Source organism: Streptosporangium sp. NPDC023825 (genome assembly GCF_040639575.1).
GTDB lineage: Bacteria > Actinomycetota > Actinomycetes > Streptosporangiales > Streptosporangiaceae > Streptosporangium.
The window spans coordinates 1-57,011 of sequence record NZ_JBFAAE010000001.1; the positions used below are offsets into that span (position 1 = coordinate 1).

The 57,011-nt window shown below is 71.5% G+C and carries 50 protein-coding genes and 2 pseudogenes (1 of these 52 running past the window's edge); 28 read left to right on the forward strand and 24 right to left on the reverse strand.

What is annotated here, in order from left to right; all coding sequences use genetic code 11:
* Window positions 1-509 (reverse strand): annotated as a pseudogene (locus tag AB0G15_RS00005) (succinate--CoA ligase subunit alpha); the annotation flags it as partial.
* A 97-nt stretch (window positions 510-606) separates the two neighbouring features.
* Window positions 607-1,770, reverse strand: a complete 1,164-nt coding sequence (gene sucC / locus AB0G15_RS00010; RefSeq protein WP_362834182.1) for an ADP-forming succinate--CoA ligase subunit beta — start codon at window positions 1,768-1,770, stop codon at window positions 607-609.
* Between the two features lie 99 nt (window positions 1,771-1,869).
* Here sucC and AB0G15_RS00015 point away from each other — a divergent pair, with 99 nt between their 5' ends.
* From AB0G15_RS00015 to AB0G15_RS00025, 3 genes are all read left to right on the forward strand, one after another.
* A complete protein-coding gene (locus AB0G15_RS00015; protein WP_362834183.1) occupies window positions 1,870-3,192 on the forward strand; it encodes an MFS transporter in 1,323 nt (440 codons plus the stop codon).
* A 127-nt stretch (window positions 3,193-3,319) separates the two neighbouring features.
* Complete coding sequence (locus AB0G15_RS00020) at window positions 3,320-4,069, forward strand: GntR family transcriptional regulator (RefSeq protein WP_362677211.1); 750 nt, start codon at window positions 3,320-3,322, stop codon at window positions 4,067-4,069.
* Window positions 4,070-4,738: 669 nt separating this feature from the next.
* Complete coding sequence (locus AB0G15_RS00025) at window positions 4,739-4,927, forward strand: hypothetical protein (protein WP_362834184.1); 189 nt, start codon at window positions 4,739-4,741, stop codon at window positions 4,925-4,927.
* A gap of 55 nt (window positions 4,928-4,982) precedes the next feature.
* Here the strand turns inward: AB0G15_RS00025 and AB0G15_RS00030 are convergent, their stop codons facing one another.
* From AB0G15_RS00030 to AB0G15_RS00060, 7 genes are all read right to left on the reverse strand, one after another.
* The gene (locus AB0G15_RS00030; protein ID WP_362834185.1) at window positions 4,983-6,068 is read right to left on the reverse strand and encodes a TerC family protein; all 1,086 of its coding nucleotides are present in this window, start codon (window positions 6,066-6,068) and stop codon (window positions 4,983-4,985) included.
* Window positions 6,065-6,580, reverse strand: coding sequence for a hypothetical protein (locus AB0G15_RS00035; protein WP_362834186.1), 516 nt, complete (start codon window positions 6,578-6,580; stop codon window positions 6,065-6,067). The genes AB0G15_RS00030 and AB0G15_RS00035 overlap by 4 nt, the downstream gene beginning before the upstream one ends.
* Window positions 6,581-6,590: 10 nt before the next feature.
* Complete coding sequence (locus tag AB0G15_RS00040; protein WP_362834187.1) at window positions 6,591-7,997, reverse strand: Nramp family divalent metal transporter; 1,407 nt, start codon at window positions 7,995-7,997, stop codon at window positions 6,591-6,593.
* A gap of 170 nt (window positions 7,998-8,167) precedes the next feature.
* Window positions 8,168-10,303 carry an acetate--CoA ligase family protein gene (locus AB0G15_RS00045; protein ID WP_362834188.1) on the reverse strand — a complete coding sequence of 712 codons (2,136 nt, stop codon included), beginning with the start codon at window positions 10,301-10,303 and terminating at the stop codon, window positions 8,168-8,170.
* Window positions 10,303-11,526: a formyl-CoA transferase gene (gene frc, locus AB0G15_RS00050; RefSeq protein WP_362834189.1), complete on the reverse strand. Its 1,224-nt coding sequence runs from the start codon at window positions 11,524-11,526 to the stop codon at window positions 10,303-10,305. Before frc ends, AB0G15_RS00045 begins: the two co-directional genes overlap by 1 nt.
* Before the next feature lie 10 nt (window positions 11,527-11,536).
* Window positions 11,537-13,228 carry a thiamine pyrophosphate-binding protein gene (locus AB0G15_RS00055; protein ID WP_362834190.1) on the reverse strand — a complete coding sequence of 564 codons (1,692 nt, stop codon included), beginning with the start codon at window positions 13,226-13,228 and terminating at the stop codon, window positions 11,537-11,539.
* Between the two features lie 77 nt (window positions 13,229-13,305).
* Window positions 13,306-14,709 (reverse strand): molybdopterin-binding protein, encoded by a 1,404-nt coding sequence (locus AB0G15_RS00060; RefSeq protein ID WP_362834191.1) that lies wholly within the window; start codon window positions 14,707-14,709, stop codon window positions 13,306-13,308.
* A 72-nt stretch (window positions 14,710-14,781) separates the two neighbouring features.
* On the opposite strand from AB0G15_RS00060, the gene AB0G15_RS00065 reads away from it, so the two are divergent.
* The 11 genes and pseudogenes from AB0G15_RS00065 (at window position 14,782) to AB0G15_RS00115 (ending at window position 26,530) form a co-directional block, all read left to right on the forward strand.
* Complete coding sequence (locus tag AB0G15_RS00065; RefSeq protein ID WP_362834192.1) at window positions 14,782-15,771, forward strand: 2-dehydropantoate 2-reductase; 990 nt, start codon at window positions 14,782-14,784, stop codon at window positions 15,769-15,771.
* Window positions 15,772-15,817: 46 nt separating this feature from the next.
* Window positions 15,818-17,752, forward strand: a complete 1,935-nt coding sequence (locus tag AB0G15_RS00070; protein WP_362677231.1) for a molybdopterin-dependent oxidoreductase — start codon at window positions 15,818-15,820, stop codon at window positions 17,750-17,752.
* Window positions 17,753-17,759: 7 nt separating this feature from the next.
* Window positions 17,760-19,919, forward strand: a complete 2,160-nt coding sequence (locus AB0G15_RS00075) for an NAD(P)H-dependent oxidoreductase subunit E (protein WP_362834193.1) — start codon at window positions 17,760-17,762, stop codon at window positions 19,917-19,919.
* Window positions 19,916-20,761, forward strand: a pseudogene (locus AB0G15_RS00080) (2Fe-2S iron-sulfur cluster-binding protein); the annotation flags it as partial. The gene AB0G15_RS00075 and the pseudogene AB0G15_RS00080, both read left to right, overlap by 4 nt.
* 166 nt (window positions 20,762-20,927) lie before the next feature.
* Entirely contained in the window at window positions 20,928-21,761 is an 834-nt protein-coding gene (gene fdhD / locus AB0G15_RS00085; protein ID WP_362834194.1) for a formate dehydrogenase accessory sulfurtransferase FdhD, read from the forward strand.
* A gap of 556 nt (window positions 21,762-22,317) precedes the next feature.
* Window positions 22,318-23,124, forward strand: a complete 807-nt coding sequence (locus AB0G15_RS00090) for a metal ABC transporter substrate-binding protein (protein WP_362834195.1) — start codon at window positions 22,318-22,320, stop codon at window positions 23,122-23,124.
* Window positions 23,125-23,160: 36 nt separating this feature from the next.
* Entirely contained in the window at window positions 23,161-23,913 is a 753-nt protein-coding gene (locus tag AB0G15_RS00095; protein ID WP_362834464.1) for a metal ABC transporter ATP-binding protein, read from the forward strand.
* Window positions 23,910-24,743, forward strand: coding sequence for a metal ABC transporter permease (locus AB0G15_RS00100; protein ID WP_362834196.1), 834 nt, complete (start codon window positions 23,910-23,912; stop codon window positions 24,741-24,743). The genes AB0G15_RS00095 and AB0G15_RS00100 overlap by 4 nt, the downstream gene beginning before the upstream one ends.
* The gene (locus AB0G15_RS00105) at window positions 24,740-25,147 is read left to right on the forward strand and encodes a transcriptional repressor (protein ID WP_362834197.1); all 408 of its coding nucleotides are present in this window, start codon (window positions 24,740-24,742) and stop codon (window positions 25,145-25,147) included. The genes AB0G15_RS00100 and AB0G15_RS00105 overlap by 4 nt, the downstream gene beginning before the upstream one ends.
* Before the next feature lie 255 nt (window positions 25,148-25,402).
* Window positions 25,403-25,951, forward strand: coding sequence for a CGNR zinc finger domain-containing protein (locus AB0G15_RS00110; RefSeq protein ID WP_362834198.1), 549 nt, complete (start codon window positions 25,403-25,405; stop codon window positions 25,949-25,951).
* An 84-nt stretch (window positions 25,952-26,035) separates the two neighbouring features.
* On the forward strand, window positions 26,036-26,530 hold the full coding sequence (locus AB0G15_RS00115) for a carbonic anhydrase (protein WP_362834199.1): 495 nt from the start codon (window positions 26,036-26,038) through the stop codon (window positions 26,528-26,530).
* 79 nt (window positions 26,531-26,609) lie between these two features.
* Here AB0G15_RS00115 and AB0G15_RS00120 read toward each other — a convergent pair whose 3' ends face one another.
* From AB0G15_RS00120 to recO, 3 genes are read right to left on the reverse strand one after another with little or no spacing between them, the layout of a single operon-like run.
* Complete coding sequence (locus AB0G15_RS00120) at window positions 26,610-27,374, reverse strand: crotonase/enoyl-CoA hydratase family protein (RefSeq protein WP_362834200.1); 765 nt, start codon at window positions 27,372-27,374, stop codon at window positions 26,610-26,612.
* Window positions 27,375-27,417: 43 nt separating this feature from the next.
* On the reverse strand, window positions 27,418-28,236 hold the full coding sequence (locus AB0G15_RS00125; RefSeq protein WP_362834201.1) for an isoprenyl transferase: 819 nt from the start codon (window positions 28,234-28,236) through the stop codon (window positions 27,418-27,420).
* On the reverse strand, window positions 28,233-28,970 hold the full coding sequence (gene recO / locus AB0G15_RS00130) for a DNA repair protein RecO (protein ID WP_362677251.1): 738 nt from the start codon (window positions 28,968-28,970) through the stop codon (window positions 28,233-28,235). Before recO ends, AB0G15_RS00125 begins: the two co-directional genes overlap by 4 nt.
* A gap of 171 nt (window positions 28,971-29,141) precedes the next feature.
* Here recO and AB0G15_RS00135 point away from each other — a divergent pair, with 171 nt between their 5' ends.
* The 5 genes from AB0G15_RS00135 to rocD all read left to right on the forward strand — a co-directional run bounded on the left by AB0G15_RS00135 (window position 29,142) and on the right by rocD (window position 34,295).
* The gene (locus tag AB0G15_RS00135; protein WP_362834202.1) at window positions 29,142-30,716 is read left to right on the forward strand and encodes a CDP-alcohol phosphatidyltransferase family protein; all 1,575 of its coding nucleotides are present in this window, start codon (window positions 29,142-29,144) and stop codon (window positions 30,714-30,716) included.
* Entirely contained in the window at window positions 30,713-31,423 is a 711-nt protein-coding gene (locus AB0G15_RS00140) for a DUF5941 domain-containing protein (protein WP_362834203.1), read from the forward strand. The genes AB0G15_RS00135 and AB0G15_RS00140 overlap by 4 nt, the downstream gene beginning before the upstream one ends.
* Before the next feature lie 182 nt (window positions 31,424-31,605).
* Entirely contained in the window at window positions 31,606-32,103 is a 498-nt protein-coding gene (locus tag AB0G15_RS00145) for an Lrp/AsnC family transcriptional regulator (protein ID WP_362834204.1), read from the forward strand.
* 133 nt (window positions 32,104-32,236) lie between these two features.
* Window positions 32,237-33,043, forward strand: a complete 807-nt coding sequence (gene ddaH, locus AB0G15_RS00150; protein ID WP_362834205.1) for a dimethylargininase — start codon at window positions 32,237-32,239, stop codon at window positions 33,041-33,043.
* Window positions 33,044-33,083: 40 nt separating this feature from the next.
* The gene (rocD, locus tag AB0G15_RS00155) at window positions 33,084-34,295 is read left to right on the forward strand and encodes an ornithine--oxo-acid transaminase (RefSeq protein WP_362834206.1); all 1,212 of its coding nucleotides are present in this window, start codon (window positions 33,084-33,086) and stop codon (window positions 34,293-34,295) included.
* Window positions 34,296-34,353: 58 nt separating this feature from the next.
* On the opposite strand, the gene AB0G15_RS00160 is transcribed toward rocD, so the two are convergent.
* Window positions 34,354-35,925 (reverse strand): alkaline phosphatase D family protein, encoded by a 1,572-nt coding sequence (locus AB0G15_RS00160; protein WP_362834207.1) that lies wholly within the window; start codon window positions 35,923-35,925, stop codon window positions 34,354-34,356.
* Between the two features lie 259 nt (window positions 35,926-36,184).
* Here AB0G15_RS00160 and AB0G15_RS00165 point away from each other — a divergent pair, with 259 nt between their 5' ends.
* The gene (locus AB0G15_RS00165) at window positions 36,185-37,474 is read left to right on the forward strand and encodes a Glu/Leu/Phe/Val dehydrogenase (protein ID WP_362834208.1); all 1,290 of its coding nucleotides are present in this window, start codon (window positions 36,185-36,187) and stop codon (window positions 37,472-37,474) included.
* A 167-nt stretch (window positions 37,475-37,641) separates the two neighbouring features.
* Here the strand turns inward: AB0G15_RS00165 and AB0G15_RS00170 are convergent, their stop codons facing one another.
* Window positions 37,642-38,130, reverse strand: a complete 489-nt coding sequence (locus tag AB0G15_RS00170) for a MarR family winged helix-turn-helix transcriptional regulator (protein WP_362834209.1) — start codon at window positions 38,128-38,130, stop codon at window positions 37,642-37,644.
* 86 nt (window positions 38,131-38,216) lie between these two features.
* Here AB0G15_RS00170 and AB0G15_RS00175 point away from each other — a divergent pair, with 86 nt between their 5' ends.
* Window positions 38,217-39,305 carry a substrate-binding domain-containing protein gene (locus AB0G15_RS00175; RefSeq protein ID WP_362834210.1) on the forward strand — a complete coding sequence of 363 codons (1,089 nt, stop codon included), beginning with the start codon at window positions 38,217-38,219 and terminating at the stop codon, window positions 39,303-39,305.
* 104 nt (window positions 39,306-39,409) lie between these two features.
* Here the strand turns inward: AB0G15_RS00175 and AB0G15_RS00180 are convergent, their stop codons facing one another.
* Entirely contained in the window at window positions 39,410-39,991 is a 582-nt protein-coding gene (locus AB0G15_RS00180; RefSeq protein ID WP_362834211.1) for a TIGR03086 family metal-binding protein, read from the reverse strand.
* A 63-nt stretch (window positions 39,992-40,054) separates the two neighbouring features.
* Here AB0G15_RS00180 and AB0G15_RS00185 point away from each other — a divergent pair, with 63 nt between their 5' ends.
* The 3 genes from AB0G15_RS00185 (at window position 40,055) to AB0G15_RS00195 (ending at window position 43,576) form a co-directional block, all read left to right on the forward strand.
* Window positions 40,055-40,798: a helix-turn-helix domain-containing protein gene (locus tag AB0G15_RS00185; protein WP_362834212.1), complete on the forward strand. Its 744-nt coding sequence runs from the start codon at window positions 40,055-40,057 to the stop codon at window positions 40,796-40,798.
* Between the two features lie 197 nt (window positions 40,799-40,995).
* Entirely contained in the window at window positions 40,996-42,405 is a 1,410-nt protein-coding gene (locus AB0G15_RS00190; protein WP_362834213.1) for an APC family permease, read from the forward strand.
* A gap of 160 nt (window positions 42,406-42,565) precedes the next feature.
* Window positions 42,566-43,576, forward strand: coding sequence for an acetamidase/formamidase family protein (locus AB0G15_RS00195; RefSeq protein WP_362677277.1), 1,011 nt, complete (start codon window positions 42,566-42,568; stop codon window positions 43,574-43,576).
* Between the two features lie 84 nt (window positions 43,577-43,660).
* Here the strand turns inward: AB0G15_RS00195 and AB0G15_RS00200 are convergent, their stop codons facing one another.
* The 3 genes from AB0G15_RS00200 to AB0G15_RS00210 all read right to left on the reverse strand — a co-directional run bounded on the left by AB0G15_RS00200 (window position 43,661) and on the right by AB0G15_RS00210 (window position 46,041).
* A complete protein-coding gene (locus tag AB0G15_RS00200; protein WP_362834214.1) occupies window positions 43,661-44,548 on the reverse strand; it encodes a Gfo/Idh/MocA family oxidoreductase in 888 nt (295 codons plus the stop codon).
* A gap of 167 nt (window positions 44,549-44,715) precedes the next feature.
* The gene (locus tag AB0G15_RS00205; protein WP_362834215.1) at window positions 44,716-45,660 is read right to left on the reverse strand and encodes an NAD-dependent epimerase/dehydratase family protein; all 945 of its coding nucleotides are present in this window, start codon (window positions 45,658-45,660) and stop codon (window positions 44,716-44,718) included.
* Between the two features lie 36 nt (window positions 45,661-45,696).
* Window positions 45,697-46,041, reverse strand: a complete 345-nt coding sequence (locus AB0G15_RS00210; RefSeq protein WP_362834216.1) for a YrdB family protein — start codon at window positions 46,039-46,041, stop codon at window positions 45,697-45,699.
* Window positions 46,042-46,154: 113 nt separating this feature from the next.
* Between AB0G15_RS00210 and AB0G15_RS00215 the strand changes: the two genes are divergently transcribed.
* Complete coding sequence (locus tag AB0G15_RS00215; RefSeq protein WP_362834217.1) at window positions 46,155-46,856, forward strand: TetR/AcrR family transcriptional regulator; 702 nt, start codon at window positions 46,155-46,157, stop codon at window positions 46,854-46,856.
* Window positions 46,857-47,471: 615 nt separating this feature from the next.
* Here AB0G15_RS00215 and AB0G15_RS00220 read toward each other — a convergent pair.
* The 5 genes from AB0G15_RS00220 to leuA all read right to left on the reverse strand — a co-directional run bounded on the left by AB0G15_RS00220 (window position 47,472) and on the right by leuA (window position 53,580).
* Complete coding sequence (locus tag AB0G15_RS00220; RefSeq protein WP_362834218.1) at window positions 47,472-48,023, reverse strand: hypothetical protein; 552 nt, start codon at window positions 48,021-48,023, stop codon at window positions 47,472-47,474.
* A gap of 148 nt (window positions 48,024-48,171) precedes the next feature.
* Window positions 48,172-49,455 (reverse strand): D-arabinono-1,4-lactone oxidase, encoded by a 1,284-nt coding sequence (locus AB0G15_RS00225; protein ID WP_362834219.1) that lies wholly within the window; start codon window positions 49,453-49,455, stop codon window positions 48,172-48,174.
* 436 nt (window positions 49,456-49,891) lie between these two features.
* A complete protein-coding gene (locus AB0G15_RS00230; protein WP_362834220.1) occupies window positions 49,892-50,278 on the reverse strand; it encodes a TraR/DksA C4-type zinc finger protein in 387 nt (128 codons plus the stop codon).
* A gap of 483 nt (window positions 50,279-50,761) precedes the next feature.
* Complete coding sequence (locus tag AB0G15_RS00235) at window positions 50,762-51,397, reverse strand: SSI family serine proteinase inhibitor (protein ID WP_362834221.1); 636 nt, start codon at window positions 51,395-51,397, stop codon at window positions 50,762-50,764.
* Between the two features lie 470 nt (window positions 51,398-51,867).
* Window positions 51,868-53,580 (reverse strand): 2-isopropylmalate synthase, encoded by a 1,713-nt coding sequence (leuA, locus tag AB0G15_RS00240; RefSeq protein ID WP_362834222.1) that lies wholly within the window; start codon window positions 53,578-53,580, stop codon window positions 51,868-51,870.
* A gap of 115 nt (window positions 53,581-53,695) precedes the next feature.
* Between leuA and AB0G15_RS00245 the strand changes: the two genes are divergently transcribed.
* The 3 genes from AB0G15_RS00245 to AB0G15_RS00255 are packed head-to-tail and all read left to right on the forward strand — an operon-like array spanning window position 53,696 to window position 56,170.
* Complete coding sequence (locus AB0G15_RS00245) at window positions 53,696-54,100, forward strand: amidohydrolase family protein (protein ID WP_362834223.1); 405 nt, start codon at window positions 53,696-53,698, stop codon at window positions 54,098-54,100.
* A complete protein-coding gene (ilvD, locus tag AB0G15_RS00250) occupies window positions 54,097-55,884 on the forward strand; it encodes a dihydroxy-acid dehydratase (RefSeq protein ID WP_362834224.1) in 1,788 nt (595 codons plus the stop codon). Before AB0G15_RS00245 ends, ilvD begins: the two co-directional genes overlap by 4 nt.
* A gap of 40 nt (window positions 55,885-55,924) precedes the next feature.
* Entirely contained in the window at window positions 55,925-56,170 is a 246-nt protein-coding gene (locus tag AB0G15_RS00255; RefSeq protein WP_362677304.1) for a DUF2630 family protein, read from the forward strand.
* 63 nt (window positions 56,171-56,233) lie between these two features.
* Here AB0G15_RS00255 and AB0G15_RS00260 read toward each other — a convergent pair whose 3' ends face one another.
* Window positions 56,234-57,011, reverse strand: partial view of a hypothetical protein gene (locus AB0G15_RS00260; RefSeq protein WP_362834225.1) — the 3' portion only. The gene runs 335 nt beyond the window's last position; only the last 778 of its 1,113 coding nucleotides appear in the window; the start codon falls outside the window, past its right edge — the gene reads right to left on this strand; its stop codon occupies window positions 56,234-56,236.

Sequence of the window (57,011 nt, forward strand, 5' to 3'; positions counted from 1 at the left end):
TCGTACATGAGCTGGTAGGTCAGCGTGCCCGACTTCGAGACCAGGCCGATGCGGCCCGCGCTGGTGATGTCGGCCGGGATGATCCCCGCGTTGGACGCGCCGGGACTGATCAGCCCCGGGCAGTTGGGCCCGATGATCCGGGTCCTTCCGCCCGCCGCCCGGGCGTGCGCCCAGAAGGCCAGCGTGTCGTGGACGGGGATGCCCTCGGTGATGACCACGCAGAGGCCGATCCCCGCGTCGACGGCCTCGATGACCGCGGCCTTGGCGAACCTCGGCGGCACGAAGACCACCGACACGTCCGCCCCCGTCCGGGTGATCGCCTCGGCGACCGTGCCGAACACCGGCACGCTCCGCTCGGCGAAGTCGACCGTGCCGCCGCCCTTGCCGGGCGTGACACCGGCGACCACGTCGGTGCCCGACGCGAGCATTCTGGCGGTGTGCCGTCTCCCCTCCGCGCCGGTCATGCCCTGCACGACCACCTTGCTGTGGCCTGTCAAGAAGATCGCCATGCTTGCCGCTCCCTCTCCGTGCTCGCGTGCCCTCCGTGGGCGGGACCGGCGGGCTCGCCGTGTCCGGTGGGTCCGGTGCATCCGGTGGTGGGCCCGCTCATGCCGCGGCGAGCCTGGCCGCCTCTTCGGCGGCGCCGTCCATGGTGGTGACCTGGCGGATCGCGGGGTGTCCGGCCTCGGTGAGGATCCGGCGGCCCTCCTCGGCGTTGTTGCCGTCGAGCCTCACGACGATGGGGCGGCTCAGGCCGCGGTCGCCGAGCAGCCCGAGCGCGGAGACGATGCCGTCGGCCACCGCGTCGCAGGCGGTGATGCCGCCGAAGACGTTGACGAGGACCGACCTGACGTCGGGGTCGGAGAGGATGATCTCCAGGCTGTTCGCCATGACCTGCGCGGACGCCCCGCCGCCGATGTCGAGGAAGTTGGCCGGGCGGACCCCGCCGAAGCGCTCCCCGGCCTGGGCGACGACGTCGAGGGTGCTCATCACCAGCCCCGCGCCGTTGCCGACGACCCCGACGCGGCCGTCGAGCTTGACGTAGTTGAGGCCCTTGGCCCTGGCCCGCGCCTCGAGACCGCCGTCGCCGGGCCCGGCGGTCAGGGCCGCGTGCTCGTGACGGAAGGCCGCGCCCTCGTCGAGGCTGACCTTGCCGTCGAGGGCGAGGATCGTGCTCCCCGCCGTCCACACCAGGGGGTTGACCTCGACCAGCAGGGCGTCCTCCTCCACCATGACCTGCCAGAGGCGGACCAGCACCTCGGTCACCGCGCCCTGGAGGTCGGGAGGGAAGCCCGCCCGGGTCACCAGCTCGCGCGCGGCGCTCTCGTCGATCCCGGTCAGGGGGTCGATCGGCATCTTGACCAGCGCCTCGGGCCTGGTCGCGGCCACCTCCTCGATGTCCATGCCGCCGTGGACGGACGCCATGGCGAGGAAGCACCGGTTGGCCCGGTCGACGAGGTAGGCCACGTAATACTCCTCGACCGGGACCGTGGCCGTCTCCACGAGCACGGTCTCGGCGATGTGGCCCTTGATGTCCATGCCGAGGATGTGCCGGGCCTCCTGCTCGGCGGAGTCGGGGCCGGGGGCGGGCCGCACGCCCCCGGCCTTGCCCCGGCCGCCGGTCTTCACCTGAGCCTTGACGACCACCGGGACGCCGAGGCCGGCCGCGATCGCGCGGGCGTCCTCGGGAGTGGCCACGACCTCGCCGGTGGGGACGGGGACCCCGTGCCGCGCGAAGAGCTTCTTCGCCTCGTATTCGAACAGGTCCACGCGACCTCCCTGGATACGGTTCTTGTAGACGGTATACCGTATGGAAATCTAGCCGTCCAGGCCTCGACAGGGACTCCGGCGACGGATATTCCATACGGTATGGAGAAGACGCAGCTCGTACGAGACTGGCGGGGACGCGATTACCTCGTCGGCGACACCCCGCAGGATCTGATCAACCGTCCCCGGTCGTGGATGTTCTGGCTCCCCTGGGCCGCCATGGCCTCCATCGGCGCCATGCAGTACGGCTACGCGGCGGCGGTGCCCGCCCTGGCGCAGGCGCGCGGCTGGCCGCTCGCCTCGGCCCTGGCGCCGCTGGCCGTCTGGATCGTCTGCCAGGCCGCCGTCGCCCTGCCCACCGTCCTGCTGCTGCGGCGCGGAGCGCTCGGGATCCGCGTCGCGCTGTGGGCCGGCGCGCCGCTCAGCGCCGCGGCGCTGCTCACGACGGCCTTCGCCCGCGACCTCCCCGCCGTCCTCGCCGGTTACGCCCTGCTCGGCGGCGTGGGAGCCGGCCTGGTGTACGGCGCGTGCACCGAGGCCGTCGCCCGCTGGTACCCCGAGCGCCCGGCCGCGAAGGTGGGCTTCACCACCGGCGCCTTCGCCTACGGCACGGCCCCGCTCGCGGTGGCGGCCGGCCTCTACGGGGCCGCGGGGGGCACGGGGAACACGGGGAGCGCGCTCCAGCCGCTGTTCGCCGTGGCGGCGGCCGTCGCGCTGGTCGCGGTGGGCCTGGCGGCGACCTTCGTCCGCCTGCCGCCGCCGCACTGGTGGCCCGCCCACATCGACCCGCGCGCCTGGGCCGACGACCGGATCGCGCTGCGCAGGGAGCCTCGGGCCGTGCGCCAGTTCTCCCTGAGCCAGGCGCTGCGGACGGGCTCGCTCCCCACCCTGGTGACGATCCTGGTCTGCGCGGGGGCGGTCTCCATCTTCGACGTGGTCGCGCTGGCGACCTTCGGCGGCCTCTTCCCCTGGGCGGCGGTGGCCCTGCTCCTGGTGCTCAACGGCGTGGGGCGCGCCTGCGCCATGCTCGCCGCCGAGATGACCGGGCGGGGGCGCACGCTCAGTGCCGTACTGGCCCTGCTCTGCCTGGGGCAGCTACTGCTGGCCTGGGGGACGGTGACCGGATCGGCCGTCATGATCCTGGTGGCGACGGTGCCCGCCGGCCTGGGCGGGGGCGCGTTCTACCCGCTCATCGCCAGCCTGGTCCGCGAATACTTCGGCGAGAGGCACACCGCCTCGATCCACGGCGTGGTCTACAGCGCGAAGGCGGTCGCCGGGCTCGTCGGGGTCGGCCTCGCCGCTTGGGCCCTGACCTCTTCCGGCCACGCCGCGGCGTTCTTCCTCGCCGCGGGCCTGGTGCTGGCCGCCGCCGCCCTCAGCGCCACGCTGCGCCAGCCCGGCCATCCGGTCACGCTTCCCGGATGAGCGATGATGTGATCAGGCTCACCACGGCCACCCTGCCCGAAACTGTATACTGTAGGCAGTCGACAACAGACAATGGGCCGGCCGGACGCGGGGCCGCCATATTTTCTCATCCTGGAGCTGAAGAGACATGGTGCGGTCGGAACTGGCGAACTCGGGAGCGGCGCCCAAGATCCCGCGCCCGACCACTCTCCGGGAGAGCGTTTTCGAGGCGATCCTGGAACTCATCGTGAACGGGAGCCTCAGCCCCGGCCAGCACCTCGCGGAGAGCGAGCTCGCCGAGCTGCTCGGCGTGTCGCGCCAGCCGGTCCGCGAGGCGCTGCAGATGCTCAGCGGCGAGGGCTGGGTCGATCTCCGTCCCGGCCACGGGGCGTTCGTCCACGCGCCGACCGTGCAGGAGGCCGACCAGCTGCTCGCCGTACGCGCCCTGCTGGAGACCGAGTCGGCGCGGCTGGCCGCGCTCAACTCGGACGCCGCGGGCGTGGCCCGGCTGCGCGAGGTGTGCGCGCGGGGACTCCGGGCCCTGGAGGCGGACGACATCGACACCTCGGTGGCGGCCAACTCCGAGTTGCACGCGCTGGTCACCGAGCTGTCCGGCAACGCGGTGCTGGCCGAGCTGGCCTCGCAGGTCTCCCGCCGCGTGCGGTGGTATCACACGCCGGTGGCCCGCCAGCGCGGCCGGGACTCCTGGGAGGAGCACGACCAGCTGATCAACGCCATCGAGGCGCGTGACGAGATCAGGGCCGCGGAGATCATGCGCGACCACACCGAGCACACCCGCTCCTCCTACCTGGAGCAGCGAGCCTCGGAGCCCGTCGAGCCGGAGGAGCCCGCGCCCGCCGCCCGCCGCCGGCGCCCGCGCTCACTCAGCGCGAGCTGACCCTCCGTCCCCTCGCCGTCCCCTCGGCGCGCGCCGGCCCTCCCGGGCCGGCGCGAGCCATCCCCTCCCGTACGGGTCCGGCCCCCTCCCGTACGGGTCCGGCGCCGGCTCGGTCCGGTGCGGGCCGATCACCGGTGACCCACTCGCGCCGGCGTGCTCCGGCACGAGACAAGCTCGCGTGTCCCGGTCCGGGGAGGCACACCCCTGTCCCGGCACGGAAAAGCACACACGTGTCCCGGCCCGGGGAAGCACACACGGAGCGGCACGCACGGGAAAAGCACGTCAGAAAAGGCGCGTCCGGAGAAGAACATCCGAGGAAGCGCGTCCGGGGAAGCACGGAAGAACCCGTGCGAACCGGCACTTGAACCCCTTGCGCACCGGTAACGAAGATCGAATAGGCCCGCGCCGGACAATCCAGCGGATCGGCACCCGCTAATCCGCGCGGATCGGCACCCGTTTTCCCATGCCGGCCGCACCCGCCGGTCCGTGCCGGCGGGTGCGGAAAAGCGCGGTCACCCCGCGCTGACCGGCACGGGCCCCAGCCCCTCGCGGGCTGTTCTCGCACGGTCCGAGCAGCTCACGGGCCAGTTGACACAGAATTCACGGTTCGCCCGTTTGAGTGAAACACCCAGGGCAGATACTTGACGAAAGAATTGGTGGTGATGATCGATGAGAGCGTTTCTCAACAGGTTCCGCTTTCTCACCTCCGCACCGGCGGGCTATTCCGCCGACGGCGGGATGATGGGAGTCGGCCTCGCGACGGCCATGCGAAAGTACGGTTCGGCGGAGAACGCCGAGCGCCATCTGCGTCGCTGGGCGACCGAGCAGCGGACCGACGGGATCGACGTTCCCAAATGAGCGAGCGGGAGGTCCCCGCCGGGGAGACCACCCGCTCGCGACGGCCGGCCGCGCCTCAGCCGTCCGCGTGCGCCTCCCTCCGCCTCGCGGCGGGGTCGGCGGGGTCGGGGGCGTCGGAGGAACCGGGAGGGTCGGCCACCGGGTCCGTGGAACCGGCGGCCGGATTCTCCGCGGAGCCGTTCTGCTCCGCCGGGGTGCGACCGCGGTCGCTTCTCGACTTGAGGAGGCTGGCCACGGTGGTGACGGCCAGCGTGCCGACGATGACCCCCAGGGAGACCAGGATGGGGATCTCCGGGGCCCAGGAGACGCCGTCGTGGTGGAGCGCCTCGAAGATGAGCTTGACGCCGATGAAGGCCAGGACGATCGACAGGCCCTTGCTGAGATAGACCAGGCGGTCGAGCAACCCGCCGATCAGGAAGAACAGCTGCCGCAGCCCCATCAGCGCGAAGGCGTTGGCGGTGAACACCAGGTAGGGCTCCTTGGTCAGCCCGAAGATGGCCGGGATGGAGTCGAGGGCGAACAACAGGTCCGTGGTTCCGATCGCCACCATCACGATCAGCATCGGGGTGACGGCACGGCGGCCGTCGACCATCACGGAGAGCGATGAGCCGTGGTATTTCTCCGTGGTGGGAACGACCCGCCTGACCGTGCGCAGCGCGATGTTCTCGGAGAACTCCGCCTCCTCCTCCTCATGACCGATGAGCTTCCACGCGGTGTAGATGAGGAAGGCGCCGAAGATGTAGAAGAGCCAGTCGAAGCGGGCCACGGCCTCCGCCCCGGCGGCGATGAAGATGCCGCGCATGACGAGTGCCAGGACGATGCCGATCAGGAGCACCTTCTGCCGGTAGCGGTCCGGCACCGAGAAGCGGCTCATGATCAGCAGGAAGACGAAGAGGTTGTCGACGCTCAGGGAGTACTCGGTGATCCAGCCGGCGAAGAACTCGCCGCCGTGCGACGGCCCCGTGACCACCAGCAATCCCACGCCGAAGGCGATGGCGAGCGACACGTAGAAGATCACCCAGAACGTGCACTCGCGGAACGTGGGCTTTCGCGGATTGCGCGCCACGAGGTAGAAGTCGATGGCGAGCACGAGGCCGAAGCCGGCGATCGTGACCAGCCACACCCAGGTGGGAATGTTCAACGCGCTCCTTTCCGTGCGCGGCGGCGTTCCTTGGCGAGCCACAGCGCCTCAGCGTGCTCGACGTAGGCGGCGAACAGTTCGCGCGCCCGCGGATTGCGCTCTCTCAGGCGCATCAACCAGTGGGGCATGAGCCTCTCGTGCAACCAGAGGAAGCCGATCGCGAAGCCGAGGCTCACCATGGCCTGGTAGGCCAGGAATCCCGCCACCCCGCCGGGCAGGCTGACGTGACCGAAGACGGCCAGGCCGGTGATCGTCTCCTGGAACAGCCGGGCCAGGGGGAAGCCGGCCAGCCAGTACAGGCCCGCGGGGGCGAACAGCCCCGGTCTGAACAGGTTCTGGCCGAGCAGGATGGAGTATCCGGCCCCGAGGAGGCCCAGGGGAAGGGCCAGCGTCACCGCGGAGATCGCGGCCCAGCCGGCGGACTGTCCTGCGAGCAGGGTCAGCCCCCCGGCCACGGCGCCGGCGACGACTCCGATCAGCGCCCCGGGAAGGGCGAGTTCAGCTTGTCGCATCGGCACGGTCTCAGCCCACGACCACGCCGAAGGCGAACAGGCTGTAGAGCAGCATCCCCAGGTAGAAGACCGCCCCGAAGCCGATGATCAGGTTGGTCCAGATCTTCGGCCGGATCGGTTTGGGCAACATGCGGTTGTTCACCAGCAGGAGCGTCACGCAGTAGGCGCCCATGGCGAACGTGGACAGGAACGCCAGCGTGTCGAGAATCCCGCTCGGGCCGTCGGCCGGGCCGAACAGCAGGATCAGGATGCCGAACGCGATGACGCCCCACAGGAAGGCGGCGTACAGGCGGGACATGCCGAGCTTCTTCGCACCGCGCACGAAGTGGAAGCTCATGTCCGCCTGGCCCCGGGAGAAGGAGTCGAACAGGCCGAGGGTGGCGTTCAACCCGATCAGCGCGATGAAGCCGAGGAAGACCCCGCCCAGCACCGAGCTGCCCGCCGAGGCGAAGGAGTCGGCCATCGCGTTCAGCGCCGCCTCCCGCTCCCCGGACTCGATCACGGCGCGGACGCCGGGGGTGTTTCTCGCCGCCGCCTGCGCGATCACCGTGAAGGAGACGGTGACCAGCATCGTGATGCCCCAGAAGAGCAGGAGCGCGTCGAAGGTGACCCAGCGCCGCCACCCCTTCCACTTGCGCATCTCCTCGGGGTTGTTCGTGTCGAACATGAAGCCGCGCGAGGGCATGGCCTCTTCCTCGCCGGCGTGCCGGAGACCGCGGACGGCCGGGATGTGGGCACCCATGCCGGCGCCGGAGTCACGCAGGTGCAGGGTGTACCACATCTGCTGCATTCCGGACGGCCCGGCGAAGGCGATCGAGCCCACGATCACCGGGAACCAGGCCTCCGAGAGTGCCTGCTCCGGCAGGTAGCCGAAGGCGAACATCCCGGTGACCGTGCTCACCACGTCGCCCCAGGTGCCGACCATGGCCGCCACCACGGCGGTCCCGACGACGAGCGTGCCGATCAGGATCGACAGCACGTTCTCCAGCAGGTTGTAGATCACCTTCGCCAGGCTGAAGACGACGCCGACGAGTATCAGGCCCGCGACCGCCGTGATCACCCATGGAACGCCGGTGATCTGCTCGAAGGCGGCGGCCCCCGCGGACAGATGACCCGGCCAGATGTAGACGAGGATCGCGACGACGAAGAAGAACCACATCAGGGGCTTGAAGACCCGGGCGGCGCCGAAGAAGATGCTCTCCCCCGTCGCCATGGCGTAGCGGGCCATCTCCAGCATGACCACGGCCTGGAGAGTGACGCCGATGAGGAACAGCCACCGGATCTCCGGTCCGAACAGCAGGACCAGCCGAGGCCACATGTACGACTCGCCCATGCCCACGCCGAGCGCGACGAGGAACACCGTCGGCCCGAGGATGTGGATCGACGGGGGAGCGTCGGGCAGGGTGCGTATGGGCATCGGCTCCAGCCCGCCCGCCCGCCATACTTTTTCTTCCTGGCCGGATGCGGCGGCGGCTTCGCCGGGCTCCGCTGCAGCCGGTGTTCTCGATGTGTCCACCTGCGGACCTCCTGGGGGGTTGGTTGATCCTGCGAGTGCCCCGATTCGCCCCCTCGCTCATGAGGCGCGGCTCAGCCGCGCAGCAACCCTGCGGCCCTCGCCCAGCGATACTTGGCACCGAGCACGGCCACGGGCTTCTCCGTGGTGTACGGGTAGGCGATCACCCCGTTCGCGAAGAGATGGTCACAGGCCTGCTCGACCTCGGTGTCACCGGCCAGCGAGGCGACCACGGGCTTGTCGTTGCCCTTGGCCCGCTCCTCGGCCACGACCCGCGCGACCAGCTCGGCGAAGACCATCGGCGGGGTGACGATCGTGTGCCAGTAGCCGATCACCAGTGCGTGCACGCGGGGGTCGGTGAGGCCCAGCCTGATGGTGTTCTCGTAGGTGCTGGGCGGTTCGCCACCGGTGATGTCGACGGGGTTGCCCGCCGCCCCGAAGGGCGGGATGTAGGCGCGGAAGGCCTCGTCGAGATCCGGCGGGATCTCCATGAGGGTCAGCCCGTTGTCGACGCAGGCGTCGGAGAGCAGCACTCCCGAGCCGCCCGCCCCGGTGATGATGACGACGTTCTCCCCCTTGGGCGCGGGCATCAGCGGCAGCGCTCTGGCGTACTCGAGCATGTCGTTGAGGCCCGGGGCCCGCACGACGCCCGCCTGGCGGAGGATGTCGTCGTAGACCTTGTCGTCGCCGGCCAGCGCCCCGGTGTGCGAGCCCGCGGCCCGCGCGCCCATCGCGGTGCGCCCGGCCTTGAGCACGATCACCGGCTTCTTGGCGACCATCCGCTGGGCGGCCTCGACGAACCCGCGCCCGTCCTTGAGGTCTTCCAGGTGCATGGCCACGCAGTTGGTGTTGTCGTCCTGCTCGAAGAAGGTGAGCAGGTCGTCCTCGTCGACGTCGGCCTTGTTGCCGACCCCGACGATCGCCGAGACGCCCATCCCGGTGGTGCGGCTGAAGCCGAGGATGGCCATGCCGATGCCGCCGCTCTGCGAGGTCAGCGCGACCCCGCCCTTCACGTCGTACGGCGTGCAGAACGTGGCGCACAGGTTTTCCGGCGTGTAGTAGTAGCCGTAGATGTTGGGGCCGAGCATCCGCATGCCGTGCTTGCGGGCGATCTCGACGATCTCCTGCTGGCCCTCGACGTTGCCCGTCTCGGCGAACCCTGAGGGGATCATGATGGCTCCCGCCACCCCCTTGCGCCCGGCCTCCTCCAGTGCCGCGGGCACGAACTTGGCCGGGATGGCGAAGACCGCCACGTCGACCTCGCCCGGCACGTCGGCGATGCTGGGGTAGGCGGGCAGCCCGAGGATCTCCGGGGCCTTCGGGTTGATCGGGTAGATGTGGCCCCGGTAGCCGCCGTTGATCAGGTTGCGCATGACCGAGTTGCCGATCTTGCCGGTCTCGCCGGAGGCACCGATCACCGCGACGGCGCGCGGCTTGAAGATCCGGTTCATCCCGGCGAGGATCTCCTCCCGCGAGAGCCGGGCGGGCGCGGCGACGGGGTCGGCGTCGAGGAGGATGCGCACGTCGGCGGCCGTCGCCCCGTCGGCGGTGGCGAAGACGGGGTTCAGGTCCACCTCCGCGATCTCGGGGAAGTCCCCGACGAGCGCGCCGACCCGCTCGATCATGTTCGCCAGCGCCCCCCTGTCCGCCGCCTCCGCACCACGGACACCACGGAGCACCTCCGCCGCCCTGATGTCGTCCAGCATCCCGAGTGCATCATCACCCGAGAGGGGGGCCAGCCGGAAGGTCACGTCCTTGAGGACTTCGACGAGCACCCCGCCGAGCCCGAAGGCGACGACCTTGCCGAAGGTCTGGTCGGTGACCGCGCCGATGATCACCTCGTGCCCGGCACCGACCATGGCCTGCACCTGGACGCCGTCGATCGACGCCTCCGGGTCGTACGAGCGCGCGGAGGCCAGGATCCGGTCGTAGCCGGCGCGCACCGCGTCGAGGTCGGCCAGGCCGACGAGCACCCCGCCCGCCTCGGTCTTGTGCAGGATGTCGGGCGACACGATCTTGAGCACCACGGGCAGGCCGATCTCCCCGGCGAGCGACACCGCCTCCTCGGCCGAGGTCGCCACCCCCTCACCGGGGGTCGAGATGCCGTACGCCTGGCAGATCCTCCTGCCCTCGGGGGCGGTCAGCGCGGTGCGGCCCTCGGCACGGGCCTTGTCCAGCACCTCGCGTACGGCGACCTGGTCATGCGCCATCAGATGACTCCGTTCGTCTTCAGCTCGGCCAGCTCGTCGGCGGACAGGCCGAGGCCGGCGTAGATCTCGGTGTTGTGCTCGCCGAGCAGGGGCGGCGCGGTGACGTCCACCGGCGAGTCCGACAGGTGCAGCGGGCTGCCGACCGTCACGAAGGAGCCGCGCTGGGGGTGATCGACCTCGACCAGCGCGCCCTCCTGCCGCAGGCTCTCGTCCTCCAGCAGCTCCTTGGTGGACAGGATCGGGCCGCAGGGGATGTTGGCGGCGTTGAGCAGGTCGAGGACCTCCCACTTGTCGCGGGTGATGCTCCACTCCTCGATGAGCTGGAACATCTTGTCGAGGTTGGGAAGGCGCGCCTCCGGGGTGGCCCACTCGGGATCGTTGGCCAGCTCGGGGCGGCCGATGATCCCGGCGAGCGGCGCCCAGCCGACCGGCTGCACGATGACGTAGATGTAGTCGTTGGGACCGCCGGGGGCGCACCGCACGGCCCAGCCGGGCTGGCCGCCGCCCGAGGCGTTGCCCGAGCGCGGCACCTCGTCGCCGAAGGTCTTGTTGGGGTATTCCGACAGGGGCCCGTGGCCGAGCCGCTGCTGGTCGCGGAGCTTCACCCGGCACAGGTTGAGCACCGCGTGCTGCATCGCCACCTGCACGCGCTGGCCGCGCCCGGTCTGCTCGCGCTGGTAGAGGGCGGCCAGGATGCCGGCGACGGCGTGGATGCCGGTGCCCGAGTCGCCGATCTGGGCGCCGGTGGCCAGCGGCGGGCCGTCCTCGAAACCGGTGGTGCTCATCGAGCCGCCCATCGCCTGGGCGATCACCTCGTACGCCTTGAACTTGGCGTAGCGTCCCGGGCCGAAACCCTTGATCGAGGCGTAGACCAGCCGCGGGTTGAGCTCCTGGAGCCGGTCCCAGGAGAACCCCATCCGGTCGACCGCGCCGGGCCCGAAGTTCTCCACCAGGATGTCGGAGTCGCGCACCAGCTCGGTGAAGAGCTGCTTGCCGCGCTCGCTCTTCATGTTGAGGGTGATGCTGCGCTTGTTGCAGTTCAGCATCGTGAAGTAGAGGCTGTCGACGTCGGGGACGTCGCGCAGCTGCTTGCGGGTGATGTCTCCGGAGGGCGCCTCCAGTTTGATCACATCGGCGCCGAGCCAGGCCAGGAGCTGCGTACAGGACGGACCCGACTGCACGTGGGTCATGTCGAGGACGCGGACACCTTCCAGTGCCTTCATGGGGTCCCCCTCACTTGTACATGGTCTGGTTCATGGTTCCGGGCGCGTAGACGTCCGGATCGACCCACACGTTGATCAGGGCGGGCTTGCCCGACTCGCGGGCCCGCTCCAGCGCGGGCCTGATGTCGGCGGGGTCCCTGACCTCCTCGCCGTGGCCGCCCAGCATCCGGGCGAACTCGTCGTATCTGACGTCGCCGAGGGTGTTGCCGACCCGGCCGCGGTTCTCGCCGTACTTGGCGGCCTGGCCGTAGCGGATCTGGTTCATCGACGAGTTGTTGCCGATGACGCCGATGAACGGCAGGTCGAAGCGGACCATCGTCTCGAAGTCCCAGCCGGTGAGGCTGAACGCCCCGTCTCCGAAGAGGCAGAGCACCTCCTTGTCGGGCCTGGCGTACTTGGCCGCCATGGCGAAGGCGACGCCGACGCCGAGGGTGCCGAGCGGTCCGGGGTCCATCCAGTGCCCGGGCGACTTGGGCTGGACGACCTGGCCGGAGAAGGTGACGATGTCGCCGCCGTCACCGATGTAGATGGTGTCCTCGGTCATGAACTCGTTGATCTCGTGGACCAGGCGGTAGGGGTCGATCGGCTGCGCGCCGGAGAGCTGGCGGGGCAGCCGCTTCTCGTAGGCCGCGGTCTCCACCGCGCGCAGCTCCTCCAGCCACTCCTTGCGCCGGGTCGCGCCGTTCTCGACGCGGCCCGAGGCGGCCTGGGTGGCCGCGGCCAGGATCAGCCCGGCGTCACCGACGATGCCCAGGTCGACGTCGCGGTTCTTGCCGACGGTGCGGTAGTCGAGGTCGATCTGGACCACCGTCGCCGTGGGCGACAGGCGCTTGCCGTAGCCCATCCGGAAGTCGAACGGGGTGCCGACGATGATGATCAGATCGGCGTTGGTGAAGGCGTAGCGCCGGGAGAGCTGGAAGTGGTGCGGGTCGCCGGGGGGCAGCGTGCCGCGGGCCGAGCCGTTCATGTAGGCGGGGATGTTGAGCCCGCGGACGAAGTTGATCGCGTCGTCGGTGCCCCGGGTGGTCCAGACCTGGCTGCCCAGCAGGACGCAGGGCTTCTCCGCGTGGGCGAGCAGGTCGGCGAGGCGCTCGACGGCCTCGGGGTCTCCGGCCTGGCGTACCGAGGCGCGGTAACGGCCCGCCTCGGGGATGCGGGCCTTGGAGAGCGGGACGCTGGCGTCGAGGACGTCGCGCGGGATCTCCAGGAAGGACGGCCCGGGAGCGCCGTGGTAGCACTCCCTGAAGGCCATCGAGACGATGTCGGCCACCCGCTCGGTCGAGGGGACCGTGGCCGCGAACTTGGTGATCGGAGTCATCATGTCGACGTGGGGCAGGTCCTGCAGCGAGCCCATCTTGTGCTGGCTCAGCGCCCCCTGCCCCCCGATGAGCAGCATGGGGCTCTCCGCCCTGAAGGCGTTGGCCACGCCGGTCACCGCGTCGGTGGTGCCAGGTCCCGCCGTCACGACCGCACAACCCGGCTTGCCGGTGATCCGGGCGTAACCGTCGGCCGCGTGCGCCGCCACCTGCTCGTGGCGGACGTCGATGACCTCGATGCCCTCGTCGATGCAACCGTCGTAGATATCGATGATGTGGCCGCCGCAGAGCGTGAAGATCACATCGATCCCCTCCGCCTTGAGCGCCTTCGCCACCAGGTGGCCTCCGGAGATGGTTTCCGGCGCCGTGTCCGCTGGCTGGGTCATTCTGAGGTCCTCTCGATTGTGTTCTCCATACTGCATACCGTATGAGGGCAATGGTTACCCCCGGGGTCCAGGGATGTCTAGACCCTTTGTGCGGGCAGTGGGACGAGCTCGACCGGCTCGCCCCTCCACCCGGGCGGGACGACCGCGAGCGCCTCGGCGAGCGCGGCCCCCCACAGCGATCCCGGCCGGTCGTGCCCGACGGGCACCGCGCCACGTCCGCCGCGCCGCACCGCGACCATGCGGGTGTCGGCGTGGTGGGGCCGTACGTGGCCTGCCAGCGCGGACCGCTCGCGCGGGGCCTCGGGCCCGCCCGCGAGCGCCCGGACCGCCGGGGCGAGCAACGTCAGCGCGGCGACCAGGGCGGCGTAGGGATTGCCCGGCAGCCCGGCCACCAGGCGCCCGTCGGGGAGCCTGGCGAGGAGTTGCGGATGGCCGGGACGCACCGCGACGCCGTCGACGAGGATCTCCGCCCCGAGCCCGGCGAGCACCGCCCTCAGGTGGTCGGCGGGCCCCTTCGACGAGGCGCCGCAGACCACGATCACCTGGCCCGGCGGGCCGTCCTGGGCCCCCCCGAGCGCGGCGGCCAGCGCCCGCGCCCCGTCGGGCAGCCACCGCGGCGCCTCGGTGCGGCCGCCCGCCCACTCGACGAGCCCGGGCATCATGGGGCCGATCGCGTCGCGCACCCGCCCCGGGCCAGGCAGCCCGAGCGTCACCACCTCGTCGCCCGTGACCAGCACGGACACCAGGGGTCTGGGCCGTACGCGGAGCACGTCGTGCCCGAGCCCGGCCGCGAGGCCGAGCACCGCGGGCGTGACGGCCGAACCGGCGGTGAGCACCACGGTCCCCAGCGGGCAGTCCTCACCGCGCCGCCGGATGTGCCTGCCGGGCTCGACCGCCCCCGCGGGGGCCGACACCCGTTCGCCGGCCGGCTCGCCCGCCGGCCACGGCTCCCCGCCCCGCGGCGCGAACCGGCCGAGCGGCGGCGCGAACCGGCCCGGCGGCACGGATCGGCCGGGCACCCCGCCCCCGGGGGCCGGTCCGGCCCCCGGCGCCCCGCCGGTCCGTACGGCCAGCTCGTAGGGCAGCACCGCCTCGGCGCCCTCGGGCACCGGGGCGCCGGTGGCGATCTCCACCGCCGTGCCGGGCGCGAGCGCGGCCCCGAAGGGCGCGCCCCCGGCGAGCACGAGGCCCGTGACCCGCCAGGGCGGATCGCCCGCGACCGCGTAGCCGTCCATCGCGGCCACGTCGGCGCCGGGCACCGGGACGAGGGCGTGCAACGGCGCGGCCAGGCGGCAGCCGTACGCCAGATGGAGGGGGAGGTCGACCGGGGGGAGCGGCCCCGCGGCGGACGCCGCGACCCGGCGGGCCGACTCCCACGGGAGCGCCTCCGCGGGGGCCCCGCGGTGCGGCGGGGGCGGCGGGGGGACGGTGTCCGGATCGCGGGACGGGGCTTCGTGGACGGTGGATCGGGGGACGGCCATCGGCGGCTCCTTGACCGGATTTTTTCCATACTGTATACCGAATGCACTATGGACGCGAGGACGGAGCCTCTTGTGAAAGTCGCTGTTCTTGGCGCCGGCGCCATCGGCGCCTACGTCGGCGCCGCCCTGTGCAGGGCGGGCGCCGAGGTGCATCTGATCGCCCGCGGAGAGCACCTCGCGGCGATGCGCGAATCGGGAGTGCGCGTGCTGAGCCCGCGCGGAGACTTCACCGCCCACCCCCACACCACCGACGACCCCAGCGAGATCGGCCCGGTGGACCACGTCTTCCTCGGCCTCAAGGCCAACTCCTACGCGGCGGCCGGGCCCATGATCCAGCCGCTGCTCCACGAGACCACCGGCCTCATCGCCGCCCAGAACGGCATCCCGTGGTGGTATTTCCACCGGCTGCCCGGCCCGTACGAGGGCCACGTGATCGAGAGCGTCGACCCCGGCGGGGCGGTCACCGCCGCCCTGCCGCTGGAGCGCGCCATCGGATGCGTCGTCTACGCGGCGACGGAGATCGAGGCGCCCGGCGTGATCCGCCACCTGGAGGGCACCCGCTTCTCCATCGGCGAGCCCGACGGCTCCCTCTCCTCACGCTGCGTCGACTTCAGCGCCGCCATGATCGAGGGCGGGTTGAAATGTCCCGTCGAGACGGATCTGCGGCGCGACATCTGGATCAAGCTCATGGGCAACATCGCCTTCAACCCGATCAGCGCGCTCACCCGGGCGACCATGGCGGGCATCTGCCGCCACCGCAGGACGCGCGACCTCGTCGTCACCATGATGCGCGAGACCGTCGACGTGGCCCGCCGGGTGGGCTGCGAGCCGGACATCTCGATCGAGCGCCGGATCGCGGGCGCCGAGCGGGCGGGCGAGCACAAGACCTCCACGCTCCAGGACCTGGAGAAGGGCAAGCCCCTGGAGCTCGACGTACTCCTCGCCGCCGTCGTGGAACTGGCCGACCTGACCGGCGCCGAGGTGCCCACGCTCCGGGCGATCCACGCGGTCGCCGACCTCCTGGACGAGCGGGTCCGGGAAAATCTTGCCGCCGCCAGTTGATGCGACATACCGTAGACTGTATACAGGACTGTCGAAAGGATGGGGTATGAAGAGGGACCGCGGGGACCGCGCCGAGCACTACGACCGGCTCACCCATCCCCTTGTCCGCGAAAACGGCGTGCTGCGCCGCGCCACCTGGGACGAGGCGCTGCAACGGGCCGCGGAGGGCTTCCGGCGCAATGTCGAGCAACACGGGCCCGACTCCTTCGCGATGCTGTCGTGCGCCCGTTCCACCAACGAGATGAACTACGTGGGCCAGAAGTTCACCCGCGTCGTTATCGGCACCAACAACGTCGACTCCTGCAACCGCACCTGCCACGCCCCGAGCGTGGCGGGCCTGTCCGCGGCCTTCGGCAGCGGCGGCGGCACCTCCTCCTACCAGGAGGTGGAGGACGCCGACGTGATCCTGATGTGGGGTTCGGCGGCGCGCAACGCGCACCCGATCTTCTTCCACCACGTGCTCAAGGGCATAAGAAAGGGCGCCCGCATGTTCGCGGTCGACCCCCGCCGCACGGGCACCGCCGAGTGGGCCGACCTCTGGCTGGGCCTCAACGTGGGCACCGACATCCCGCTCGCGCACGCGGTGGCCCGGGAGATCATCCACGCGGGGCTGCACAACACCTCGTTCATCGAGCGCGCCACCGAGGGCTTCGAGGAGTTCGCCGCCTCGGTCGAGCCGTGGACGCTCCCGGTGGCCGAGCAGGTCACCGGCGTGCCCGCGGCCGCCATCCGGGAGCTCGCGCACGCCTACGCCAGGGCCGACCGCGCCCAGCTGTGCTGGACGCTCGGCATCACCGAGCACCACAACGCCACCGACAACGTGCGCGCCCTCATCAACCTGGCGCTGCTCACCGGCCACGTCGGGCGCTACGGTTCGGGCCTGTCCCCGCTACGCGGCCAGAACAACGTGCAGGGCGGCGGCGACATGGGCGCCATCCCCAACCGGCTGCCCGGCTTCCAGGACATCCTCGACCCGGGGATCCGCGCCAAGTTCGAGCAGGCGTGGGACACACCGATCCAGCCGCGCTACGGCCGCAACCTCACCGAGATGCTGGAGGGGATGGCCGAGGGCGAGATCACCACCTGCTACCTCATCGGGGAGAACCCGGTGCAGTCCGAGGCCGACTCACTGAACTGCGTCAAGCGGCTCAGCATGCTCGACCACCTGGTCGTGCAGGACATCTTCCTGACCAAGACCGCCCAGATGGCCGACGTGGTGCTGCCGGCGGGCGCGGCCTGGTGCGAGAGCGAGGGCACCTTCACCAACAGCGAGCGGCGGGTGCAGCGGGTCCGCAAGGCTCTCCAGGCTCCGGGCGAGGCCCGCGACGACATCTGGATCCTCTGCGAGCTGGCCCGCCGCCTGGGCCACGACTGGAACTACACCGGTGCCGAGGAGGTCTGGGACGAGCTCCGCGCCCTCTCCCCCGCCCACACCGGCATGACCTACGACAGGCTCGACAAGCTGCAGGGCATCCAGTGGCCCTGCCCGTCGGAGGACTCCCTCGAACCGCCCTTCCTGCACGGGCGGCTCTGGGAGAGCGACCCGGCCCGGCGGGGCAGGGCCGCGCCGTTCGCGGTGCTCGAACACTCCCCACCGGTCGACCTGCTCGACGACGAGTATCCCCTGCGGCTCACCACCGGCCGTCGTCTCGACTCCTACAACACCGGCGTGCAGTCGTCCGGGTTCGCCTCGCCGCTGCGCAGGGGCGAGAACATCGAGTTGTCCCCCGAGGACGCCGCGCGGCTGGGGGTGAGTCCCGGCGAGGAGGTCAGGATCAGCTCCCGGCGCGGCTCGGTCGTCGCTCCCGTCCACATCGACCCGGCCCTGCGTCCCGGCCTGGTCTTCATGACGATGCACTTCCCCGACGAGGTCGACACCAACTCCCTCACCATCGAGGCCACCTGCCCGATCGCGGGCACCGCGGAGTTCAAGGCCGCCGCCGTGCGCGTCGACAAGCTCGTACCCGCGAAGGCCGGGTGAAGGGGGCGTGGATCTCCGGTTCAGTGACGCCCGGCCTTCTGCCGAGGAACGCGCCGCGGTCGACGCCTTCCTCGGCGCCCCGGCGACGGGCTGGGAGGGCGGCGCCCGCTCGGACGACGACCTGCGGATCGCCGTCGGCGGACACGAGGCCCGCGGCCGGCGTGACCTCCTGCTCCCCGCGCTGCACGCGGTCAACGACAGGATCGGGTGGATCAGCGAGGGAGCCCTCGACTACATCTGCCGCCGCCTGACCGTGCCGCCCGCCGAGGCGTACGGGGTGGCGACCTTCTACTCGCTGTTCTCCACGAAGCCGCGGCCGGCGCGGGTGCTGCACGTCTGCACCGACCTGGCCTGCCAGGCGCGCGGCGCCGACGCGGTGCGGCGGAGCACCGAGGAAAGGCTCGGCCCGCCCGGCATGTCCTGGCAGCCGAGTCCCTGTCTCGGCCTGTGCGAGCGGGCACCCGCCGCGCTGGCCCTGCAGGCCGGCGAGTTCCCGGGGGCGACCGTGTACGGTCCGGCCGAGCCGGTACCGGCCTCCACCGGCGATGCGAACGGAAACGGCGGCCCGGACGGGAACGTCGGAGCCGGCGGAAGCGTCGGGGCCAACGGAAGCACTGGGGCCGGCGCAAGCACTGGGGCCAACGGAGCCGGCCGGGCCCACGACACCGGCGACGCGAGCGGCACGGGCGACGCCGGCAACGCGGGCGACGCCCGTGCCGCGGAGGGCACGAGCGGCACGGGCGGCACGGGCGGCACGGGCGGCACGGGCACCGCCGGTGACACGAACGGCACGAGCGGCCCCGGCGGCGCGGGCGACGCGAGCAAGGTGAGGGACCTCAGCAGGCTCGGCGGCCTCAGCGGCATGGACGCCACCGGCGGCCCCGCCCTGGCCGAGCGTGCGGAGCCCCCCGCCGAGCACGCCGTCCCGCAGGCGGGCGACCCCTCCCTCGTGCTGCTGCGCAGGGTGGGCGTCGTCGACCCGGCGAGCCTGGACGACTACCGGGCCGAGGGCGGCTACGCCGCGCTGCGCGAGGCCGTCAGGATCGGCCCCGCCGGCGTCATCCGCGAGGTGCTCGAATCCGGTCTCGTCGGGCGGGGCGGGGCGGCGTTCCCCACCGGGCGCAAGTGGGAGGCCGCGGCCCGCCAGCTCGACCACCCCCATTACCTGGTCTGCAACGCGGACGAGAGCGAACCGGGCACCTTCAAGGACCGCGTGGTCATGGAGGGCGACCCGTACGCGCTGGTGGAGGCGATGACCATCGCCGCGTACGCCACCGGCTGCCCCAAGGGCTACCTCTACATCCGCGGGGAGTATCCCCGGGCGATCAGCCGGATGGCCCACGCCATCGAGGTCGCCCGCGCGCGCGGCCTGCTCGGGGCCGACGTCATGGGGCAGGGCTTCGCGTTCGACATCGAGATCAGGCGCGGCGCGGGCGCCTACATCTGCGGCGAGGAAACCGCGATCTTCAACTCGATCGAGGGCTTCCGCGGCGAGCCGCGCAGCAAACCGCCCTTCCCCGTGGAGAAGGGCCTGTTCGGCAAGCCCACCGTGGTCAACAACGTCGAGACCCTCGTCAACGTGCTGCCCATCCTGGCCGGCGGGGCCGCCGCCTACGCGGCGACCGGCACGGAGGGCTCGACGGGCACCAAGCTGTTCTGCGTCTCGGGCACGGTCGCCAGGCCGGGCGTCTACGAGCTGCCGTTCGGCGCCACCCTGCGCGAGCTCCTCGATCTGTCCGGGGGCGCGACCGGAGAACTCCGGGCGGTGCTGCTGGGCGGCGCGGCCGGCGGGTTCGTCCGCCCGGACGAGCTCGACGTCCCGCTGACCTTCGAGGGCACCCGGGCGGCCGGCACGACACTGGGTTCGGGCGTGGTCCTGGTGCTCGACGAGAGCGTCGACCTGGCGCACATCCTCGTGCGCATCGCGGAGTTCTTCCGCGACGAGTCGTGCGGGCAGTGCGTGCCCTGCCGGGTGGGCACCGTGCGGCAGGAGGAGGCACTGCACCGGCTGCGCCGCAAACCCACCTCCGGCGACATCGCACTGCTGCGGGAGGTCGGCCAGGCCATGCGCGACGCCTCGATCTGCGGGCTCGGCCAGACCGCCTGGAACGCCGTCGAGTCGGCCATCGACAGGTTGGGCGTCTTCTCCCCCTCGGAGGCATCATGAGTGTTCCCCTGCAGCCGCCCCGGCGGCTGATCGAGATAACCGTCGACGGCGACCCGGTCCGGGTGCCGGAGGGCTCGACCGTGCTGGACGCCTGCTCTGCGGCGGGCAAGGACATCCCGACCCTCTGCTACGGCGACACCCTCACCCCGAAGAACGCCTGCCGGGTCTGCGTGGTCGAGGTCGAGGGCGCCCGTACGCTCGCCCCCGCCTGCTCGCGCAGGGCCGAGCCCGGCATGGCCGTCGGCACCGCGACCGAGCGTGCCCGGCACAGCCGCAAGATCGTCCTGGAGTTGCTGGCCTCGACGGCCGACCTGTCCACCACACCGCGCGCGGCCGAGTGGATCGAGGAGTACGGCGCGCGGCCCGATCGCTTCGGCGAGGAGGCCGCCACGGTCGCGCAGCCCGCGAAGGTCGACAACGACCTCTACGTGCGCGACTACTCCAAGTGCATCCTCTGCTACAAGTGTGTCGACGCCTGCGGCGACCAGTGGCAGAACAGCTTCGCCATCTCGGTCGCCGGGCGGGGCTTCGACGCGATGATCTCGACCGAGCACGACGCCCCGCTCACCGACTCCGCCTGCGTCTACTGCGGCAACTGCGTGGAGGTCTGCCCCACCGGTGCGCTGTCGTTCAAGAGCGAGTTCGACATGCGCGCCGCGGGCAGCTGGGACGAGTCCCGGCAGACCGAGACGACGACGATCTGCAGTTACTGCGGGGTCGGCTGCAACCTGACCCTGCACGTGCAGGACAACCGGATCGTCAAGGTGAGTTCGCCGCACGACAACCCGGTCACCCACGGCAACCTGTGCATCAAGGGCCGCTTCGGCTTCCAGCACGTCCAGAACGTGGCCACCTCGGAGGACACGATCCCTCTTTCCGGCCCTGCCTCCGCACCCGTTTCCGCGCCCGCCCCCGGCCCTGCCTCCGCACCCCTTTCCACGCCTGCCCCCGGCCCTGCCTCCGCACCCCTTTCCACGCCTGCCCGCGGCACGCGGACGGCCTCCGCCGATGGGTAGGGTCACCGTCAAGCGCCGGGTCCTGCGGCTGCGGGAGGCCGCGGCCGCCCACCGGGTCGACGTGCTGGCGGCCGAGGAACCGCTGGAGATCCGGCTCGACGGGCGGCCGCTCACGATCACCATGCGCACGCCGGGCGACGACTTCGACCTGGCGGCGGGCTTCCTGGTGAGCGAGGGGGTGGTCACCTCCGCCGAGGAGGTCACCGCGATCCGCTACTGCGCGGGCGCCACCGCCGACGGCGCCAACACCTACAACGTGCTCGACGTCAGGCTGGCCGCGGGCACCTCCCCGCCGGCGACCTCCCTGGAGCGCAACTTCTACACCACCTCCTCGTGCGGGGTGTGCGGCAAGGCCTCGCTCGACGCGGTACGCACGGTCGCGAAATGGCGGGTGGACGGCGATCCCGCGCCGGTGACGGCCGAGGTGATCGCGGCGCTGCCCGACCGGCTCCGCGCGGCCCAGCGGGTGTTTGACCGGACCGGCGGGCTGCACGCCGCGGGCTTGTTCACGCTCGGCGGCGACGTGCTCTGCGTGCGCGAGGACGTGGGCCGGCACAACGCGGTGGACAAGCTGGTGGGCTGGGCGCTGCGCGACGGGCGCCTGCCGCTGGCCTCGACCGTGCTCATGGTGTCGGGACGCGCCTCCTTCGAGCTGGTCCAGAAGGCGGTGATGGCCGGCGTCCCGATCCTCGCCGCCGTCTCGGCCCCCTCCTCGCTGGCCGTGGAGCTGGCCGCCGAGACGGGGCTGACACTCATCGGGTTCGTCAGGGGCAGCTCGATGAACGTCTACACCGGGGAAGGACGCGTCGACCTGGTCCCCGGCTGAGCCCAGATCCTCTCCGCCGGGCCGGAATCACCGCGTTCACCCCCCACCGACCGCCGAGGCCGGAGAGCGGCGGCTCCCCGGCCCGGCGACGAGAGCCCGGCCCGCGATACTCGCCCCCTTCGCCGGCCGGGCTCTCTGACGCCCGCCGTCCGGAGGCCCTCCGATTCCCGATCGCGGGCATCGCCCCCGATTCCCGACCGCAGGCATCGCCCCGGTTCCCGACCGCAGGCATCGCCCCGATTCCCGACCGCAGGCATCGCCCCGGTTCCCGACCGCAGGCATCGCCCCGGTTCCCGACCGCAGGCATCGCCCCGGTTCCCGGCTGCGGGCATCGCGCGAGGCCCGGTTTTGACAACCATTTTCATTTACGCGCATACTAGCTAGCATGATGTCCGAGTCCTCCCGACGTATCCGTATACGTAATGCCAGCCTGGCCGCATCCGCCATCCTTCTCGCCGCCGTCACCGCCTGCGGCACCGAGGCCGGCTCGGCCACCGGCTCATCCGGGGGGGCCTCGAGCGTTTCCGCGGACGGTAAACCCGCCGTCACCGCGGCCATGTATCCCCTGCAGTGGCTCGCCGGGCGGGTGGGCGGTCCCGACGCGACCGTCACCGGCCTGACCAAGCCCGGCGTCGAGCCTCACGACCTGGAGCTGTCCCCGCTCCAGGTGGCCGGGCTGGAGAAGACGGGACTCGTCGTCTACATCAAGGGCGTCCAGCCCGCGGTGGACGAGGCCGTCGAGCAGCACGCCGCCGACCGGGCCTTCGACGCGGCCACCTTGGTCACCCCCCTTCCCGCGGTCGCGGAGGAGGAGGACCACGGCGAGGAGGGACACGACCACGAGGAGACCGGCCACGACCCCCACCTCTGGCTCGACCCGGCCCGCTTCGCGACGGTCGCCACCAAGCTCGGCGAGAGGCTGGCCACCGCCGACCCCGCGCACGCGCAGGGTTACCGGGACCGCGCCGCCGCCACCGCCGCCGACCTCACCGCCCTGGACCGGGAGCTGGCCAAGGGCCTGGCCGGCTGTTCCTCGGACGCGATCGTCACCAGCCACGCCGCGTTCGGCTATCTCGCCGACCGCTACAAGCTGCACCAGATCGGTATCAGCGGTCTCGATCCCGACGGCGAGCCCTCTCCCGCGCGCCTCGCTGAAGTGGCAAAAGTGGCCAAGCAGGAGAAAGTAACTACGATTTTCACCGAAACCCTCGTCAGCCCGAAGGTCGGCGAGATTCTCGCCCAGGAGGTCGGTGCGAAGACCGCGGTCCTCGATCCGGTGGAAAGCCAGCCGTCGAACGGCGACTACCTGTCCGCCATGCGCCAGAACCTCTCCACACTCCAGGCAGCGCTCGGCTGCTCGTAAAGGCCACACGTGACATCCAGCAAAACGGTTTTCACCATGAACGGCGGCCAGGTCGACCTGGACCGCCGTCCGGTGCTTCGCGGGATCGACCTGTCCGTCGAGCCCGGTGAGGCGGTGGCGGTGCTCGGCGCGAACGGATCGGGAAAGTCCACCCTCATCCGCGCCCTGCTCGGCCTCATCCCCCTCTCCGGCGGCGAGACCCTCCTGTACGGCAGACCGCCCGCCCGGTTCCGCGAATGGTGGCGCATCGGCTACGTACCCCAGCGGCTCTCGGTGGGCGGGGGTGTGCCGACCACGATCCGCGAGGTCGTCGCCTCCGGCAGGATCGCGAGGCAGCGCCGGCTGCGCCCGACCGGCGCGGCCGACCGTGAGGCGACCGGCAGGGCCCTGGCGGCCGTCGGCCTGGCCCACCGCGCCTCCGACCCGGTGCAGGCGCTGTCCGGCGGGCAGCAGCAGCGGGTGCTGATCGCCCGTGCCCTCGCCGGGGAGCCCGACACCTTCGTCATGGACGAGCCCACGGCGGGCGTCGACTCCGAGAGCCAGCTGCTTCTCGCGGAGACCCTGTCCACGCTCGTCGCGCAGGGCAAGACGGTCCTGCTGGTCGCGCACGAGCTCGGCCCGCTGGAGCCCCTGATCACCCGGGCGGTGGTCCTGCGGGACGGGTACGTGTGCCACGACGGCCCGCCACCCCAGGCGGTCGGCACGCACGCGCTGCCCGGCCACGACCACGTGCACCCGCACGCCGAGGAGGAGCCCGTGAGCCCGCTCGACTGGAGGCCCGCCTCGTGATCGAGCTTCTGCAGTTCGACTTCATGCAGCGGGCGCTGATCGCCGCCCTCCTGGTCGGCCTGGCCGCCCCCGCCATCGGCACGTTCATGGTCCAGCGCCGCCTGGCCCTGCTGGGCGACGGCATCGGGCACGTCGCGCTGACCGGCGTGGCCCTGGGCTTCCTGACCGGAACGGCCCCTGTGCTGACGGCCGTGGTGGTCTCGATACTGGGCGCCGTGGCCATAGAGCTGGTCCGCGAGCGCGGCAGGACCAGCGGGGACGTGGCGCTCGCCCTGCTGTTCTACGGCGGCATCGCCGGAGGGGTGCTGCTCATCTCGCTGACTCCCGGGGGGAGCAACGCCACGCTGATGTCCTACCTGTTCGGCTCGATCAGCAGCGTCGCCGTCGAGGACGTGTGGGTGATCGGCCTGCTGGCGGTGGCGGTGCTCGGCGTGGTGACCGTCTTCGGGCGGGAACTCTACGTACTGTGCCAGGACGAGGAGGTCGCCAAGGCCAGCGGCCTGCCGGTCCGCTTCCTCAGCCTGCTGATCGCCGTGACCGCCGCGCTGACCGTGGTCATCGCCATGCGCGTCGTAGGATTGCTTCTGGTGAGCGCTTTGATGGTGGTGCCGGTGGCGACCAGCCAGCAGCTCACCCGGGGGTTCGTGAGCACGATGTTCCTTTCCATGCTGTTCGGGATGATCTCCACGGTCGGCGGCCTGACCTCCTCCTTCTACATCGAGGTCCCGCCGGGCGCGATCATCGTCATCGTCGCTCTCGCGGGGTTCGTCCTCGCCCTCGGGCTCGGTAGATTCGTACGTCGAAGCCGACCTCAGGAGTCCAGCCCATGAGCAACAGGCGTGACGCCGTCCACGCGATCCTCCGCCAGAGCGAGGGGTTCCGCAGCGCGCAGGACGTCTACGCGGAGATGCGCGCGGAAGGCGCCAAGATCGGACTGACCACCGTCTACCGGGCGCTCCAGGCACTCGCCGACACCGGTCACGTCGACGTGCTGCGCACCGACGACGGCGAGTCGGTCTACCGGGCGTGCGCCAGCGGCGACCACCACCACCACCTGGTCTGCCGCAGGTGCGGCCGTACGGTGGAGGTGGCCGGGCCCGCGGTGGAGCGCTGGGCCGAGACCGTCGGTTCCGAGCACGGCTTCACCGAGATCACCCACACGGTGGAGATCTTCGGAACCTGCGGCTCCTGCGCCACCGCCGCCAAGCCGCTCCGCACGCCGAGCCGCGCCTGAGCGGACGTCCCGGCGCGACGGGGCACACGTACGAGAAGGCGGCGGGGCACGGGTACGAGAAGACTGTTTTCAGGACGCGGCCCGCACATCACGGCCCACCAGGGCATGCTTCGCGAAAAGCCTTGCCGCACGGGGCGCGCCGCGGTGACGGGCGCCCGGGAGGGGGCGCCGGAGGTCCACGGGAGAGATACGCTTCCGACACGGCGAGCCGCCGTACGCGCCTCCACGTTGCAATCGCCTCCTACAGGAGTCAACATGCCATTCGGACATGACATGGTGCACTCACTCGCCACCGCGGTCGACCTGGTCAACACCTCCCCTTCCACCGGAGGCGAGGACACCCTGACCGACCTGCCGAAACTCGGCGACTTCGTGGCGCGCTGGGAGGTCAGCGGGATCGGCGAGCTGAACGCCGCCGACCTGACCCAGGTGCGCGCGCTGCGCGAGGCCTTCCACAAGGTCTTCACCGCCCCGGACCAGCCCACCGCGGTCATCCGGCTGAACACCCTCCTGAGCGGGACCCGCATCACCCCGCGCCTGGCGGAGCACGACGGCCACCCCCTGCACGTCCACTACTTCGCGCCGGACGCCTCGCTCCACGAGCACCTCGCGGCCGACATCGGGGTCGCCCTGGCCCACCTGCTCGTCGAGGGCGAGTGGGAGCGCCTGCGCACCTGCTCGGCGCCCGACTGCGACCACGTCTTCGTGGACGAGTCGCGCAACCGCTCGCGGGTCTACTGCGACAGCCGCACCTGCGGGAACCGGATGCACGTCGCCGCCTACCGCGCCCGGCGCCGAGCCTGACGTCACTCTCCGCTAATACCTATTGACCAAGTAGGTAATGCGGGTAGGTTGTGACGTGACGTCGCCTACCCCCGAGGAGAACCCATGAGCGTCACCGACGAGCTGCTCGCCAACGCCGAGCGTTACGCGGAGACCTTCGGCAAGGGCCATCTGCCCCTGCCGCCCGCGCGCGGGGTGGCCGTGCTGGCCTGCATGGACGCCCGCCTCAATCCGTACGGCCTGCTCGGGCTCTCGGAGGGCGACGCGCACGTCATCCGCAACGCGGGCGGCGTGGTGACCGCCGACGAGCGGCGCAGCCTGGCCATCAGCCAGCGCCTGCTCGGCACCAGGGAGATCATCCTCATCCACCACACCGACTGCGGCATGCTCACCTTCACCGACGACGACTTCAAGCGGCAGATCCAGGCCGAGGTCGGGATCAAGCCCGACTGGGCGGCCGAGGCCTTCACCGACCTCGACGAGGACGTCGTCCAGTCCCTCTACCGGATCAGGAACGACCCCTTCATCCCGTACACCGACTCGGTGCGCGGCTTCGTCTACGAGGTGGAGACCGGCCGCCTGCGCGAGGTCAAGGCCTGAGCCGGGGCGCCACGGAGACGCCGGGGCACCACGGAGACGCGGAGGGGCGCGACCCCGGCCCCCGCCCGGGAACCGCGGGTCACGGAGCGCCGAAGTCGCCGTGGCGACCGGCTCCCGCGGCGAAGCGGGACGCGCCGGCCACCGCGCCGGGCAGGGCGTTCAGGCCGTGGCGCAACTCCCCCGCCATGGCCTCCCGCTCGGGAAGCCCCTCCTGCTCCAGCACCGACATGCGGTCGCCGCGCATGCACTCCTGGGGAAAGCGCGCGATGGAGGCGGCCAGGTTCTCGGCGGCGGCGCGCGAGGTGCCGGCCGGCACCACCCGGTTGACCAGCCCCATGCCGAGGGCCTCCGCGGCGGCCACCGGACGGCCGGTGAGAATCATGTCCATCGCCCGTCCCGTCCCGACCAGCCGCGGCAGCCGGACGGTGCCGCCGTCGATCAGCGGGACGCCCCAGCGGCGGCAGAAGACCCCGAACACCGCGTCCTCCTCGGCCACCCGCAGGTCACACCAGAGGGCCAGCTCCAGCCCTCCGGCGACCGCGTGCCCGGCGACGGCCGCGATCACGGGCTTGCCGAGCCGCATCCGGGTGGGCCCCATCGGCCCGTCGCCTTCGGGGTCCACCCGGTTGGCGCGGCCCTCGGCGACGGCCTTGAGATCGGCTCCCGCGCAGAACGTGCCCCCCTCGCCCCACAGCACGGCCACCGCCGCGCCGGAGTCGGCGTCGAAGTCGCGGAAGGCGTCGGCGAGCGCCCGGGCCGTGGGGCCGTCGACGGCGTTGCGGACCTCGGGCCTGGAGAGCACGACGGTGGTGACGGGCCCGTCGCGTTCGATCCTGACAGTCATCCGGGGGCACCTCTCAGCGAGTCGGCGTCACCCGGAACATAACTCATTCCGCCGCGACACCCGGGACACCCGAGGCGTCCCGGGCGGAGGGGACCGCGTTCGGCACCGCTCCCCCGTATCTCCGGTCGCGCTTGGCGTACGTCTCGCAGGCCTCCCACAGATCGCGGCGGTCGAAGTCGGGCCAGAGACGGTTGAGGAAGACCATCTCGGCGTACGCCGTCTGCCAGATCAGGAAGTTGGAGATACGCTGCTCGCCGGAGGACCGCACGAACAGGTCGACGTCGGGGATCTGCGGCTCGTCCAGGTATCGGGCGAAGGTCTCCTCCTTGACCCGGCCCGGCTTCACCCGCCCGTCGGCGATGTCCTGCGCCAGGCGCAGGGCGGCGTCCACGATCTCGGCGCGGCCGCCGTAGTTGACGCAGAACTGCAGGGTGAGCGTGGAGTTGCCCTCGGTCATCTCCTCGGCGTCGCGCAGCTCCTGGATGACGCTCCGCCACAGCCGGCCGGGACGGCCCGCCCAGCGGACCCGCACGCCCATCGCGTGGAGCTGGTCCCTGCGGCGGCGGATGACGTCGCGGTTGAAACCCATCAGGAAGCGGACCTCGTCGGGGGAGCGCTTCCAGTTCTCCGTGGAGAAGGCGTAGGCCGACAGGTAGGGGATGCCGAGCTCGATCGCGCCCTCGATCACGTCGAAGAGCGACGCCTCGCCCGCCTTGTGCCCCTCGGTGCGGGGCAGGCCGCGCTGCTTGGCCCACCTCCCGTTGCCGTCCATCACGATCGCCACGTGCCGGGGCACGAGGTCGCGCGGGATCGGGGGCGGGGTGGCGCCGGAGGGATGCGGGACGGGTGGGCGGACGTTCACGTGGCGAGCTCCCTTTCTACGTGTCGAAGAGAGCGTATGCCGTGTTCCAGGTGCCACTGGAGGTAGGCCGCGACCAGGCCGCTGCACTCGGCGCGGTGCCGGGCGACGGAGGCGTCCGCGGTGAGCCAGTCGCCCTTGAGCAGCGCCACCATCAGGGCGAGGGTCTCCCCCTCGGGCACCGCCGCGCCCGCGGGACGGCAGCTCCCGCACACCACGCCCCCGGCCACGATGGCGAAGGCCCGCACCGAGACGGCCTTGCACCGGGCGCAGGCCTCCAGGGCCGGGGCGTACCCGGCGACGGCGAGGGAGCGCAGGAAGTAGGCGTCCAGGACGAGCCTCGCCTCGTGCTCACCCGCACCGAGCGTGCGCAGGCCGCCGACGAGAAGCAGGAACTGGCGCAGCGCGGGCTCCTTCTCCCCCATGACCAGGCGGTCGGCGGTCTCCAGCATCGCGGTGCCCGCCGTGTAGCGCGGGTAGTCGGAGACGAGCGGCTCGCCGTACGGCCGGATGGTCTCGGCCTGGGTGATCATGTCGAGCGTGCGGCCGGTGTGGAGCTGGAGGTCGACGTGGGTGAACGGCTCGAGCCTGCCCCCAAATCGTGATGTTGTCCGCCGGACCCCCTTGGCGACGGCCCGGATCTTGCCCATCCGCCGGGTCAGGACGGTGACGATGCGATCGGCCTCGCCCAGCTTGTGGGTGCGCAGCACGATGCCGTCGTCACGGTACAGACTCACCCGCACAGTGTAGTGGGACCGTTCACTTGGCAGAGGTGGAACCATGATCAAACGACACGGATAGATCACCGGTGCGTGTTGTTCACCCAAAACTCACTAAACTTTGGCCTCTGGCGAAATGCCGCCCCCGGTTACACCGCCCCAACACCCGTCTCCGCACGAAAGGGTGCCATGCCCCGCGTGGTCCTGCTGGGCTCATCGCCCGGCCCCGATGCCGCTCCCGGCCAGGCGACGCCCGCCGCGTTGACCCTGCCCGCGCTTCCCGGCTGCCCCACGGTGATCGGCAAGCTGCACGGCCAGCTCGCCTCACTCGACCCCCAGCCGGTGACGATCGTCCGCTCGGGCGACGCCGCCGCCCACCGGGGCTTCCCCGGGAGCCTGGTCGAGACCTCCGACCTGGCCGGCGACCTGCGCGCCGTGGCCGACGCGGTCGAGGGCGCCACCGAGAACCTGCTCTTCCTGCCGACCAACTCGCTGATCCACGACGAGCTGATCTACCAGATCACCAAGTCGAAGCGCGGAGCCCTCGCGCTGATCACCAAGGAGCCGCGGGAGGAGGACGAGAACGGCGACGTCATCGTCCCCGACGTCCCGATCGACGAGGCCCTGCCGGAGATCGGCGACCGGAGGCTGGAGGGCCTGCCCGTCCGGGTGCGCGCCCGCAAGTCCCGGGTCATCTCGGTGGGCTCGGCCTTCCACGGGGTGACCAGGCCCAACTCGGTCCTGCTCGGCCCGCTGCACCTGCACCACAAGCACGCGCCCGTCCTCGCCGAGGCCGCCCGCGAGCTGGCCGACATGGCCCACCTGCTGGGTCCCGACGACGACCTGGTCCAGCTGCTGGTCCTGGGCCTGGTGCGCAAGGGCGTCTCCGTCGGCATCCGCGGCCGCCGCGACCTGTTCTTCCGCCGGGTGTCCTCTCCCGAGCAGGCCGCCGAGGCGCTCGCCGAGATGTCCACGTTCAACGAGGACAAGGCGCGGCTGAACAACGCGGTGAAGGGCGCCGACGGCTTCTTCACCACGTACTTCGTCAGCACCTACTCCAGGTTCATCGCCCGCTGGGCGGCCAGGCGGGGGCTCACCCCCAACCAGGTCACGCTGATCTCGATCGCGCTGGGCGTGGCGGCGGCGCTGTGCTTCGCCACCGGCGAGCGGGCCGGGATGGTCGCGGGCGGCGTGCTGATCTACTTCGCTTTCGTCTTCGACTGCGTGGACGGCCAGGTCGCGCGGTACGCCCGCAAGTTCGGCGTGCTGGGGGCGTGGCTGGACGCCACGTTCGACCGGTTCAAGGAGTACGTGGTCTTCGCGGGCCTGGCGGTCGGCGCGGCGGTCTCCGGCGTGGGCGACGTCTGGACGCTGGCGCTGATCGCGCTCGGCGTGCAGTCCATCAAGCACCTCCTCGACTTCTCCTACGGCGCGGCGAACCGGCGCAAGCCCCCGTCGCCGCTGCCCTCGGTGCCGCTGTCGGTCAGCGCCGACACCGGCCTGCGCCAGGCGCTCGAGCAGCGCAAGAACGCCACGACCAGCGGGATCCGCAGCCTGCTGAAGATGTGGGGCAGGGCCGGCAGGTACCGGACCGTGCACTGGGCCCGCAAGATGATCGTGTTCCCCATCGGTGAGCGCTTCGCCGCCATCGCGATCGTCAGCGCCCTTTTCGACGCCAGGATCACCTTCCTGACACTGATCATCTGGGGCGGCATCGGGGCCGCCTACTCGCTCACCGGACGCCTGATGAGGTCTCTCGCATGATCACCCAGCCGCAGACCGTCCCCGCTCCGGACCCGTACGAGGAGCGGCTGCGCGTGCAGACCGCCCGGCTGCTCGCCTACCGCGACGACGGCCCGCTGGTCACGCTGCTGCGCGGCAAGGTCGGGCCGGGCCTGCCCCCGGTGCCCGCCTCGCTCGCCGCGCTGCTGGCGATCATCGCGATGGCCGTGACCGGGATGCTGGTGGACGGGCCGATCCTGCTCGTCCCGGTGCTGGTCATGATCGTCCTGGTGCTGCCCACCGCGGCCCGCGACCACCTCGGCAAGCTCGACTGGCTGGCGCCGCCGCTGATCCGGGCGGCCGAGTTCCTCACGATCATCCTGATCGGCCTGGCGGCCGACGCGCCCAAGTGGCTGCTGTACGTGCTGATCTACGTGATCGGCTACCACACCTACGACACGGTGTACCGGACGCGGCAGAGCATCTGGCCGGCCCCCTGGGTGTTCCAGGCCGGGCTGGGCTGGGAGCTCCGGCTGCTGCTGGTCGGCGCCGGTGCCGCGCTGGGCGTGCTGACGTGGGTGCTGGCCGCGCTCACGCTCTACCTCGGCGTGCTGTTCGCGGTCGAGAGCGTGACGAGCTGGGTCGGCCTGGACAAGCAGACGGCGAACGCCGCCCAGGCGAGCGACGACCTGGAGACCTCCCCCGAGGAGGCCCAGGAACAGGCCACCGGCGAAGCCGACCAGACCTGACCCGACACCTCCCCTCCAGGAGGTCCGGGAACAGGCCACCGGAGAAGCCGGCCAGACCTGAACCTCACGAACGGCGAATGCCGCCGGACAGATCATCTGTCCGGCGGCATTCGCGTGTCCGGGCCGCGCGCCACCGCCGCCCCTCGCGAACCCGCGCCGATCCAGGCGGTATACAGGTCTGCGTGGAACTGGACAGGCTGGATCGCGACATCATCGGGGCGCTCGTCGAGGACGCCCGCGCCACGTACGCGGAGATCGGGCAGCGGGTGGGCCTGTCGGCGTCGGCGGTGAAACGCCGGGTGGACCGGCTGCGCGAGACCGGCGCCATCACCGGGTTCACCGCCCGGGTGGAGCCCGCGGCGCTCGGCTGGACCACCGAGGCCTACGTGGAGCTGTTCTGCGCGGGCAAGACCTCTCCGTCGGAGATCGGGGTGGCCGTCGGCCGCCATCCCGAGGTCGTCTCGGCGTGCACCATCACCGGCGAGGCCGACGCGCTGCTGCACATCAGGGCCACCGACGTGCGGCACGTGGAGAGGGTGATCGAGCGCATCGCCGCGGAGCCGTTCGTGGTGCGGACCAAGAGCTCCATCGTGCTCTCCCGCCTGATCGAGGCCCCCCTGGTCACCTCGCGCAGCGAGCCGTTCATCGCCCCGCACAACGAATCGACGTTTCTAGTGTGAAACACGCAAGAAACCCGCGTCAGCACGCAAACGCAGCCCCTTGGCCTGCGAGAACGCTGTTCCTAGGCTGATGGCACCGCCGTCGAGACCGTGACGGCGGCTGTCACCACGACCTTTAGCTGCGGGGTTATCCATGACGAGGCACTACCTGATGTGTCGGCCCGACCACTTCGCGGTCGAGTACGCGATCAACCCGTGGATGCATCCCGAGTCCGGCGCCGACCGCGAGGTGGCGATCAGGCAGTGGGAGACCCTCAGGAGCGCCTACGAGGAGCTCGGGCACCGCGTCAGCCTCATCGACCCGGTGGAGGGCCTGCCGGACATGGTCTTCGCCGCCAACGGCGCGCTGGTCGTGGACGGCCGCGTGTACGGCGCGCGGTTCACCCACCCGCAGCGCGCGGCCGAGGGACCCGCGTACCTGAAGTGGTTCGTCGACAACGGCTACGACCGGGTCCACGAAGCGGCCTTCACCAACGAGGGCGAGGGCGACTTCCTCACGCTCGACCACCTGGTGCTGGCCGGGACCGGGTTCCGCACCGACATCACCGCGCACAAGGAGGCCCAGGAGTTCCTCGGCCGCCCGGTGGTGACGCTGCAGCTGGTGGACCCCCGGTTCTACCACCTGGACACCGCGCTCTTCCCGCTAAACGGACATAACGTGGCATACTTCCCAGAGGCCTTCTCGCCGGGGAGCCAGGAGGTGCTCCGCGTCCTCTTCCCCGAAGCCGTCGTCGCGAGCGAGGACGACGCGGCCGTGCTGGGCCTCAACGCCGTGAGCGACGGCGTCAACGTGGTGATCAACGCCGAGGCCGCCGACCTGCAGCTCGAACTCAAGCGCCGCGGCTTCGAGGTCATCCCGGTGGACCTGTCGGAGCTGCGCAAGGCCGGCGGCGGCCCCAAGTGCTGCACGCTGGAGATCCGGGGACGGCGCGCGGCATGAGGACCAGGGACCAGGCGAACCAGGGAGGGGCGGACATCGGATGACCGGCACCGAAGACTTCATCGAGCTGAGCGAGCGCCGCAGCGCGCACAACTACCACCCCCTGCCCGTCGTGATCCGCGAGGCGCAGGGCGCCTGGGTCGTCGACGTGGAGGGCAGGCGTTTCCTCGACTGCTTGTCCGGCTACTCCTCCCTGAACTTCGGGCACGGCAACCCGAAGATCATCGCAGCGGCCCAGGAGCAGCTGTCGCGGCTCACCCTGACCAGCCGCGCCTTCTTCCACGACCAGTTCGCCACCTTCGCCGCCGGGCTGGGCGACCTCACCGGCAAGGACATGGTCCTGCCGATGAACACCGGCGCCGAGGCCGTGGAGACCGCGATCAAGGTGGCCCGCAAGTGGGGCTACGAGGTCAAGGGCGTGGCCGCCGAGCAGGCCAACATCATCGTGATGGAGGACAACTTCCACGGCCGGACCACCACGATCGTCGGCTTCTCCACCGACCCCGACGCCCGCGGCGGCTTCGGCCCGTACACCCCCGGTTTCAGGATCGTTAAGTACGGCTCCGTCGAGGCGATCCGCGAGGCCGTCGACGCCAACACGGTCGCGGTGCTGCTGGAGCCCATCCAGGGCGAGGCCGGGGTGCTGGTGCCGCCGGACGGCTACCTCACCCAGGTCCGCGAGCTGTGCACCGCGGAGAACATCCTGATGATCGCCGACGAGATCCAGTCGGGTCTCGGCCGCACCGGCGAGACCTTCGCCTGCGACCACGAGGGCGTCGTCCCCGACGTCTACGTGCTGGGCAAGGCCCTGGGCGGCGGCGTCGTCCCGGTCTCGGCGATCACCGCGAACGAGGACGTGCTCGGCGTGATCAGGCCGGGCCAGCACGGCTCGACCTTCGGCGGCAACCCGCTCGCCTGCGCGGTCGCCAACGCGGTCATCGAGCTGCTCGGCACCGGCGAGTACCAGGCGCGGGCCAGGGAGCTCGGCGGGGTCATGCACGAGAGGCTGCGCGGGCTGATCGGCCAGGGTGTGATCACCGTGCGCGGGCGCGGCCTGTGGGCGGGGGTCGACATCGACCCGTCGCTGGCGAGCGGGCGGGAGGTCTCCAAGGCGCTCATGGCCCACGGCGTCCTGGCCAAGGACACGCACGGCTCGACCATCCGCCTCGCCCCGCCGATCGTCGTCTCCGAGGAGGATCTCCTGTGGGCGGTCGACCAGCTCGGCGCGGTCCTGGCGGAACTCGCGCGGTGACCCCTCCGGTGCGGCCCGCGCCCCGGAGGGAACGCGCCGCACCGGAGCCCCGGGGTCTCTAGCGGACGGAGGAGTCCTCCTCCAGCTCCACGACGGTGATCTCCGAGACCTCGGTGCCCGTGGCGGTGTCCCAGCGCACCGAGGTGGGGGCGGTGTCCAGGGAGAGGATCGCCACCGCGTTGGAGAACCACGGGCCGTTGGTGATCCGCCACTTGAACGGCGGCTTGGGGATCTTGGCCGCGCGGGAGAGCGAGCGGCCGATCAGGCTGGCGATGCCGAACTGGGCGACGATGTTGGCCAGGCGGAGGGTGCGGCTCAGCGGGTTGCGGATCGGGGAACAGACCAGCTGGTAGATGGGAAGCCCTCGGGCCTTGGCCACGTAGGAGTAGTGCACGTCGCCGGAAAGCACGATCACCGGCTTTCCCAGCCCCATCAGCAGCTTGGACAGGTCCTCGAACGAGCGGCGGAAGGCCGCCCAGTGCTCCAGGTCGACGGCCTGGCGCAGGATCTCCGACCAGCGGGCCACGGTCTTGCCCCAGGCGCCCTGGGCCAGGGCCTCGTTCCAGTTCTGGATGTGGTGGATGCCCGCCGGGAGCAGGAACGGCACCGAGGAGCCGATCACGAAGCGCTTCGCGCCGTCCCTGCTGAGCTGCTCGGTGAGCCACTCCCACTCCACCGGATCGATCATGCGCCGGTCCCTGGGGTCGAGCTGGCGGGAGCAGCGGGAGTCGAGCATGATCAGACGGGTGTCACCGAGGTCGCGGGCGTAGCTCCACCGGCTGTCGGCGGGGACGTCGTAGGCGTGCTCGGCGAAGACGTCGAGGGCCTCGGCGCCGTCCCCCTCGGCCGCGCACACCTTGCTGAGCACCTCGTCACAGGCGCGTTCCGCCGGCGACATGTTGCCCAGGTGCTGGTAGACCCAGTAGGCGCCGATCCCGGAGACCACCCGGTGCCGCCACCAGGGGACGTCCTCCATCGCCGTACGCCAGGAGATGGAGGTGTTGAAGTCGTCGCGCAGGTCGTGATCGTCGAAGATCATCGCGGTGGGCACGGTGGAGAGGAGCCAGCGGATCTCCGGGTCGGTCCACGCCAGGCGGTACAGCTCGGCGTACTCCTCGAAGTCGGCGATCTCCTTCTTCGGGTCGGTGTCCCTGCGGCTCGCGATGAACTCCAGCATCTCGGCGGACGGCTCGTCGGCGTAGACCTGGTCGCCGAGGAGCAGCAGCAGATCGGGCCAGCGCTCGTCGGGCGCGTCCGGCAGGGTGCCGCCGTACGCGCGCAGCACGTCCACCCCGTGGGAGATCGTGTAGACGAGGTCGTGCGGCACGCTGGTCCGGCAGGAGCCGAACATGACGCGGTTCGGGCCGTCCGGGCCGAGCAGGCGGATGCGGCTCGGCGGCTGGTCGGGCAGTGGCCACACGGTCTCCCCGCCCAGGCGCACCTCGTAGGTCCCGCCGCTCTCCACGTCGACGATCGCGTAGTGGTGGCCGTGGACGGTGAACGTCCTGGCCTCCGAGCGCACGCCGCCGACCTCGACCGTCACCTCACACGGCTCGCTCGTCTCCACCCACACCGACGCGCTCGTCTCGTCGACATAACGCAGCATCGGCCCGACCACAAGTTCCGGCACGTTCATCCCCTCAGCCACTGCACAACGGCAAGAATCCATGACCGGAGACTGCCAAATCTGCGTGTTACCCCCAGATTGCCCAAGAGGACCGGCGGATAACAACGCACCTCCTGTTCGCGTGCTCGCGAACAGGCCCGGCGATCAGTCATCAGAACGAAACACGGTCCGTCCTTGGGGGCAAAAAACCGCACCTACTCTGATCGTGACCATGTGCCCCGAGTGGAGCAAGGGCGCTCCGCTCACCGTACGGAGGTTTGCCTTGACAACGCTCACGGTGCCGTCGACGACGCCGGCCGCCACCGCTCCGGTCAGCCCGGGCCGGCAGGCCCTCGACTCCGCGCTGTTCCGGCTCGGCCAGGCGGCCGACCGGCTGGACCTGGACGACAGCCTGCGCGCCATGCTCGCCACTCCCCGCCGCTCGCTCGCCGTCTCGGTCCCGGTCCGCCGCGAGGACGGCCGGATGGACGTCGTGCAGGGCTTCCGGGTTCAGCACAACACTACCCGGGGCCCGGCGAAGGGCGGCATCCGCTTCCACCCCCGCACCGACGTCCACGAGGTCACCGCCCTGGCCATGGGCATGACGTGGAAGTGCGCGCTGGCCGGCATCCCCTACGGGGGCGCCAAGGGCGGCGTCTCGGTGGACCCCGCCTCGCTGAGCGCCCGCGAGCTGGAACGGGTCACCCGGCGCTACGTCAACGAGGTCCTGCCGATCATCGGTCCCGAGAGGGACGTCCCGGCCCCCGACGTCGGGACCGACGAGCGGACCGTGGCCTGGATCATGGACACCTACTCGGTGAACGCGGGCTACCCGGTGCCCGGCGTGACGATCGGCGGTCCCGTGACCCCCGGCCGCGCGCCCGACCGGGCCGGGGCCACCTCTCGCGGCGTGCGGATCGCCACGCTCAGGGCCCTGGACGGCTCCCCCGAGGGCCGCACCGTCGCGATCCAGGGCTTCGGCAAGGTCGGCGCCCCGGCCGCGCGCTACCTCGCCGACGCGGGCTGCCTCGTGGTCGCCGTCTCCGACCGCACGGGGGCCGTGATCGACCGCTCCGGCCTGGACGTCGACGACCTGCGGGCGTGGTCGGAGGAGACCGGCGGCGTACGCGGCTACCGCCGGGCGGACGCGCTGTCGTGGGAGGAGCTGCTGGAGCTCGACGTGGACGTGCTGGTCCCCGCCGCGATGGAAGGGGCGATCACCGAGGAGAACGCCACCCGGATCAGGGCCGGCCTGGTCGTGGAGGGCGCCAGCTCCCCCACCACGCCCGGGGCGGACCGCGTCCTCGCCGACGCGGGCGTCACCGTGGTCCCCGACATCCTGGCCAACGCGGGCGGCGTGATCGTCTCCTACCTGGAGTGGCTGCAGCACATGCAGGCGCGCTCGTGGAGCGCGCGCGAGGTCGACGCGAGGCTCCGCGGCATCGTGGAGGACGCGTTCGACACGACCGCGACGGTCGCCGCCGAGCACGGGATCACCCTGCGCCAGGCGGCCCATCTGATCGGTGTCGGCCGGGTCGCCGAGGCCCACCGGGCACGCGGGCTGCACTCCTGAGGCCGTGATCGGTGCCGGCCGTGTCGCCGAGGCCCACCGGGCGCGGGCTGCACTCTGAGGCTGTGAGGGGGCGTGTCATAGGGCCTGACGAAGCCGTGGACCGGAGCGCGGCGCGGTCCCCGCGGGTCAGGGCGCCCCTGGGCTCCGACGCCGCCGGCCCCGGCGCGTCACGGGCGGCCGGGACCGCCAGGGGCGTCCGAGACCACCGGAGACGGGACCGCCGGAGAGCCGTCCAGGGCGGTGACCAGCCCCTCCAGATCCCGCATGAGCCGCTCGGTGCGCTCGGTGCCGTAGACCGCCTCGATCAGCCGATGGTGCTCGGCCACCCCGCCCTCGACCCGGGCCAGCAGCTCGGACCCGCGGTCGGCGAGGAAGACGGCGACCTTGCGGCGGTCGCCCGGATCGTGACCCCGGTAGACGAGGGAGCGGTCGATGAGCCGGTCGATGGCCTTGGTCAGCGTCGGGTGCGGCATCAGCACGGCCTCGGCCAGGTCGCCCATCGAGTGCCCCCGGCCGTCGGCGAGGGCGCGCAGGATGCGCCACTGCTCGACGGAGACGTCCTGGGCGGTCACCGCTGCGGCGAGTCCCCGGTTGACGCTGCGCTCGGCCCTGCTGAGGAGGTAGGCGAGCGAGGATCCCAGCCCGGTCGTCACCACATGGAGCTCCCGTCTGCGTCACGATCCGTGTCCCGTCCGAGTGACGGGACTGCCGTACCTATCCATTCCGGAGGATACTCGTCTGTGTGGCAGAAGCCATCACACCCGTCATAGAACCCCTGGAAGCCCAGCTGCTCCCGGGGGACGCGCTGCGCGTCGGGCTGGTCGTGCCGATCTCCGGCGTGCTCGGCCTGGTGGGGCCGTGCGCGATCAACTGCGCGGTCCTCGCCGCCGACGAGGTGAACCTCTCGGGCGGGATGCTCGGCAGGCCGGTGGAGCTGGTCCTGGTCGACGGGGGCCGTCCGGCGGCGCAGGTGGCCGCCGAGGTGGCGGGGCTCGCGCGCTGGGGCGCGATCGACGCCGTGGTCGGCACCCACGGCAGCGACGTCAGGATCGAGGTGGTGCGGGCGCTGGCCGGCAGGGTGCCGTTCGTCTACGCGCCGCCGTACGAGGGGGGCGGTCACGCGCCGGGAGTCTACTTCCTGGGCGAGTCCCCCGCCCGCCAGCTGCGGCCAGGCCTCGACTGGCTGATCGACCGCCGCCGGGCGCGCAGGTGGTTCCTGCTCGGCAACGACTACGTCTGGCCGCGCCTGGTCCACGGGGCGGCCCGCCGCCACCTCGCCGCGCGGGACGTCGGGGTCGTCGGCGAGCTCCTGGTGCCGTACGGCACCCGCGACTTCTCCCCGGCCCTGGAGAGGCTGGTGGCCGGCCGGCCGGACGCGGTGCTGCTCAGCCTGGTGGGCAGCGACCTGGTCGCCTTCAACCGGGCCTTCGCGGCGGCCGGGCTGTCCTGGCCGCGGCTCTGCGGCGCGCTGGAGGAGCACGGCCTGCTCGGCATCGGCGGCGACGCCACCGGCGAGCTGTACGGGGCGATGGGTTACTTCGCGAGCCTGGGCACCGACGACAGCCTGAGCCTCGGCGAGCGCTACGTCCGCCGGTTCGGCTCGACCGCGCCGCTGCTCAACGGGCACGGGCAGGGCTGTTACGAGGCGGTGCTGATGCTCGCCGCGCTCGGCTCGCGCGCCGGGACGCTCGCCGTGCCCGAGGTGGACGCGATCGCCGACGGCACCTCCATCGTCGCCGCGCGGGGGCGGCTGACCCTGCGCGGACGCGGGGTGCGGCGGCAGGCCCACATCGGCCGTGCCGACGGGCTGGACTTCGACATCGTCCGCTAGGGCCGGTACGGACTTCGGATCCGCAGGCGGGCGGAGGACCTCGAACCCGCGAAACCACCCCACGCGGTGTTCCCAGCGGGTCCAGGCGGGGTCGCGCGGTGTTCTCAGCGGGTCCAGGCAGGGTCGCGGCCGATGAGGCCGAGCATGCGGTCCAACGGCGACGCCGAGGCCGGGACGCCTACCTCCGGCCCGTAGACGCCCATCTCCCGCCCCTGCGCGGCGTTCTTGGCCAGTTCGTCGAGCAGGTACGCGACAAGGTCGTCGTCCCAGGCCGGGCGCCGGTCGATCGCCCGCGCCAGGTCCCAGCCGTGTACGACCAGCTCACCCACCACCATGCCTCCGACCAGCGACGCGGGCAGCTCCATCGGGCCGCCCATGTGCGTCGTCCCCTCCCACGCGGCGGGACGGCTCCAGGCGGCCACGGTGCGCTTGACGTGGATCTCGAGGGCGGCCGCCCAGTCCCCCTCGGTCAGGTCCACGTCCGTCTCGCTCCCGGCCGGTGGCGGTACGGTCTCCTTGCGCGCGGCCGCCTCGAGCGACGGCCCCCAGAACAGCAGGTGGTTGATCAGCTTGCGCACGTCGTACTCGGAGCACGGCGTCCGGGCACTCAGCTGGTCCGGCTCGATGATGTGAATGATCTCCGCCAGGGGCGCGGCCGCGCGGGTCATCAGCTCTCTGTCATGCATGGCGTCCAGGAAAACACGTCCCGCGACGGGTGTATTGAACAAACGCGACATAGGCTCGGCCGCATGCCCAGGGACATCCGTGAGCTCGCCGGTGCGTGGACGAGGTTCCAGCGCCACGCCTTCCCGAGGCCGTCGCCCGATCTGGCACCGTACGTCGAACGCTACTGGGTGGTCTCGTGGGACTACGCCGAGCCCTACAGGCAGCTGATCGTGCCGTACCCCAATGTGCACCTGACCTTCCGTGACAGCGGCGCGACGGTGCAGGGCGTCTGCGACGGGCATCGGGTCAGGGTGCTGGAGGGCAGGAGCGGCGTGTTCGGGGTGGCGTTCCGGCCCGGGGGGTTCCGGCCGTTCCTGGGTGCGCCCGTCTCGACGATCACGAACCGGTCTCTCGACGCGCGTCAGGTGTTCACCGGTGACCTGCCGGACCCGGTCGACGTCGCGGCCGTCGAGGACTTCCTCAGGGCGCGGCTGCCCGAGCGCGACGCCAAGGTGGAGCGAGCCGCGGGGATCGTCGCGACGATCGCCGCCAATCCTGAGATCACCAGGGTCACCACGCTGGCCGACCTCTTCGAGACCAGTGTCCGGGAACTGCAGCGGCTGTTCGCCGACTACGTCGGTATAGGTCCGAAATGGGTGATCCGTCGCTACCGGCTGCACGAGGTCACCGAGCGGCTGGCGCTAGGCGCGCCGGCGGACTGGGCGGGGCTGGCGACCGAACTCGGGTACGCGGACCAGGCGCACTTCGTCCGGGACTTCAAGGACATGTTCGGCGAGTCCCCGACCTGGTACGCCGAACGCCTCTAGGGCCCGTACGGGGTCGAGGCCGGGTGGGGCGGGCCCGGTCCCGGACCCGCGGCGGCGGCTCGCCGGCGGGTGCGGCGGTTCCGTACCGGTCCCGGATGTGTGGCGGGTCAAAGTCGGACAAAAACGTTCGACTGAAAACTTTTCCTTCGAAAAGAAAGGTTCTAGGGTACGGCTGCAGCCACTTCAAGGAGCCGTACATGACAACCGAGCCGTCACTGGAGCAATTCGGCTATCGACAGGAACTCCGCAGGTCACTGAGCTTCACCGACCTGCTCGTCTACGGCCTGATCTTCATGGTCCCGATCGCGCCGTTCGGCATCTTCGGCGGCGTCTTCCAGGCCTCGGGTGGCATGGTCGCCCTCGCGTACGCCATCGGCATGGTCGCGATGGCCTTCACCGCGCTCTCGTACGCGCAGATGGCCCGCGCGTTCCCGATGGCCGGATCGGTCTACACCTACGCGGGCCGCGGCATCGCCGCGCCCGTCGGCTTCCTGGCCGGGTGGGTGATCCTGCTCGACTACGTGCTGGTGCCCGCCCTGCTCTATCTCATCGCGAGCGCGGCGATGGCCTCCTTCGTGCCCGCCATCCCCGTCTGGGGCTGGCTGATCGTGTTCGTGGTGCTCAACACGGTCGTGAACTACACGGGCATCCAGATGACCGCGCGCATCACGAAGATCATGCTGATCGGCGAGCTCATCGTGCTGGCGATCTTCATGGTCGTCGGGGTGGTCGCCCTGGCCCAGGGCAAGGCCCAGGCGGGCGCGCTCAGCCCGCTGTTCGACTCCTCGACCTTCTCCTGGTCGCTCGTCTTCGGCGCGGTCTCGATCGCGGTGCTGTCCTTCCTCGGCTTCGACGGCATCTCGATGATGGCCGAGGAGAGCCGCGAGGACTCGCGGCGGCTCGGCAGGTCCATGGTCGCGGCGCTGGGCCTGGCCGGGGTGCTGTTCATCGCGCAGACCTGGGTGGCCGCGCTGCTCACCCCCGACCGGGCCCGCCTGCTGACCGAGGGCGACCCGGCGGGCACCGCCTTCTACGACATGGCCGCGTTCGCCGGGGGCCACTGGCTCAGCGTGCTGACCGCGGTCGCCACCGCCATCGCCTGGGGCTTCGCCAACTCCCTGGTCGCCCAGGCCGCCACCTCCCGGCTGCTGTTCGCGATGGCCCGCGACCGCCAGCTCCCCTCCTTCCTGGCCAAGATCGACCCCAAGCACCGGGTGCCCGTCAACGCCACCCTCGTGGTGGCCGCGGTCTCCCTGATCGTCGGGCTCTACCTGACCACCCGCGACGACGGCATCACGCTGATCAGCGGGCTGGTCAACTTCGGGGCGATGACCGCCTTCCTCGCGCTGCACGTGTCGGTGGTCGTCCACTACGTCGTGCGCCGGGGCAGCCGCGACCTGTGGCGGCACCTCGTCGCCCCGGCGCTCGGCTTCGCGATCCTGCTCTACGTCGTGATCAACGCCAGCATCGCGGCCCAGACGCTCGGCATCGTCTGGTTCGGCGTCGGCCTGGTGGTGCTGGGCGTCTCCTACGCCACGGGCCGCCGGCCCACCCTGGCCGGACTCGTCGACACCCCGGAGTCACCCGACACGGCCGGCAGGTCCTGAGAGCCCACGACCCCCGTCCCACCGACCCGACAACATGCGAGGGCAGAACCGTGTTCGAGATCTTCCAGGAGGTCGGGGAGAGGCCCGGCTCCTTCCGCGCCCCCTCCGCCCTTCCCGCAGCGGAACGCGCTTCCGCCCCGTTTCCCCTGGAGGCCGCGCGATGAACGTCTTCTCCTACCGCCCCGCGCCCGAGGACCTCAGCTACACCTTCGGCGGGCGGCCCGCGGTGGCCAGGGTCGCCCCCGGCTCCATCGTCGAGACGTACACCGAGGACTGCTTCGGTGGCCTGGTGACCTCGGTCGACGACCTGCCCTCGCGGGTCTGCGAGTTCCCCTACCTCAACCCCGTCACCGGGCCCTTCCACGTGGAGGGGGCCGAGCCGGGCGACACGCTCGCGCTGCACTTCGTCTCCATCGAACCCGCCAGGGACTGGGCCGTGTCGGCCACGTTCCCGCACTTCGGCGCGCTGACCGGCACCCACACCACCGCGATGCTCACCCCTCCCCTGGAGGAGCTGGTGTGGCGCTACGACATCGACACGGCCGCGGGCGTGGTCCGCTACCACGCGCGCAGGAGCGACTTCACGGTCGAGTTGCCGCTCGACCCGATGCACGGCACGGTCGGCGTCGCGCCCGCCGCGTCCGAGGCCCGCATGACGATCACCCCGGACGCCCACGGGGGCAACATGGACACCCCCGAGCTGCGCGCCGGGGTGACCGTCTACCTCGGCGTCAACGTCGAGGGCGGGCTCTTCGCGATCGGCGACGGGCACGCCAGGCAGGGGCACGGCGAGGTGTGCGGCACCGCCGTCGAGGCGGCGATGAACACCGTCGTCGCCGTGGAACTGATCAAGGGGGTGAGCACCCCGTGGCCCCGCCTGGAGGACGACGCCCACCTGATGTCCACCGGTTCGGCCCGCCCGCTGGAGGACGCGTACCGGATCAGCCAGCACGACCTGGTCACCTGGGCCTCCGAGCTCACCGGCCTGGACCCGCTGGACGCCTACCAGCTGGTCAGCCAGATCGGCGAGGCACCGGTCGGCAACGTCTGCGACACCAACTACACGATGGTCGCCAAGCTTCCCAAGTCCGCCCTCGGCCGTCCGGACGCCTACGAGTCGGCCCACGATCGCCTGCGCGCCCTCGGCCGGAGGTATCTGGCCGAACGCTGACCGAGGACGTCCCGCCGTCTTGCCGGCGGGGACCCGGCGAGCCGGTCGCCCGCGTCGTGCCACCGGGGCGCGCGGCGCGGGCGGTCAGGTCGCGGCGGCGACGATGTCCTCGCAGATCGCGTGGGTGGCCAGGGCATCGCCGGCGTCGAGGACGGTGCCGGAGCGGACCGCGTCGAGAAACTCCAGGCAGACCCGCTCGATACCCCGCTGCCGGGAGACCGGGGTCCAGTCGCCTCGCCTGGTGAGGGTCTCGCCGCCGGTGTAGTCGATCACGTCGGCCAGGTTGACCACGCGGCGCCTGGCACCGCCTCCCGTGACCTCCACGGTCTCCTCGGCCGCACCGCTCATCCTGTTCATGATCCCGAAGGCGGTGAAGCCGTCCCCGGACAGCTCCAGCGTCACGTACTCCAGCAGGCCGTCCCTGACCCGGGTGCGGATGCCGGTGTGCTCGACCTCGCCGGGCACCAGGAACCTGAGGGTGTCCACGACGTGGACGAAGTCGTCGTAGACGACGGTCCGCGGGTCGGCGGGGTGGCGCGCGCGGTGCTTCTGCATCACCACCAGGTCGCGGGGAAGATCGCGCAGTGCCGCGTAGGACGGCGCCCTGCGGCGGTTGAAGCCGACGAGCAGCGACCGTTCGCTCTCGCGTGCCAGCCGCACCAGGCGCTCGGACTCGGCGAGGGTGTAGGCGATCGGCTTGTCCAGGTAGACGTGCACGCCCGCTCGCAGCAGCGGCTCGACGACCTCCGTGTGCGCGGCCGTCGCGACGTGCACGAAGGCCGCCTCGACCCCCGCTCCGAGCACTTCGTCCACCGAGGAGGAACGGCGCTCGACCCGGTAGGCGTCGCCGAGGCGGTCGAGCGTGGCGCGGTCACGGGTGCACAGGTGGAGGTCGAGTCCGGGGGTCGCGCCGAGGACCGGCAGGTACGCCTTCTCCGCGATGTCCCCGAGGCCGATGACAGCGATCTTCATGCTCAAAGCGTACGGCGTACCGCCGGCCCTGCCCCGGCGGGTGCGGTCCCGGGCTCCGTCCGGGCGGGCGCCGGTCCCGCCCCCGCGCGTACGGCGTGCCGCCGAGCCCGCCCGGCGCGGGTGCCCCGCGAGCACCCGTCCCCGCGTACGGAGTGGGACGTCCTCCGCTACGCCGCCACGGCCAGGCGGTCGCGCCACCAGGCGAGCGTCGCGGCCAGCGCCTCGTCCATCGGGGTCGGCGCGAGGCCGAGGGCGGCCTGGGACTCGCCGGAGTCGAGGACGAAGGGGCGGACGAACTGGTAGCGCAGCTCCTCCAGTTCCCCGAGCATCGGTGAGAAGAGCCCGGCGGCGCGCAGCAGCAAGTGGGGCATGGCCTTGACCCCCGGATCGGGGACTCCGGCGAGCGCGCACAGGCGCTCGGCGACCTCGCGTACCGACATCGGCTCGTTCGTCGGGACGTGCCACGCGCGGCCCCAGGCGCGGTCTCCCTCGCCCGCCGCGACCAGGGTCCGCGCGACGTCGGGCACGTAGGTCCAGCTGTGCGGCTGGGCGGGGTCGCCGGCGAAGCGGACGGTCCTGCCGGCCAGCAGCGCGGGGACGAACCTCTCCCCGAGGTGCGACTGGTCGAGGCAGCCGGGGCCGAAGTAGTCGGATCCGCGCACCTCGGTCACCCTGACCCGGCCCGCCTCGTGCGCGGCCAGGGCGTCCCGCCACACCTTGACCCGGATCGCGCCCTTGGCGCTGGGCGGGTCCAGCGGGTCGTTCTCCCGCATCGGCCGGTCGGGAGCCGCGTAGACGTAGAGGTTGCCGAGGATGACGTATCCCGCGCCGGTGGTCTCGGCGGCTCCCAGCAGTGACGCGGCGAGCGGCGGCCAGTCGCGCGCCCACTCGTGGTAGCGCGGGTTGACGCAGTTGTAGAGGACGGCGGCACCCCCGGTCAGGGCGGTCAGCTTCTCGCGGTCGCTCACGTCCGCGGCGACCCTGCGGATTCCCGGCAGGTCGGGACCGGAGCCCGAGCGGCTGACGAGGACGACCTCGTGCCCCTGCCCGGCCAGCCGCCGGGCGACCTCGGAACCGACCTGACCGGCTCCCGCGATGACGTGCTTGGTCATGATTCCTCTTCCTTCACTGATCACTGATATGTCGGCTCACTGGTTCCAGACGAGCCGGAGGACTGCGTTGAGGACGAACACGGCGGCGAAGGTGACTCCGGGGACGAGGTGGCCCGCCATGACCAGGGCCGTGGCGCCTCCGCCGAACCAGAGAACCTCAAGGACGACGCGGGCGAAGCCGGTGAGCGGAATCGTCGCGCCGCCGGCCGCGCCGAAGATCGCCCAGATCGCGATGAACAGGGCGGGCCCGCCGAGGCCGAGGAGCAGCTTCAGCGGCCAGTCCGAGCCCACGACGAAACCCCAGTGACCGACGGAGGCCAGCACGCCCAGCTCCAGCAGGAACATGACGAGAAGGTTGAGGTTCTTGGCCAGGGACAGCATGGGGGCTCCTTGAGAATCACTGTTCCGTTCTGAGAGCAATGCTCTCTCTAGAGAGCAGTGTTCGTCAAGAGCAGTGCTCTCTTTTGTTCTCAGTGCTCTGATATGGTCGCGGCATGAGTTCGAGCCTCACCGCACGCGAGAGGGTCAGAGCCGAGCTGACCCGCGAGATCACAGACGTCGCCCGGCGGCAGCTGGCCGTCGACGGCGCGAGCGGCCTGTCCCTGCGCGCGGTCGCCCGCGAGATGGGCATGGCCTCGTCGGCGATCTACCGCTACTTCCCGTCCAGGGACGACCTGCTCACGGCCCTGATCATCGACGGCTACAACGCCGTCGGCGAGGCCGTGGAGAACGCCGACGCGGCCGTGCCGCCCGAGGACCACGGGGGCAGGTGGATGGCGGTCTGCCACGCCGTACGGGACTGGGCACTGGCCCATCCGCACGAGTACGCCCTGCTCTACGGCTCGCCCGTACCCGGCTACCGGGCACCGCAGGACACCGTCCCCGCCGCGGTCCGCGACACCGTCGTCTACGGCCGGATCGTCTCCGACGCCCACCGCGCCGGAGCGCTGAACCCGCCCGACACCGCACAGCCGCCCGTCCCGCCGTCCTTCCACGAGGACGCCGCGCGCGTGCGCGAGCTGATACCCGACGTCCCCGACGACGTGATCGTCCGCGGCCTGATCGCCTGGACCGGCCTGTTCGGCTGGCTCAGCTTCGAGCTGTTCGGCCAGTTCAACAACGCGATCCTCGACCTCGCGGCGGCCTTCGACCACGCCATGCGCTGCCAGGCCCGCACCCTCGGGCTACCTGCCTGACACGTCACGACTCGGCCGCACCTTCCCCGTCGACGTCCGGCAGCGCTTCACCACGCTCCACCTCGTACTGATCCGTCTCCGGTAGCTGCCGCTGGACCAGGAGAGGTGCATCGACGCCGACGAGTTGGAGCGGCTCATCTGCACGACATCGCATCCGGCCCGACAGCGCCGAACGCCAAGATCTTCCGTACGGTCAGGGGCGAGATGCACTTCGCCACGGTCGGGAGGGCGGGACGATCAGGGTGGCGGCGACGGGCCAGGCCTGCCATTCCCCGTGGGCCGCCGGGGCCGCGGTCGCCGGGACCAGGGCGTGCGCCGGACGGGACGTCTGGCGCGTTTCGGCGGCGGCGCCGCTCCGCCGCCGGAACGCCTCCGCGAGGAGGCCGTCAGCCGCGGTCTGACGTCCACGGTCTGACGCCACCCCTCCGCGTTCCCGCCCGGCGAACAGGGCGGCGCGCCTCTTCCACCCGTTCCCACGGGTGGAAGAGGCGTGCCGCGACGCCGCCGACGTGACCGGAGGCCGTCTGCCGCCGCCCGCACGACCGGGGTACCGGCGGCGGCGCCCCTGGGGCGTACGACGACCTCCGTGAGACCGTGTGACCGGCCGGAAGCCTCCTACCGGGAGAACTGCTTGCGCACGGCTCCCCGGAGGATCTGGCCCGGCCGCTGCTGCTCCCCGTGCAGGGAGGTCATGACGACGATCGTCCCGGTGAGGGCCGGGATGACCCACTGCATGAGCCGCAGCTGCTGCTGCGCTTTAGCCACGTCTTCCGGGGTCTCCTTCTCCGGCTTCACCGCGCCCTCCACGGGCACGTCGCCCGCGTCCGCCAGCTTGGCCCCGAGCATCCCGGTGTAGGCGGTCGCGGCCAGCGCGGCGGCGGTCAGCGCGGCCTTGGTCGCGGTGCTCGCCCCCACTCCATGCTGATGCGCCACGCGCTGCTTGTTGGCCGCCAGCAGGCCGGCCGAGCCGATGAGGAAGGCGCCGATGCCCACGGCGTTGACCGGCCTCCAGCGTCCCCATCCCACGTTCGCCACCCGCAGGCGCTCGCTCCTGTCACTGACCACGTTGGCAGCGCCGTTGAGGCCGATCGCGCCCATCAACGAGCCCCCGAACCAGGCGGCCAGCCCTACATCGTGCATCGCGCGCACGACCGTATTGCGTTCCATGCGTCTCCCCCTCGTCACAAGTGTCGGATTCGCGACCTTTATGGTTAACATCGCGCCGTTACCGCTGTGATGGGGGTTAACTACCCGGATCCACTCATGCGATCCGCTCATCTACTGATGTACGGATCAAGGTTGAGGCTGCGAACGGTCAGGAAACGGGGCCTTCCCCGAAGACCCGGGCGTCGAGGAACGGGTTGCGGAACTTGCCCGTGGGGTCGAGGTCGGCGGCCAGCCGCCGGAAGTCCGGAAGCCGGTCGTACAGGGAGTTCAGACGCTCGGGACCCATGAGGAAGAGCTTGCCCCAGTGCGGGCGGGCCTCGAAGGGCTCCAGCGCCTCCTCGACCACGGCGATCACCCGGCTCACCGCGGGCCAGTCCTTCTTCCAGGTGAAGTGGACGGCGACGGCGTCCTCGCGGTAGGCGGTGCTCAGCCACAGGTCGTCCGCCGCGACGGTGCGCACCTCCGAGATCTGCAGGACGGGGGCGACGACGTCCCTGACCGCGTCCAGCGCGCGGAGCGCGGCGAGGGCGTGGCGGCGCGGGAGCAGGTACTCCGACTGGAGCTCCTCCCCGCTGCTCGGGGTGAAGTCCAGGCGGAAGTGCGGCAGCCGGTCGTACCAGGGGCCGGGCACGCCCATCTGCGCGGTGCAGTTGACGGCGGACATCCCCGGCAGCGGGTGCCGGTCGGCCGTGGCCGCCGTGGCGTCCAGCCAGCGCGGCGCCGGCTCCCACGGGCCGGGTTCGCCGTCGCGGCGCTTCACCCACACCTGGTCGATCCCGGAGCCGGTCCAGCCGGTGAACAGGCCCACGCTGTACGCGGCCGAGAGGATCTCCTCGAAGTGCTCCTCCATCCGCGCCCAGGGCAGGTTCTCGTAGACGTACTGCCGCACCTCGAAGGCCGGGACGACGTCGAGGACGACCCTGGTGACGATGCCCAGCGCGCCGAGGGCGACGACCGCACCCGCGAAGCGGTCGCCGTCCTTCTCCCGGCTGAGGACGGTGATCTCACCGTCCGCGGTGACCAGTTCCAGGCCGGAGACGGCGGTGGCCAGGTTGCCGTTGGCGATGCCGGAGCCGTGCGTGGCCGTGGCGCAGGCACCGGCGACCGAGATGTGCGGCAGGGAGCCGAGATTGGGCAGCGCGTGGCCCCGTTCGTGCAGCCACCGGCTCAGCTCGCCGTAGCGCACCCCGCCCCCCACCGTGACCGTGCCCCGCACCGGGTCGAGCTCGAAATCGGCGGGCAGGCCCTCCAGCGAGACGAGGTCGCCACCGGGGCGGTCGGCGATCTCGTTGAAGGAGTGACGGGTGCCGAGTGCCCGGATGGCGCCGCTGCCGGCGACCAGCTCCTGGAGCTCCTCGATGCCGCCGGGGCGGTGGAACCGCGCGGCGCCATAGGTGATGTTGCCCGCCCAGTTCAGCAGTTCTCTGGTCACGATGTGCCCTCTCTACGCCTCACGCCAGGCCGTACGCGGCGGATGCGCGCCACACGCGGGTGATCGTGTGGGACACGGGCTCACCGGGTGACCGTGAGGGGCACGGGTCGCGACCGGGCGGTCGTGGTCGTGCGGGACACGGCTCAGGGCCGACGATCCTCCGGGGCGCGACGGCGGGCATCGCCGCACCCAGGGTAGTTCAGGAATTTCGCTACAACCGCCGCGAGTCATCACCATCCGGTCCGGCGCACTCGACGCGGACGGCGGGACCCGGCTGCTCAGAACCTCTCGGATGTCGTCACCACCCGGTCCGGTGCCATTCGACGCGGATGGCGGGAACCGGCCCGCTCAGGGTCTCTCGAGCATCGTCACCGCCCGGTCCGGCCATTCGACGCGGACGGCGGGAACCAGCCCGCTCAGAGCCTCTCGAGCGTCGTCACCGCCCGCGTCCGGCGCACTCGATGCAGGTCCGGGCGACCGGGCGTGCCTTCAGGCGCTCCAGGGCGATGGGCCGCCCGCAGTCGTCGCACACGCCGTAGGTGCCCTGCTGGAGCCGCTCGGCCATCTCGTCGAGGGTAACGAGATGATCTCGCGCCCTGTCGAGCAGGGCCTGGAGATGGGACCGCTCGAAGGCGATCGTCGCCCCCTCCGGGTCGTGCTCGTCGTCGTTGGCCACCAGTGCCGACGAATCGACGAGGTCGTCCCAGTCACGTGTCAACGCCGTGATCTGGGCCACCGTCCTCTCGCGGTCCGCGGTCAGAAGATCCCGCAGGGCCGCCCGCTGAGCAGAAGAAAGCACGGTTCCCGAAGGCTGCTTGCCCATCGCCGTCTCACCCCGTCCTACCGCGGATCCGCTCCTGGCCGTGGGCACCGGCTCGCGACGCGAGGCCGCCGACCCGGGACTTCCCTCCATTTTACGGCTCGCGGCGGTGAACGGCCCCCGTCCGGGGCCCGGAAGAACGGCTCGTACGGCGGCGGGGGCGTCCCCGCCGCCGTACGAGCTCCTTTCGTGGAAACCGGCGGCCGTCCGCCGGCGAGCAGGTCGTCGACCGCTCCGCCCGTGACCGCTCCGCCCGTGATCGCTCCGCCCGTGACCGCTCCGCCCGCCGTCCGGCGACGGGCCCGCTCGATCCCCCGGCCTCTTCGGTTCCTCTGGCCCCTTTGGCCTCTCCTGTCTCTGCGGCGCCCGCCGCCTCCCGGGCGACGATCGGCGGGCTGTCACGTGTCCCGGACGCCGAGCGGGTCCGGGACACGTGCTCCAGGGGTGTCCCACGGGACGGGTCCTGGGTGTCCCATGGGACGGGTCCTAGAAGGAGAAGATCGCCCCGGTCGCGGCGCGCAGCTCGCACTGGTTGCTGAAGGTCCGCCGGTAGTGGACGTAACGGCCGTTCCAGGTGCCGGTCACGGACGCGGTGACGGGGTCGTAGTGCCGCGGGCAGGCCATCCAGGGCAGCCTGACGTAGGCGGGGTTGCCCTGCACCCGGCTCAGCAGCGCGCACGCCTCCGGCCCGCGAGGGTGCGTGCCGTACGTCGGCGTGCATGCGAGCCGGACGGTCCGCGTCCTGCCCATTCGCGAGACGGACAGCGTGAGGCGCTTGGGGTACGGGCCGTCGATCGTCGGGCCCCACGGCGGGACCGTGACGGGCGGGCGGGGCGGCAGCGGTTGGGGACGAGGTGGCAGCGGGATCGGCCGGGGTGGGAACGGAACGGGCCTGGGCGGCGTCGGCCGGATCCACGACGGGTTGGGGACGGGTGGTTCCGGATTCGGGCGAGGCGGCAGGGGGTAGGGCAGCGGCACCGGCCGGGGCGGCCACGGGGGCGGGTCGACGGTCGATTGAGCCGCGGACGGGTCGGGTTCGTAGCGCGCCGGCTGCGCGTCCGCGGCGGCGGTACCGCTGAGGATGACGAGCCCGGCGGTGGCCAGGCCGAGGATACATCGCATGAATTCCCCCGATAAATACGAATTCCATAAACAGCCGAATATGTCGCGTTCGGTCAGTTCGGGGGGAGCGAGTTACACCCTGAGCTGCAAAGAGGCTATGTCGATGATGTTGGGATGTCTCGCAGCGACTCGCCATGGAATGCCATGAATTCATCAGATGGGAAACCCGCCGGACGGCCCGGTTGGAGCCCGGGACGAGCGGAGACGACTCGACCGCGCCCGGACGGATCTCGCGGTGGGCGCGGTCGGGTGAGCGACGTGGGTGCCTTGTGGGCGGCCGTCGGACCTCGTACGGCAGATCGTGCCGTACGAGGCGGGGGCTGTGCGGGAGGGAGCGGGTGGTACGGGCGCGGGGCGACGCGGACGGTGGCGGGCGTGAGGTGCGCGGGCGACACGAGCGCCACGAGCGACACGAGCGACGCGGCCGGTGCGGCCGTACGCGGGATCCGTGCCGCCCCGCCCGCTCCGCGCTAGCGGCCGGCGCGGTTGACCGCGGAGATGACGGCCTTGAGCGAGGCGGTGGTGGTGTTGGAGTCGATGCCGACACCCCACAGGGTCCGGCCGGCGATCTCGCACTCGATGTAGGAGGCGGCCTTGGCGTCGGTCCCCGCGCTCATGGCGTGCTCGGCGTAGTCGAGGACGCGTACCTGGACCCCGACCCGGGCCAGGGCGTCGCAGAAGGCGGAGATGGGACCGTTGCCGACTCCCTCGACCTCGCGGATCTCCCCGTCGAGGCGCAGGTCGGCGCTGATGGCGTCCTGCCCGTCACCCCTGGAGGTGCTCCGGTGGGCCAGCAGACCCAGGCGGCCCCACGGGCTCGTCGGGTTGGGCAGGTACTCGTCGGTGAAGACCTCCCACATCCGGGTGGCGTTCACCTCGCCGCCGATGGCGTCGGTGTGGGTCTGGACGGCGCGGGAGAACTCGATCTGCAGGCGCCGCGGCAGGTCCAGGTGGTGGTCGGCCTTCATGATGTAGGCGACCCCGCCCTTGCCGGACTGGCTGTTGACCCGGATGACCGCCTCGTACGTACGGCCGATGTCCTTGGGGTCGATCGGCAGGTACGGGACCGCCCAGGCGAACTCCTCGACCGGGACGCCCGCGGCGGCCGCGTCGCGCTCCAGGTGCTCGAAGCCCTTCTTGATGGCGTCCTGGTGGGAGCCGGAGAAGGCGGTGTAGACGAGCTCGCCGCCCCACGGGTGGCGCGGGTGGACGGGCAGCTGGTTGCAGTACTCGGTGACCCGGCGGATCTCGTCGATGTCGGAGATGTCGACCTCCGGGTCGACGCCCTGGGAGAACAGGTTCATGCCCAGCGTGACCAGGCAGACGTTGCCGGTGCGCTCGCCGTTGCCGAACAGGCAGCCCTCGATCCGGTCGGCCCCTGCCATGTAGCCCAGTTCGGCGGCGGCGACGGCGGTGCCGCGGTCGTTGTGGGGGTGCAGGGACAGCACGATCGAGTCGCGGTAGGCCAGATTGCGGTGCATCCACTCGATCTGGTCGGCGTAGACGTTGGGCGTGGCCATCTCGACGGTGGCGGGCAGGTTGAGGATGACCTTGCGGTCGGGAGTGGGCTGCCAGACGTCGTTGACGGCGTCGCAGACCTCCACCGCGTACTCCAGCTCGGTGCCGGTGAAGGACTCCGGGGAGTACTGGAAGTAGATCTCCGTGTCGTCCATCTCGGCGGCCAGCTTCTTGCAGAGCTTGGCGCCCTCGACCGCGATCGCGGTGATGCCCTCGCGGTCCTGGCCGAAGACGACCCGGCGCTGGAGGGTGGAGGTGGAGTTGTACAGGTGGATGATCGCCTGCTTGGCGCCGCGCACCGACTCGAAGGTCCGCTCGATCAGCTCGGCCCTGGACTGGGTCAGGACCTGGATCACCACGTCGTCGGGGATCAGGTCCTCTTCGATGATCTGCCGTACGAAGTCGAAGTCGGTCTGGGAGGCGGCGGGAAAGCCCACCTCGATCTCCTTGTAGCCCATCTTCACCAGCAGCTCGAACATCTTGAGCTTGCGGTGGGCGTCCATGGGGTCGATCAGCGCCTGGTTGCCGTCACGCAGGTCGACGGCGCACCACCGGGGGGCCCGGTCGATGACCTTCCCCGGCCAGGTGCGGTCGGCCAGCTGGATCGGCGCGAAGGACTCATAGCGCTTGAACGGCATGGGACTGGGCTGCTGCTGCGGATACATGCAAGGCTCCTCGACTGGGAAAACAATCGTGGCCGACGCGCATGGCTCGCTCCGCGACGAGGGAGCCGGCCTCTACAGGCCCTCGTCGCGGCAGCTAAGAAGCAGGCCGCGCAGCATGCCTAGCACGTTAGCAGACGTCTCAGGATGCCCGGGCCCCGGTCTCACATGGCGGAACTCGCAGATCTTCGGTGTCCCGCCCGGGGAAGGGCCGCCGTGCCCCGGGGCGGCGGGGACGCCGCGGCCCCGGGGCGGCGGCCCGGGACACGGTCAAGGACCTGTTCCGGCGCTTCCACGAGACCGCTTCCACGAGACGTTCGGTCCCGAGCGGATCGTCTTCGGCACCGACTCGTGCGACTTCCCGTGGGGATACATCACGCAGTACGCCGAAGAGCAGGTGCGCGTGATGGACGAACTGAACCTCTCCCTCGACGACCGGAGGCCGATCCTGGCGGGTAACGCCGCCCGGCTTCTCGGCCTCGACCTGCCCGGCGTGGCCACCAGCGGAAAGGACGCGGCATGAGCATCGGCACAGGCGGCACGAACACGGCTCGGGACACGGCTTCGGACACCGGCGCGAACACGGCTCCGGACACGACTCGGGACACGGCTCGGGACACGGCTCCGGACACCGGCGCGAACCTCCCCGCGAACACCGGCGCCGGCATCGCCGACGACCCCGACCGCGCGCCCGCGCGCTCCCACCTGTACGCCATGGGCATGTCCGACGAGGAGATGCGCCGTCCGGTCGTGGGCATCGCCTCCACCTGGACCGGCACCATGCCGTGCAACCTCACCCACCGAGAGCTGGCGGCGCACGTCGCCGAGGGGGTGCGGCGGGCCGGGGGCACCCCGATGGAGTTCAACACGATCGCGGTCTCCGACAACCTCACCATGGGCACTCCGGGCATGCGGGCCTCGCTGGTGAGCCGGGAGGTGATCGCCGACTCGATCGAGCTGATGGGACGCGCCCACGGGTTCGACGCGATGGTCTGCGTCGTGGGCTGCGACAAGACCGTACCCGCGGCGATCATGGCGATCGCCCGGCTGGACGTGCCGTCCGTGGTCCTCTACAGCGGCAGCATGATGCCCGGCCGCTGGCGCGACCGGGACGTCACCATCCAGGACATGTGGGAGGCGCTCGGCGAGCGGGCGGTGGGCCGCGTGTCCGCCGAGGACGTCGACGACCTCGCGCGGCACGCGTGCCCCGGCCCCGGCACCTGCGCCGCCCAGTACACGGCGAACACCATGGCGGGCATCGCCGACTTCCTCGGCCTGGCGCCGTTCGGCATCGGCGACATCCCCGCCGTCGCGGAGGAGAAGAACGAGGCGGCGCGGCGCGCCGGGGAGATCGCCATGGAGGCGCTGGCCCGCGACGCCCGGCCGTCCACGGTGCTGTCGGAGGGCGCGCTGCACAACGCGCTCGTGGCGGTCGCCGCGATGGGCGGCTCGACGAACTCGGTGCTGCACCTGCTGGCGATCGCCCGCGAGGCGGGCCTGCCGCTGCGGATCGACGACATCGGCGAGGTCTGCCGCCGGGTGCCGATCGTGGCCGGTCTCAAGCCCAGCGGCCGGCACACGGCCGCCGACCTGTGGCGCGCGGGCGGCACCGCGCTGGTGGCGCGGCGGCTGCACGAGGCCGGGCTGCTGCGCGAGGACGTCACCCTGGTCGACGGCCGCACCCTGGCCCAGGTCGCGGCGGACGCCGTCGAGACGCCGGGCCAGCCGGTGGTCGCCACCGTCGCCGAGCCGGTCAAGGGCCCGGGGGCGCTGGCGATCCTGCGCGGCTCGCTCGCCCCCGAGGGCTGCGTCCTCAAGCTCGGTGGCCGGCCCGACTTCCGCCGCGAGGGCCCGGCCCGGGTGTTCGACTCCGAGGAGGAGTGCTTCGCCGCGATCCAGGAGGGCGTGATCGTCCCCGGCGACGTGGTCGTCGTCCGCTACGAGGGACCGGCGGGCGGTCCCGGGATGCGGGAGATGCTCTCGATCACCGGGGCGCTCGTCGGGCAGGGGCTGGGCGACTCGGTCGCCCTGGTCACCGACGGCCGCTTCAGCGGCGTCTCCCACGGCCTGGTCATCGGGCATGTCGCCCCGGAGGCCCATCACGGCGGGCCGATCGCGCTGGTCCGTGACGGGGACACCGTCGTCGTCGACTCCGCCGCGAACCGGCTCGACCTGGAGGTCGACGACGAGGAACTGGCCCGCAGACGAGCCGCCTGGCGCCGCCCGGAGCGTGTCGTGGAGCGCGGGGTGCTGGCCAAGTACGCCGCCGTCGTGGGGTCGGCCTCCGACGGTGCGGTGACCTGCTGATCGGATACAGTCCAGAAGAACTCTGACAGGGGGAACCGACATGAGGGACGGCGACATCCTCGCCCACATCAACGAGTTGATCGCCGAGGAGCGGGAGCTCCGGGCGAAGCTGGGCTCGCACTCGATCTCCTCGCACGAGGAGAACAACCGGATCAAGCAGCTGGAGGAGGCCCTCGACCAGGCGTGGGACCTGCTCAGGCAGCGCCGGGCGCGCCGCGAGTTCGGCGAGGACCCCGACTCGGCGGCCCCCCGCCCCATCGACGAGGTCGAAGACTACCGTCAGTGACCGCCGGACCCGGAGGGTCCTTCCGGGAGGTCGTCGGCCGTCCCGCGGGGTTCCTCCGGAAGGTCATCGGCCGCCCGGGGACGGCGACCCCGGGGACGGCGACGGGCTCGAGGACGAGTTCGGCGACGGTGACGAGCTCGGAGAGGAGTTCGGGCTCGGTGGGGCCGGGCCGCTCTCCCCGGCCGGGCGGCCCTGGCAGCGCGAGTCGGCCGGAGTCCGCTGCGAGACCGGGGCGAGCCAGGAGATCACGCTGTGCTCGACGTACCAGCCGTGCAGGTTCACCCACGTCCGGGGCACCTCACCGGGGTCGGGACAGAGCACCTTCGACCGCAGCCGGTCGTTCTGGATGAACTCCACGACACCGTCACGCCGCAGAACGGTGGTCATCTGGTCGTCGCTGGCGACCATGTAGCCCACCACCACCTCCGCGGACCTCTCCGCGGTCGGCTTCTCCAGGGCGATCTCCATGGCGATCAGCGGGAGGATCGGCGCCCTCATCACGACCACGCCGACCAGGAACGGCGTGAACACCGCCATCCCGATCGCGATGCCGTGCGTCAGCACCCTGGCCGGAGCCTCGGGCACCGGACCGGTCAGCAGCGCCGCGAACACCGGGGGAAGCGTCAGGAGGATCGCGGTCGCCACGTCCCGCGCGGCGAACGCGGAGACGATGGCCGGCCACAGCAGGACGTACGACAGCACGGCGGCGATCACCGGAAGCGCGTAGCAGAACGTGGTCCGCAGTTCCTCGTGGTCCGGGAAGCGTTCACGCACGGTCAGCCCGAGCAGGGCCAGTGACAGCATCGCCAGCGTCGGCAGGAAGCGCAGCTGCCAGGTGCAC

Bases quoted from the DNA above. Each gene is read 5' to 3' on its own strand.
- AB0G15_RS00015 (WP_362834183.1), top strand. From the start codon at position 1,870: ATGGAGAAGACGCAGCTCGTACGAGACTGGCGGGGACGCGATTACCTC.
- AB0G15_RS00020 (WP_362677211.1), top strand. From the start codon at position 3,320: ATGGTGCGGTCGGAACTGGCGAACTCGGGAGCGGCGCCCAAGATCCCG.
- AB0G15_RS00025 (WP_362834184.1), top strand. From the start codon at position 4,739: ATGAGAGCGTTTCTCAACAGGTTCCGCTTTCTCACCTCCGCACCGGCG.
- AB0G15_RS00035 (WP_362834186.1), bottom strand. From the start codon at position 6,580: ATGCGACAAGCTGAACTCGCCCTTCCCGGGGCGCTGATCGGAGTCGTC.
- AB0G15_RS00040 (WP_362834187.1), bottom strand. From the start codon at position 7,997: ATGCCCATACGCACCCTGCCCGACGCTCCCCCGTCGATCCACATCCTC.
- AB0G15_RS00045 (WP_362834188.1), bottom strand. From the start codon at position 10,303: ATGGCGCATGACCAGGTCGCCGTACGCGAGGTGCTGGACAAGGCCCGT.
- frc (WP_362834189.1), bottom strand. From the start codon at position 11,526: ATGAAGGCACTGGAAGGTGTCCGCGTCCTCGACATGACCCACGTGCAG.
- AB0G15_RS00055 (WP_362834190.1), bottom strand. From the start codon at position 13,228: ATGACCCAGCCAGCGGACACGGCGCCGGAAACCATCTCCGGAGGCCAC.
- AB0G15_RS00060 (WP_362834191.1), bottom strand. From the start codon at position 14,709: ATGGCCGTCCCCCGATCCACCGTCCACGAAGCCCCGTCCCGCGATCCG.
- AB0G15_RS00070 (WP_362677231.1), top strand. From the start codon at position 15,818: ATGAAGAGGGACCGCGGGGACCGCGCCGAGCACTACGACCGGCTCACC.
- fdhD (WP_362834194.1), top strand. From the start codon at position 20,928: ATGGGTAGGGTCACCGTCAAGCGCCGGGTCCTGCGGCTGCGGGAGGCC.
- AB0G15_RS00090 (WP_362834195.1), top strand. From the start codon at position 22,318: ATGTATCCCCTGCAGTGGCTCGCCGGGCGGGTGGGCGGTCCCGACGCG.
- AB0G15_RS00095 (WP_362834464.1), top strand. From the start codon at position 23,161: ATGAACGGCGGCCAGGTCGACCTGGACCGCCGTCCGGTGCTTCGCGGG.
- AB0G15_RS00105 (WP_362834197.1), top strand. From the start codon at position 24,740: ATGAGCAACAGGCGTGACGCCGTCCACGCGATCCTCCGCCAGAGCGAG.
- AB0G15_RS00110 (WP_362834198.1), top strand. From the start codon at position 25,403: ATGCCATTCGGACATGACATGGTGCACTCACTCGCCACCGCGGTCGAC.
- AB0G15_RS00115 (WP_362834199.1), top strand. From the start codon at position 26,036: ATGAGCGTCACCGACGAGCTGCTCGCCAACGCCGAGCGTTACGCGGAG.
- AB0G15_RS00120 (WP_362834200.1), bottom strand. From the start codon at position 27,374: ATGACTGTCAGGATCGAACGCGACGGGCCCGTCACCACCGTCGTGCTC.
- AB0G15_RS00135 (WP_362834202.1), top strand. From the start codon at position 29,142: ATGCCCCGCGTGGTCCTGCTGGGCTCATCGCCCGGCCCCGATGCCGCT.
- AB0G15_RS00140 (WP_362834203.1), top strand. From the start codon at position 30,713: ATGATCACCCAGCCGCAGACCGTCCCCGCTCCGGACCCGTACGAGGAG.
- ddaH (WP_362834205.1), top strand. From the start codon at position 32,237: ATGACGAGGCACTACCTGATGTGTCGGCCCGACCACTTCGCGGTCGAG.
- rocD (WP_362834206.1), top strand. From the start codon at position 33,084: ATGACCGGCACCGAAGACTTCATCGAGCTGAGCGAGCGCCGCAGCGCG.
- AB0G15_RS00180 (WP_362834211.1), bottom strand. From the start codon at position 39,991: ATGCATGACAGAGAGCTGATGACCCGCGCGGCCGCGCCCCTGGCGGAG.
- AB0G15_RS00185 (WP_362834212.1), top strand. From the start codon at position 40,055: ATGCCCAGGGACATCCGTGAGCTCGCCGGTGCGTGGACGAGGTTCCAG.
- AB0G15_RS00190 (WP_362834213.1), top strand. From the start codon at position 40,996: ATGACAACCGAGCCGTCACTGGAGCAATTCGGCTATCGACAGGAACTC.
- AB0G15_RS00195 (WP_362677277.1), top strand. From the start codon at position 42,566: ATGAACGTCTTCTCCTACCGCCCCGCGCCCGAGGACCTCAGCTACACC.
- AB0G15_RS00200 (WP_362834214.1), bottom strand. From the start codon at position 44,548: ATGAAGATCGCTGTCATCGGCCTCGGGGACATCGCGGAGAAGGCGTAC.
- AB0G15_RS00205 (WP_362834215.1), bottom strand. From the start codon at position 45,660: ATGACCAAGCACGTCATCGCGGGAGCCGGTCAGGTCGGTTCCGAGGTC.
- AB0G15_RS00210 (WP_362834216.1), bottom strand. From the start codon at position 46,041: ATGCTGTCCCTGGCCAAGAACCTCAACCTTCTCGTCATGTTCCTGCTG.
- AB0G15_RS00215 (WP_362834217.1), top strand. From the start codon at position 46,155: ATGAGTTCGAGCCTCACCGCACGCGAGAGGGTCAGAGCCGAGCTGACC.
- AB0G15_RS00220 (WP_362834218.1), bottom strand. From the start codon at position 48,023: ATGGAACGCAATACGGTCGTGCGCGCGATGCACGATGTAGGGCTGGCC.
- AB0G15_RS00230 (WP_362834220.1), bottom strand. From the start codon at position 50,278: ATGGGCAAGCAGCCTTCGGGAACCGTGCTTTCTTCTGCTCAGCGGGCG.
- AB0G15_RS00235 (WP_362834221.1), bottom strand. From the start codon at position 51,397: ATGCGATGTATCCTCGGCCTGGCCACCGCCGGGCTCGTCATCCTCAGC.
- leuA (WP_362834222.1), bottom strand. From the start codon at position 53,580: ATGTATCCGCAGCAGCAGCCCAGTCCCATGCCGTTCAAGCGCTATGAG.
- AB0G15_RS00245 (WP_362834223.1), top strand. From the start codon at position 53,696: ATGCCTAGCACGTTAGCAGACGTCTCAGGATGCCCGGGCCCCGGTCTC.
- ilvD (WP_362834224.1), top strand. From the start codon at position 54,097: ATGAGCATCGGCACAGGCGGCACGAACACGGCTCGGGACACGGCTTCG.
- AB0G15_RS00255 (WP_362677304.1), top strand. From the start codon at position 55,925: ATGAGGGACGGCGACATCCTCGCCCACATCAACGAGTTGATCGCCGAG.